Annotated in this window: 50 protein-coding genes (1 of these 50 only partly in view); 37 read left to right on the forward strand and 13 right to left on the reverse strand. The window is 38.9% G+C overall.

Translation table 11 applies throughout. The features are described from left to right. Positions 1-2023: the 5' portion of a family 16 glycosylhydrolase gene (locus tag AC27JP_RS14815; protein WP_487116420.1), read on the reverse strand. The gene continues 1166 nt to the left of window position 1, outside the view; only the first 2023 of its 3189 coding nucleotides appear in the window; its start codon is at positions 2021-2023; its stop codon lies off the left edge, out of view. Between the two features lie 476 nt (positions 2024-2499). On the opposite strand from AC27JP_RS14815, the gene AC27JP_RS14820 reads away from it, so the two are divergent. The 9 genes from AC27JP_RS14820 (at position 2500) to AC27JP_RS14860 (ending at position 13046) form a co-directional block, all read left to right on the forward strand. Further along, the gene (locus AC27JP_RS14820; protein WP_487116422.1) at positions 2500-3996 is read left to right on the forward strand and encodes a family 16 glycosylhydrolase; all 1497 of its coding nucleotides are present in this window, start codon (positions 2500-2502) and stop codon (positions 3994-3996) included. 64 nt (positions 3997-4060) lie between these two features. Next, a complete protein-coding gene (locus AC27JP_RS14825) occupies positions 4061-7534 on the forward strand; it encodes a hypothetical protein (protein WP_487116424.1) in 3474 nt (1157 codons plus the stop codon). A gap of 37 nt (positions 7535-7571) precedes the next feature. Then, complete coding sequence (locus tag AC27JP_RS14830) at positions 7572-8459, forward strand: glycoside hydrolase family 17 protein (protein ID WP_487116426.1); 888 nt, start codon at positions 7572-7574, stop codon at positions 8457-8459. A gap of 75 nt (positions 8460-8534) precedes the next feature. Beyond that, the gene (locus AC27JP_RS14835) at positions 8535-9461 is read left to right on the forward strand and encodes a glycoside hydrolase family 17 protein (RefSeq protein ID WP_487116428.1); all 927 of its coding nucleotides are present in this window, start codon (positions 8535-8537) and stop codon (positions 9459-9461) included. Between the two features lie 135 nt (positions 9462-9596). Continuing rightward, positions 9597-10772 (forward strand): sensor histidine kinase, encoded by a 1176-nt coding sequence (locus AC27JP_RS14840; protein WP_487116430.1) that lies wholly within the window; start codon positions 9597-9599, stop codon positions 10770-10772. Between the two features lie 11 nt (positions 10773-10783). Then, positions 10784-11614 carry a LytR/AlgR family response regulator transcription factor gene (locus AC27JP_RS14845; protein WP_487116432.1) on the forward strand — a complete coding sequence of 277 codons (831 nt, stop codon included), beginning with the start codon at positions 10784-10786 and terminating at the stop codon, positions 11612-11614. Between the two features lie 56 nt (positions 11615-11670). Continuing rightward, complete coding sequence (locus AC27JP_RS14850; RefSeq protein WP_487116434.1) at positions 11671-12021, forward strand: hypothetical protein; 351 nt, start codon at positions 11671-11673, stop codon at positions 12019-12021. Positions 12022-12100: 79 nt separating this feature from the next. Continuing rightward, positions 12101-12703 carry a GNAT family N-acetyltransferase gene (locus tag AC27JP_RS14855; protein WP_487116436.1) on the forward strand — a complete coding sequence of 201 codons (603 nt, stop codon included), beginning with the start codon at positions 12101-12103 and terminating at the stop codon, positions 12701-12703. 37 nt (positions 12704-12740) lie between these two features. Continuing rightward, entirely contained in the window at positions 12741-13046 is a 306-nt protein-coding gene (locus AC27JP_RS14860; RefSeq protein ID WP_487116438.1) for a DUF3465 domain-containing protein, read from the forward strand. A gap of 116 nt (positions 13047-13162) precedes the next feature. Here the strand turns inward: AC27JP_RS14860 and fur are convergent, their stop codons facing one another. Beyond that, positions 13163-13606, reverse strand: coding sequence for a ferric iron uptake transcriptional regulator (fur, locus tag AC27JP_RS14865; RefSeq protein WP_487116440.1), 444 nt, complete (start codon positions 13604-13606; stop codon positions 13163-13165). 215 nt (positions 13607-13821) lie between these two features. Here fur and AC27JP_RS14870 point away from each other — a divergent pair, with 215 nt between their 5' ends. The 3 genes from AC27JP_RS14870 to AC27JP_RS14880 all read left to right on the forward strand — a co-directional run bounded on the left by AC27JP_RS14870 (position 13822) and on the right by AC27JP_RS14880 (position 16564). Next, positions 13822-14277 (forward strand): DUF4442 domain-containing protein, encoded by a 456-nt coding sequence (locus AC27JP_RS14870; RefSeq protein WP_487116442.1) that lies wholly within the window; start codon positions 13822-13824, stop codon positions 14275-14277. A gap of 94 nt (positions 14278-14371) precedes the next feature. Beyond that, positions 14372-15979: a methyl-accepting chemotaxis protein gene (locus tag AC27JP_RS14875; RefSeq protein WP_487116444.1), complete on the forward strand. Its 1608-nt coding sequence runs from the start codon at positions 14372-14374 to the stop codon at positions 15977-15979. 141 nt (positions 15980-16120) lie between these two features. Next, positions 16121-16564, forward strand: coding sequence for a GNAT family N-acetyltransferase (locus AC27JP_RS14880; RefSeq protein ID WP_487116446.1), 444 nt, complete (start codon positions 16121-16123; stop codon positions 16562-16564). Positions 16565-16659: 95 nt separating this feature from the next. Here AC27JP_RS14880 and AC27JP_RS14885 read toward each other — a convergent pair whose 3' ends face one another. From AC27JP_RS14885 to AC27JP_RS14905, 5 genes are all read right to left on the reverse strand, one after another. Further along, the gene (locus AC27JP_RS14885; protein WP_487116448.1) at positions 16660-17106 is read right to left on the reverse strand and encodes a hypothetical protein; all 447 of its coding nucleotides are present in this window, start codon (positions 17104-17106) and stop codon (positions 16660-16662) included. 461 nt (positions 17107-17567) lie between these two features. Beyond that, complete coding sequence (gene fldA, locus AC27JP_RS14890; protein WP_487116450.1) at positions 17568-18095, reverse strand: flavodoxin FldA; 528 nt, start codon at positions 18093-18095, stop codon at positions 17568-17570. 22 nt (positions 18096-18117) lie between these two features. Next, positions 18118-18405, reverse strand: coding sequence for a LexA regulated protein (ybfE, locus tag AC27JP_RS14895; protein ID WP_487116452.1), 288 nt, complete (start codon positions 18403-18405; stop codon positions 18118-18120). A gap of 12 nt (positions 18406-18417) precedes the next feature. Beyond that, positions 18418-18639, reverse strand: a complete 222-nt coding sequence (locus AC27JP_RS14900; protein WP_487116454.1) for a DUF2788 domain-containing protein — start codon at positions 18637-18639, stop codon at positions 18418-18420. 172 nt (positions 18640-18811) lie between these two features. After that, a complete protein-coding gene (locus tag AC27JP_RS14905; protein WP_487116456.1) occupies positions 18812-19582 on the reverse strand; it encodes an alpha/beta fold hydrolase in 771 nt (256 codons plus the stop codon). Positions 19583-19845: 263 nt separating this feature from the next. On the opposite strand from AC27JP_RS14905, the gene seqA reads away from it, so the two are divergent. The 3 genes from seqA (at position 19846) to AC27JP_RS14920 (ending at position 22868) form a co-directional block, all read left to right on the forward strand. Beyond that, positions 19846-20397, forward strand: coding sequence for a replication initiation negative regulator SeqA (gene seqA, locus AC27JP_RS14910; RefSeq protein WP_487116458.1), 552 nt, complete (start codon positions 19846-19848; stop codon positions 20395-20397). Positions 20398-20450: 53 nt separating this feature from the next. Continuing rightward, positions 20451-22097 (forward strand): phosphoglucomutase (alpha-D-glucose-1,6-bisphosphate-dependent), encoded by a 1647-nt coding sequence (pgm, locus tag AC27JP_RS14915; protein WP_487116460.1) that lies wholly within the window; start codon positions 20451-20453, stop codon positions 22095-22097. Between the two features lie 264 nt (positions 22098-22361). Further along, positions 22362-22868 carry a regulatory protein RecX gene (locus tag AC27JP_RS14920; protein ID WP_487116462.1) on the forward strand — a complete coding sequence of 169 codons (507 nt, stop codon included), beginning with the start codon at positions 22362-22364 and terminating at the stop codon, positions 22866-22868. A gap of 113 nt (positions 22869-22981) precedes the next feature. Here the strand turns inward: AC27JP_RS14920 and AC27JP_RS14925 are convergent, their stop codons facing one another. Further along, on the reverse strand, positions 22982-23260 hold the full coding sequence (locus AC27JP_RS14925; RefSeq protein ID WP_487116464.1) for a hypothetical protein: 279 nt from the start codon (positions 23258-23260) through the stop codon (positions 22982-22984). Positions 23261-24138: 878 nt separating this feature from the next. Between AC27JP_RS14925 and AC27JP_RS14930 the strand changes: the two genes are divergently transcribed. The 16 genes from AC27JP_RS14930 to AC27JP_RS15005 all read left to right on the forward strand — a co-directional run bounded on the left by AC27JP_RS14930 (position 24139) and on the right by AC27JP_RS15005 (position 43982). After that, on the forward strand, positions 24139-24798 hold the full coding sequence (locus tag AC27JP_RS14930) for an ANTAR domain-containing response regulator (RefSeq protein WP_487116465.1): 660 nt from the start codon (positions 24139-24141) through the stop codon (positions 24796-24798). A gap of 383 nt (positions 24799-25181) precedes the next feature. Continuing rightward, positions 25182-26510, forward strand: a complete 1329-nt coding sequence (locus AC27JP_RS14935) for a CmpA/NrtA family ABC transporter substrate-binding protein (protein ID WP_487116545.1) — start codon at positions 25182-25184, stop codon at positions 26508-26510. Positions 26511-26597: 87 nt separating this feature from the next. Continuing rightward, complete coding sequence (locus AC27JP_RS14940; protein WP_487116547.1) at positions 26598-27545, forward strand: ABC transporter permease; 948 nt, start codon at positions 26598-26600, stop codon at positions 27543-27545. Positions 27546-27555: 10 nt separating this feature from the next. After that, on the forward strand, positions 27556-28434 hold the full coding sequence (locus AC27JP_RS14945; protein ID WP_487116467.1) for an ABC transporter ATP-binding protein: 879 nt from the start codon (positions 27556-27558) through the stop codon (positions 28432-28434). A gap of 71 nt (positions 28435-28505) precedes the next feature. Next, positions 28506-29711, forward strand: a complete 1206-nt coding sequence (locus AC27JP_RS14950) for an alginate export family protein (protein WP_487116469.1) — start codon at positions 28506-28508, stop codon at positions 29709-29711. Between the two features lie 325 nt (positions 29712-30036). Further along, on the forward strand, positions 30037-30921 hold the full coding sequence (locus tag AC27JP_RS14955) for a kinase (RefSeq protein WP_487116471.1): 885 nt from the start codon (positions 30037-30039) through the stop codon (positions 30919-30921). Next, positions 30914-31777, forward strand: coding sequence for an HAD-IIB family hydrolase (locus AC27JP_RS14960; protein ID WP_487116473.1), 864 nt, complete (start codon positions 30914-30916; stop codon positions 31775-31777). Before AC27JP_RS14955 ends, AC27JP_RS14960 begins: the two co-directional genes overlap by 8 nt. Beyond that, entirely contained in the window at positions 31770-33002 is a 1233-nt protein-coding gene (locus AC27JP_RS14965; protein WP_487116475.1) for a glycosyltransferase family protein, read from the forward strand. Before AC27JP_RS14960 ends, AC27JP_RS14965 begins: the two co-directional genes overlap by 8 nt. A 24-nt stretch (positions 33003-33026) precedes the next feature. Next, positions 33027-34778, forward strand: a complete 1752-nt coding sequence (locus tag AC27JP_RS14970) for an alpha-amylase family glycosyl hydrolase (RefSeq protein WP_487116477.1) — start codon at positions 33027-33029, stop codon at positions 34776-34778. 572 nt (positions 34779-35350) lie between these two features. Continuing rightward, positions 35351-36460 carry a succinylglutamate desuccinylase gene (gene astE, locus AC27JP_RS14975; protein ID WP_487116479.1) on the forward strand — a complete coding sequence of 370 codons (1110 nt, stop codon included), beginning with the start codon at positions 35351-35353 and terminating at the stop codon, positions 36458-36460. A gap of 266 nt (positions 36461-36726) precedes the next feature. Continuing rightward, positions 36727-37911, forward strand: coding sequence for a thiamine pyrophosphate-dependent dehydrogenase E1 component subunit alpha (locus AC27JP_RS14980; RefSeq protein WP_487116480.1), 1185 nt, complete (start codon positions 36727-36729; stop codon positions 37909-37911). Next, entirely contained in the window at positions 37911-38888 is a 978-nt protein-coding gene (locus tag AC27JP_RS14985) for an alpha-ketoacid dehydrogenase subunit beta (protein WP_487116482.1), read from the forward strand. Before AC27JP_RS14980 ends, AC27JP_RS14985 begins: the two co-directional genes overlap by 1 nt. A gap of 11 nt (positions 38889-38899) precedes the next feature. Next, positions 38900-40480, forward strand: coding sequence for a dihydrolipoyllysine-residue acetyltransferase (locus AC27JP_RS14990; protein ID WP_487116484.1), 1581 nt, complete (start codon positions 38900-38902; stop codon positions 40478-40480). A 542-nt stretch (positions 40481-41022) separates the two neighbouring features. Continuing rightward, the gene (locus AC27JP_RS14995) at positions 41023-41643 is read left to right on the forward strand and encodes a transglutaminase-like cysteine peptidase (protein ID WP_487116486.1); all 621 of its coding nucleotides are present in this window, start codon (positions 41023-41025) and stop codon (positions 41641-41643) included. 112 nt (positions 41644-41755) lie between these two features. Then, a complete protein-coding gene (locus AC27JP_RS15000) occupies positions 41756-43585 on the forward strand; it encodes a protein kinase domain-containing protein (protein ID WP_487116488.1) in 1830 nt (609 codons plus the stop codon). A gap of 13 nt (positions 43586-43598) precedes the next feature. Continuing rightward, positions 43599-43982, forward strand: a complete 384-nt coding sequence (locus AC27JP_RS15005) for a VOC family protein (protein ID WP_487116490.1) — start codon at positions 43599-43601, stop codon at positions 43980-43982. A gap of 102 nt (positions 43983-44084) precedes the next feature. Here AC27JP_RS15005 and AC27JP_RS15010 read toward each other — a convergent pair whose 3' ends face one another. From AC27JP_RS15010 to AC27JP_RS15020, 3 genes are read right to left on the reverse strand one after another with little or no spacing between them, the layout of a single operon-like run. Continuing rightward, positions 44085-44486, reverse strand: a complete 402-nt coding sequence (locus AC27JP_RS15010; protein ID WP_487116492.1) for a bacteriohemerythrin — start codon at positions 44484-44486, stop codon at positions 44085-44087. 35 nt (positions 44487-44521) lie between these two features. Beyond that, positions 44522-45577: a patatin-like phospholipase family protein gene (locus AC27JP_RS15015; protein WP_487116549.1), complete on the reverse strand. Its 1056-nt coding sequence runs from the start codon at positions 45575-45577 to the stop codon at positions 44522-44524. Positions 45578-45635: 58 nt separating this feature from the next. Further along, the gene (locus tag AC27JP_RS15020; protein ID WP_487116494.1) at positions 45636-46982 is read right to left on the reverse strand and encodes an anti-phage deoxyguanosine triphosphatase; all 1347 of its coding nucleotides are present in this window, start codon (positions 46980-46982) and stop codon (positions 45636-45638) included. Between the two features lie 199 nt (positions 46983-47181). On the opposite strand from AC27JP_RS15020, the gene AC27JP_RS15025 reads away from it, so the two are divergent. Beyond that, on the forward strand, positions 47182-47961 hold the full coding sequence (locus tag AC27JP_RS15025) for a substrate-binding periplasmic protein (RefSeq protein ID WP_487116496.1): 780 nt from the start codon (positions 47182-47184) through the stop codon (positions 47959-47961). Positions 47962-48035: 74 nt separating this feature from the next. On the opposite strand, the gene cmoB is transcribed toward AC27JP_RS15025, so the two are convergent. Next, positions 48036-49001: a tRNA 5-methoxyuridine(34)/uridine 5-oxyacetic acid(34) synthase CmoB gene (cmoB, locus tag AC27JP_RS15030; RefSeq protein ID WP_487116498.1), complete on the reverse strand. Its 966-nt coding sequence runs from the start codon at positions 48999-49001 to the stop codon at positions 48036-48038. A gap of 11 nt (positions 49002-49012) precedes the next feature. Further along, entirely contained in the window at positions 49013-49747 is a 735-nt protein-coding gene (gene cmoA, locus AC27JP_RS15035) for a carboxy-S-adenosyl-L-methionine synthase CmoA (protein ID WP_487116500.1), read from the reverse strand. A 176-nt stretch (positions 49748-49923) separates the two neighbouring features. Between cmoA and AC27JP_RS15040 the strand changes: the two genes are divergently transcribed. From AC27JP_RS15040 to ruvB, 5 genes are all read left to right on the forward strand, one after another. Next, positions 49924-52758 carry a transporter substrate-binding domain-containing protein gene (locus tag AC27JP_RS15040; protein WP_487116502.1) on the forward strand — a complete coding sequence of 945 codons (2835 nt, stop codon included), beginning with the start codon at positions 49924-49926 and terminating at the stop codon, positions 52756-52758. Positions 52759-52888: 130 nt separating this feature from the next. Further along, positions 52889-54673: an aspartate--tRNA ligase gene (gene aspS, locus AC27JP_RS15045; protein WP_487116504.1), complete on the forward strand. Its 1785-nt coding sequence runs from the start codon at positions 52889-52891 to the stop codon at positions 54671-54673. A 135-nt stretch (positions 54674-54808) separates the two neighbouring features. Continuing rightward, entirely contained in the window at positions 54809-55336 is a 528-nt protein-coding gene (gene ruvC / locus AC27JP_RS15050) for a crossover junction endodeoxyribonuclease RuvC (protein ID WP_487116506.1), read from the forward strand. Positions 55337-55456: 120 nt separating this feature from the next. After that, positions 55457-56074 (forward strand): Holliday junction branch migration protein RuvA, encoded by a 618-nt coding sequence (gene ruvA, locus AC27JP_RS15055; RefSeq protein WP_487116507.1) that lies wholly within the window; start codon positions 55457-55459, stop codon positions 56072-56074. Positions 56075-56168: 94 nt separating this feature from the next. Next, a complete protein-coding gene (gene ruvB / locus AC27JP_RS15060; protein WP_487116509.1) occupies positions 56169-57176 on the forward strand; it encodes a Holliday junction branch migration DNA helicase RuvB in 1008 nt (335 codons plus the stop codon). Positions 57177-57671 lie beyond the last annotated feature (495 nt).

Here is a 57671-nt window from a genome sequence, read left to right on the forward strand (position 1 = left end):
TTTGCCATTGGTCGGCAACAGGTGTAACTCCTTCAACACTATCTGATAACGGCAATTCAACGGCAGTTTCTGCGTTATCGGCTTCAATTTTGAATGTCCAAGTTGCACTGGCATCAGTTGGCATAGTGACAACTTTCATGTCAAATTGCACAACACCGTTAGCTAAAATACTAGTAGCATCAAATGGTGACGGAGTGTCAGTATTTGCTGCTCTTGAAATAAAGCCCATTACGGTTGGCTCGGCGCCAATACTAAATTGTGCTACCGCGCCATGTGCATCATCGTCAGTTTCTACGGTTGGCGTTGAACCACCACAACAATCCCACATTGGCCAGCTGGTGTTTTCTGCGTCTTCAAATATGGTTACCTGAGGCGAAGCAACCGCGTCTCCTGCAATAGATAGGTTAGTAACATGATAAACAGCACCTTCACCTGTGCCCCAAGCTGGGAAAATCATCACCACGTCGATAGCACTTAAATCTAAGCCGGCGTCAGCTAATGTTTGTAAAGGAAATGTATAGGTTTGCCATGCGCCCGTTTCAGGGGCTGCACCTTCCGAGCTTGCCGTTAGCGGCATTTCAACGGCGGTAGTACCTTCTTGACTTTCAACTTTTAGTATCCAAGTTGAGTCGGCATTACTAGGAGCTGTGACAACCCTCATGTCAAATTTCAAGGTGCCAGAATCAATTAACGGCGATGCATCAAATGGAGACGGTTGCCCTGCGGGGTCATCAATAAAAGCTTCACGAGAAATAAAGCCCATCACTGTTGGTTCAGCGCCAACAACAAATTCAACCACATCTCCTTTATCAGCATCTGTAACGACTGCAGGTGTTGAACCACCACAACAGTCCCATGCTGGCCAATTCGGATTAATCGTGCCCGAGAAAATGGTTAAATTTTGCGGAACCCCAGTAGATGGCGGCGACGGAATTGGCGCTTTACCTTCAACCATAGCATCGTCAAAGCTATCGTAACCAGGACGAACGGTTTCACAACCCTTACCGGTTAATGTGTCTTGTTGACATTGGTATACTCGCACGTAATCTATGATGTATGAGTTACCATTTTCAAAGGCGCTAGCGTCGATACCCGTATCATTTACTGCCGATGGCCAGTCTCCACCAACCGCAAAATTTAGCAATAAATGAAAGCGTTGGTCATAAGGCGCATTTTCCCATTGTGTTTCAAGTTCACCGGAAACAATATTAAAGTTTTCAGTAAACCAACCACGATGAGACAAACCAACAGGTTCATCTTTACTGTTATAACGTACGGTAGATTTACGCTGCGTTGCATATAAATAGTCATCGACATACCAGCGAATTTCGCCTTCTTGCCATTCTATTGCATAGGTGTGAAAGTCATCGGCTGGGTTGATATCATCAGGTAATAAATAAGCTTGTCCTGAGGAACTGTTATCCGGCCATTCTTTACCATAATGTAAGGTGCCATAAACGTTAGCTTCACTGCCACCTTCGTTCGTGCCGGCTTTTAAGTTAACCGCCTCAATAATGTCGATTTCACCGGAACGAGGCCAGCCGCCATAAACTTCGTCGGTAGGTAGCATCCAAAATGCTGGCCATGCGCCTTGCCCTGCGGGTAACTTAGCACGCATTTCAAAGCGACCATAAGTCCAGCTTTGATTGCCTTTAGTGTTTAATCGAGCAGAAGTATAAGGCTTGGCAGCACCTTCAGCAGCTGGAAGAGCGACAATGTTAAGCATGCCGTCGGCAACAAAAGAGTTTGCAGCATCATCGGTATAACACTGTTCTTCATTATTACCGCCACCACCACAATCAACTTCATGAGTCCATTTGTTAGCATCAATTGATGTACCATCAAATTCATCATTCCACACCATTAACCAATCACTAACCGGTTGTTGTGGATCGATAGCGTTGACGTTGGTTTCAGTTTCAACGCTACTACCGCCGCAACCGGATAAACCTGTTGCAATGGCGATGGCTACCGAAGTGGACAGGCCAAACGCTGCTTTTTTAGCGTTAGTTATTATTATCATTCTTCACTCCCCCTAGATTTCTATAATCCTAGTTGGCTGACTGTTTTAACCTTTTATAAGCAAAACAAACAACACCAACAAGACGTAATACGAAACTATGTTAAAAAAAGTTGCTTTCTGTAATGAGATGTAGCACAAACTTTTTCATCCTCGTATGAAAATGCGCTCAGATGGGATCATAAAGAGGTGGAATGGATTATTTGTCCAATTTGTCTTATTTGCCTAAAGAAATTGACTGGCCTATTTTTTTATCATCACGCTATAGAATGCTAAATGGCGCATTTTCTCTCGATCTCGCTTTGTCTAGTTGGTCGCAGCCCTAGTCCGTTTTAACTTGTTTTAATTGCGTTAAATGGCGCTTCAATTATTGTTTGGCTGATAAACAGCTGACATTGACAAATGATCAAACGGTATTGTTAGCGTGTCGTCAAGCGTAATAATAATGTTGAAAGTTAAGATATTGGAGATTAGTTGCTATGCAGCAAGTTACTGGCTATAAGCCGCATTTATTTAGTTATTCAATTGTAGTCATTCTTGTCAGCAGCCTTAATGTCACAGCGTCTATCGCTGGTGGCATTAGCGAAAACATTGACAGTACTTTGTCATTAACTTCTCCAAATAAGGCTGTTAGCTTAAATGTTAGCGATGAAGCTAGTCCTGAAATCGATAGAACCAATCCTGACGATGCAAAGCATATTACCGGTGAATTCCTTGCGACCAAGAAAGTAGAGCACAACGATGCTGTGGTTTGGGCGATAAATATTGCTGGCGGAGAGTATCAGGGTAAAGACGGCATTTTATATCAAGAAGATAATTTGGCCTTGGCTGGCTCCTCAGGAACGATTTCCAATGTTGATGGTAGCCAAGACAGTGAAATCTTTAAGTCTTTTCAGCAGGGTAATTTCAACGTAACAAAAACACTGCCAAACGGCATTTACGATATTACCTTTAAATTTGCTGAGCCTAATGATATTGGTGTTGGATCCCGAGTATTCGATGTAGTGGCAGAGAATAAGGTGGTTATTGAGAACTTAGATATACGTTTGGCTCGAGATGGTAAGTCTCGGGCGGCACTTGTGCGCACAGCGACCGGTATTCGTGTTGAAGATGGTGAACTGACCATTAGCTTTAATGCCTTGCAAGGAGCGCCGGTGTTGAGTGCCATTGTTGTTCGCAAGCAGTTCCAAGACCCCCGTAACTGGCAGCTCGTCTGGCAAGATGAGTTCAATCGCAATGGGCGACCTGATGCAAGTAAGTGGAATTTTGATCAATGGCCAGCGAAGAAAGTCAATGGTGAAGATCAGGCTTACACCAATCGTGCTAAAAATGCTCGTGTTGAAGATGGTCTGTTAGTGATAGAAGCCCACAAAGAAGATTATGGCAATGCCAAATACACCTCTGCTCGCTTAAACGCTCAAGGCAAAGGCGATTTTCTATATGGTCGTGCAGAAGTGCGTGCAAAAATACCCGCAGGGCAAGGTACATGGTCAGCCATTTGGATGCTGCCATCGAACCCATATCAATATGCGACGACCTGTAAAAAAAATGAAGATTGGCAGGGCAGCGAAACATGTGACGCTTGGCCTAATTCTGGTGAAATCGACATCATGGAACATGTCGGCTATGACATGCATACCATACATGGCACCGTACACAATAAAGCATACTATTGGATTAATTGGCAGCAGCGCAAAGCAAGTATTGAAGGACAAAATGTAGATAAAGCTTTTCATACCTATGCCGTAGAGTGGTCTCCAGAAAATATTACAGTTTATCTCGATAATGTACCGTATTTCTTCTATCGAAATGAGGGAAAAGATTGGCGTTCTTGGCCATTTGATCACCCATACCACTTAATTTTGAACCTTGCCATTGGTGGCGCATGGGGGAGAGCAGGTGGGCCTATTGATGATGATATTTTTCCCGTGCAAATGTTAGTTGACTATGTGCGGATATATAAGCTTAAACCATGACATTACGTCATTAAGAAATAACCATTTTTAAAAGTAACAGCCTGAATTATAGGCGAGATTTATTATGAATATTTATATTGAAAAGGCCAAACTCATGAATACGGAAGCCAGAGGTAATTTCGTAACTATCGCAGATGAGCGTTTTTATCGTATTGAAAATGCTGATCAAATACCGGCATTTTTTATCAGCGTTGTTTCTAATAGTGATCATTGGCTATTTGCTTCCTCTACGGGGGGAATTACCGCAGGGCGCGTTTCACCTGAAACGGCACTATTTCCCTATGTTACCGTTGACAAAATTCATGAAAGTTCACTTCATACTGGCCCAAAAACCTTAGTGAGAATTGAAAATGGCTATGGCTATCAGCACTGGGAACCTTTTAACTTAGAGCATGACGGTCGCTATCGACTGACTCGTAATTTGTATAAAAATATCTTGGGCAATAAGTTGTGCTTTGAGGAAGTTAATCATGAGCTCGGTTTGAGCTTTCGTTATACCTGGATGACAAGTGAAAAGTATGGCTTTGTTCGCCAATGCCAACTACAAAACTTATCTGACAAATTGCAAACGATCGAATTAATTGATGGCCTGCAAAATATATTACCTGCCGGTACGCCCCGTTTTACTCAAACTAATTCAAGTAACTTGGTTGATGCGTATAAATGGAGTGAGCTCGAACAAAATACCGGGCTAGCATTCTTCATACTTTATTCGGGGATCACCGATCGCGCAGAGCCATGTGAATCTTTGTTAGCTAATACGGTTTTTAGCTTAGGTCTCGACAATAAACAAATTTTGCTTTCGTCAGAGCAATTAACAGCATTTAAACGCGGCCAAATGATTCAGCAAGAAAACCACAAACGCGGTATTCGCGGAGCCTATTTATTGCATAGTTTTGTTTCTCTTGATGCAAAAGAAACAAAAGCCTGGAACATTGTTGCCAATGTTGAACAAACGCAGCAACAATGTGTGGCTTTGTCTGAGCAGTTAAGTAATGAAGAGCGATTAAGCAAAGATATATATCAATCGATAGAGTATGGCAGTGACGAACTTGAACGCATTATGGCGGGCGGTGATGGCTTACAATCAACCGCGCAAGAACAAGTGAGTGTGCATCATTACGCCAATGTACTATTTAATATACTGCGTGGCGGTGCGTTTGATGACCAATATCAAATATCAGGACAAGACTTTGCCAAAACAATCGCTTTGTTTAATTCGACGGTATTTAAAAAGCATCAAGCATTTTTACAACAATTGCCAGAAAGGCAAAATTATCAGCTACTTCAACAGCAGGTAAAGCAACAAAATGATGCTCAGCTTGAGCGATTATGTGGTGAATATTTGCCTATTACTTTTGGTCGACGTCATGGCGATCCAAGTCGACCGTGGAATCAATTTGCCATTAATTTAGTCGATGAAAATAATAAACGTTTGTTGTCTTATCAAGGCAATTGGCGAGATATTTTTCAAAACTGGGAGGCACTCACCTTTAGCTACCCAGAGTTCATTGAAAATATTATCGCGAAGTTTGTCAATGCATCAACAATGGATGGCTACAACCCATACCGAATAACTAAGCAAGGTATTGATTGGGAAGTAGAAGATGAAGATGACCCTTGGAGTTATATTGGTTATTGGGGGGATCATCAAATAATTTACTTGCAAAAAATGCTAGAATTATCGGCTCAGTTTCATCCTGAGCAGTTGGGTGAATTGTTGCGTAAACCGGTTTTTAGTTATGCTAATGTTCCTTATCGCATCAAGCCCTTTAATGAGATCGTTGAAAACGCAAAAAGCACCGTGCTTTATGATCAAGCATCTGCCGACAAAATAGAGCGGCGTGTTGCAGCACTTGGTGCTGATGGTAAATTAATTCTGAATGCGGAGTCAGAGGTTTACCAAGTTAATTTACTTGAAAAATTACTGGTTCCTTTATTAGCTAAACTCGGTAACTTTGTGCCTGATGGCGGAATTTGGTTAAACACCCAAAGACCTGAGTGGAACGATGCTAATAACGCCATAGTTGGCCAAGGACTGTCTGTAGTTACGCTTTACTATTTACGACGTTATATTTGTTTTTTACAAAAGCTATTAGCAGATGAGAACGCCTCATTCGCACTTTCGATTGAGGTTTCAACCTGGCTCGACGGAACAGCTAAAGCATTAGCAATTTTAAAGGAAAAAATAGCTGATGATAGTTTTGATGCGCAAGCACGCTTCCAAAGTGTTGCAGCACTAGGGCAAGCGGCAAGCCAATATCGAGAAACTGTTTATCGCCAAGAGTCATTTGCAAGTAAAGTTGTGCAAACAATTCCTTCTATTCAATTACTCTTAGCGGATGCTATGGTGGCTATTGAGCGCACCATTGAAATTAATCAAAGGCCCGATAGTTTATACCAAGCATACAATTTGTTAGCGATAAAAACGGATGAGAAGCAGCAACTAAGCGCAACCATTGCCGAATTATATCCAATGCTGGAAGGGCAAGTCTCAGCGCTAAGTTCAGGGGCACTCAATGTCGAGCAAACATTAAAAACCTTACAAGCTTTGTTTGCTAGTGATGTTTATCGTAAAGATCAACAAAGCTTTATGCTTTACCCTGACCGGAAATTACCTAGCTTTTTAGAAAAAAATGTTATCGCAAAAAGTGCTGCCAATGCTATTACACTTGTTAAGCAACTATTAGCAGATAAAAATGACCAAATCCTTTCATATGATAAAAACGGGGTCTTACGCTTTAACTGCGCCATTAGCAATGTTGGTGATTTAACCGCACAGCTTGCCCAATTACCGCAAAGGTATAGCGATCTGGTTAGTAAAGATCAGATTGAAGTAATGGCTTTATATGAAAAAGTTTTTAATCATCAGGCTTTTACCGGTCGTTCTGGGGGCATGTTTGGTTTTGAAGGATTAGGCTGTATCTATTGGCATATGGTATCAAAACTCTTACTTGCGGTTGCTGAAAATTATTACTTAGCCATAGAAAATAATGTTTCTGTCGAGCAATGCCAACAAATAGCCAGTTATTATTATCAGATCCGTGATGGCATAGGTTTTAATAAAACGCCAAAAGAATATGGTGCATTTCCTTGCGACCCTTATTCCCATACCCCTAAACATGCGGGTGCTCAGCAACCCGGGATGACAGGACAAGTTAAAGAAGAAATATTAACTCGTTTTGCTGAACTCGGTATTCGAGTAAAAGCAGGGCAAGCCGCTTTTTTGCCAAATTTATTGCGTGAAGATGAATTTAACGTTGAATCGAGCCAGTTCCGTTACTTAGATGTTGATAATCAGTGGCAGGTTATCGAAACCCCAAGTGACGGTTTAGCCTTTACTTGGTGCCAAGTGCCAATTATTTATCAGTTAGCTGACACAATTGAAACGACATTACGTATTATTTTTCGTGATGGTCGAGAGAAACTAGTTGAGAAAGCAGAACTCACAACGCAACAAAGTCGCAGTATCTTTCAACGCAATGGTGAAATTAAACAATTGCAATTAATGATCAACCCGAAACACTTGTCAGCTTAAATACAGGCTTAAGCAGTGGCAAAAATTGGAGATAAAAGTGTCGAGTAAATATAATAAATACATGTCGTTAGCCGGAATTAATTTTTCAAATTATTCCGCTGAAAAATTACGCAGCTTAGCGGCTGGCATATTGTCTGAAAAAATCCATGGCATTTCTTTTAGCCCTTATATTGAAGGGCAAGGGCCTGGCACAGAAATAAGTGAACAACAAATTCAGCAGCGTTTGTCGCTTATTGAATCAAATACTCAATGGATTCGCTCATTTTCTTGTACTGAGGGTAATGAGAGTATTGCCAAAGTTGCAAAGCAAAGGGGCCTTAATACACTTATTGGTGTTTGGCTTGATGATGATCTTGAAAATAATGAGAAAGAACTTGCGAATGCCATTGAAGTTGCCAAACAAGGTCATGTTGATATTTTGGCTGTTGGCAATGAAGTACTACTTCGTGGTGATTTAACCGAAGCACAGTTAATTAACTATATATACCGCGCCAAACAAGCCTTACCGAATATCGAAGTGGGCTATGTTGATGCTTATTTTGAATTTGAAGACTACCCAAACGTTGCTGATGCATGCGATGTTATTCTCGCCAACTGTTACCCTTTTTGGGAAGGTTGTCCGGCAGACTACTCCTTATTATACATGAAAGATATGTACCGCCGAGCGGTAAAAGCAGGCAAGGGTAAACGCGTGATCATCACTGAAACCGGTTGGCCAAATCAAGGAACCTCTGAGCGTGGCGCTATTCCATCATTTGATAATGCCATTAAATATTTTATCAATACCTATTTATGGGCAGAAGAAGAAGGTATAGAAGTGTTCTATTTTTCGTCTTTTGACGAAAGCTGGAAAATTGCTGATGAGGGAGATGTTGGCGCATATTGGGGGCTTTGGGATAAACATGGGCAACTAAAGTATGTCTAAGTTGAAGATTAAAATTATCTATATATATAAATCATGGTGTGAATAATTTCACATATAATAAATGAGAATAAAAAAATGATGTTGAAACACGCAAATGCAATTTGCTATTCCGGTTATCGTGAAGGCCAGTGTCCAAGGGCTGGCGTTTACCCAAGTTATCAGCAAGTTAAAGAAGATTTATTGCTGTTGGCTGACGATTGGCAATTATTAAGGTTATATGATTGTGGTCCCCACGCTGAATTGGTTTTAAGCGTTATTGAGCAAGAACAGTTAAGCTTTAACATTATGCTAGGTGCTGATATTGGCGCTGAGGTTTCAAACCCTAATTGCCCTTGGGGCGCTGAATTTTCAGAGCAAAAGCTAAGAGAAAATAGCTTGGGCAACGAGCAACAAATTGAAAAACTAATCGAATTTGCTAATAAATATCCAAATATTATCTCTTCTGTTTCTATCGGTAATGAAGCGAGCGTTGATTGGACGGATCATTTAGTACCTGTTGAGCGTTTAATTTACTATGTTAAAAAAATTAAGGCGGTGATTGCACAGCCGGTGACCTTTTGTGAAAATTACGTGCCGTGGACAACTAAGTTGGCGCCACTAGTGGCAGAGCTTGATTTTATTTCTATTCATACTTATCCCGCGTGGGAGTATCAATCATTAGAGTCGGCTTTGGCATACACCAAAGAAAACTATTATTCGGTTGCTAATGCTTATCCTGATAAACAGACCGTGATTACAGAAGCAGGCTGGACAACGCAATCAAATGGTCGAGGTATAGAAACTTGGAATGCAAGTGAAGAACACCAAGCTCAGTATTACCAAGAACTTATGGCGTGGACAAATCAAGAACAAATTTTAACTTTTATTTTTGAAGCGTTTGATGAGCCTTGGAAGGGCTCAGATCATCCACAAGAGCCTGAAAAGCACTGGGGCTTATATTTTGAAAATAGGCAACCTAAAAAAGTACTACAAAATCAGTACGACCGTAAAAAACTAGCCTAGTTATAGGGCATTATATTGTTTGCTCAACTTACCATATGCGGTGAGTTGGGCCGTGTGTGCGATAATATGGACGCACTAGCTGGCCGAACTAGCTTGTTAATAGTAAGATAAAGTATTGACCTAGTAGGAAAATACATGTCGAAATCTTCGGAAATGCCACTACTTAGCCGCATTGCGATGCAAGTAAGTCAGAATGCAAAATACCAGTTTTGGGCCCTGCAGACCGGCTTTTGGCTTTTTATCGGTATTGTCAGTTTATTTACCCTTACCTTATGGTATGGGCAAATAAACCTTCTTCATATTGCGCATACCTTTCTTCAATCTGCTTTGGGATTATTGTTTTCATTACCGCTATTTTGGCTATTAATGAAAATATGGCATATGCCGTTAATGATACGAGCCATTGCTAGTATTGGCTTGGCACTTGTCGTTTCCTTGGTTTGGACCTTAGCTCGCCTTGCGGCATACATTCAAATGACTGGGTTTGAAAAGCTCTGGGGAGATTTGGGCGGTTGGTATTTTGGTAGCATATTCATTTACTTATGCTGGACAGGACTATTTCATGGTATCCGTTACTATCAACTCCTCCAACATGAACATCGCATCATGCTAAAGGCAGAAAGTGAAGCGCGAGGTGAACAATTAAAGCGCTTACAAGCACAGGCTGTTGCTCGTGATGCAAAAATAAAAATGTTGCGGTATCAGCTTAATCCACACTTTCTTTGTAATACCCTAAATGCAGTTAACTCACTTATTGAAGCAAAAGAATCTGAAAAAGCGCAAAAAATGACCGTACAATTGAGTAAGTTTTTACGCTATTCACTCGATAATAACCCAGACACTAAAATAACGTTAGCACATGAAATTAATGCCCTAAACCTTTATTTAGAGATAGAGAAAACTCGTTTTGGCGAGCGTTTAAAGCTGGACTTTTCTGTCGATGAGCAAGCACAAAGTGCTTATATTCCAAGCTTACTGCTACAGCCTATTATTGAAAACTCAATGAAGCATGTTATCGCACAAAATGAAAATGGCGGTACCATAAGCCTTAATGCCTATGTTAAAGAGTACTGGTTAGTGATTGAATTAAGTGATACTGGAAGCGGCGCTAGTTTCGAACAGGGAAAAATTAAGCGTTCCAATGGCCGAGGTATTGGCTTGAGAAATATTGATGAACGATTAAAAGTACTATATCGTGATAACTATATCTTTGATTTAAATATTATGCCGTCGGGTGGTTTGAAAACGACGATCAAAATTCCATTCGAGCCAATAATAATTAGCAATAACCGTAATAATTCTATCGGTTAAGAGTTGTATTTATGAATAAATTACGCACTATTTTGGTTGATGATGAACCTCTCGCTTTAAGTTTATTGCGCTCTAAACTCGCCGATGTTGCTGAGGTAGAGATTATTGCTGAATGCAAAAATGGTCGGGAAGCAATAGAAAAAACCTTAGAACTTGGCCCAGATTTAATTTTCCTTGATATTCAAATGCCAGGCATTGACGGTTTTGGTGTGATTAAAAAGTTACAAAATGAAGTCGTACCATTGATAGTTTTTACAACCGCTTTTGAACAATATGCTTTAGATGCTTTTGATGTTCATGCGGTTGATTACATTTTAAAGCCTGTAGACAATGAAAGAATTCAAAGAGCTGTTAGCAGGGCGATAAAATTACAACAAAATGGTATTGAGGCCGGCAATAAGCCGCAAATCATTAATGCCATTCATAGCATGAATCAGCAGGCTAATTCAGAGTATGGCTTGAATGCAAACCTAACCGAGTCACAAGCACAAAGCTTGCAAGAAAGAAATGTTGATAAAAAAATTGTCGTTCGAGATCGTGATGATATCACCTTACTTAAGCAGGCTGATATTGAATGGATAGATGCTGCTGGTGATTATGTTTGCTTGCACGTTGATGGTGTAACTCATATCAAACGCAGTACGTTAAAATGCTTGCTAGCGGATCTTGACCCGAGCATTTTTAAACGTGTTCATCGTTCAACAATTGTTAATTTGAACTATATTCAAAAAGTAATCCCGCATACGAAGGGTGAGTTTTTCCTTAAACTGGGGGAATATGATCAAGTTAAAGTTAGTCGTAATTATCGAGATGTTATCAAACGTTTTTTGTCTGACGAATAATGACTTTATTCATCATAGTGTTACTATCAAATAATTTCTCCGATAAGGAATAACGGATGGCACTTAAGTTAGTGGTGCATCGATTGATTTTTTTAAAGCCGCTGCTAAACCTTACCTGTATCAGTTGCCTAGGCTTTATTGTTTTTCTCTTTCTTTTTTCAACTATTGCCATGCAAAATCAATATGCTTTACCGAGTTTAATACTTGCGGCTTGGAGTATGTTATTTAGTGCTTTGCTTGGTTTGCTAGTCAATTCACCCGAAAAAAATCAAGGCAAAAAAAGCTGGTTGGCAAATGTTCGCTATAAGTTGGCGAAGGGCTTGTTTTCATTGACCGTAGTGCTATTTTTTTTGATGACCTTAGCTTTGCTTTATGTCACGGTTAAATTGTTAGGTATTTGGCTTTAATTCTGAAATTTTACACTTTAAATAGGACAATGAAATGGCTTAGAGTAGTGCCTAATTGCCATTTAAAAAAGGATTATCAATGAGCGTTCAATTAGCTTTTTCTGATATTGAATTATCAGCAAATACTGTGACTTTAGTACCATTACAGGAAAGTCATGCTGATGAGTTAGTCGCGTTAGCGGCTGCACATAACATGTTTTCAATCTGGTTTTCTCAAGTACCGAGCAAAGACACCATTGTTGATTATATGTCGGTAGCGATGGAGCAAAAAAATACCGGTAGTGCGCTGCCGTTTGCGGTTATTGAAAATAAGACCGGAAAATTAGTTGGCACAACACGTTATTGTCATGCTGATTTTACCCATCGCCGCTTTGAAATTGGTTACACCTGGTATGGCGAAGTATATCAACGCACGGCAGTTAATACTGAGTGTAAATTATTACTTTTAGGATATGCCTTTGAAAGTCTCAATGCCATCGCGGTTGAGTTTAGAACTCATTGGCATAATCACAAATCTCGTGCCGCTATTGCAAGGCTTGGCGCCAAACAAGACGGCGTGCTGCGCAATCATAGCATTCATCCTAGTGGTGAGTTGCGCGACACAGTAGTGTTTTCAATTATTAGTAGCGAGTGGCCGGTGGTTAAAAAGTCGCTAATTTATAAACAGCAACAATATCGGTAAATTGATAGCTGATCCTACTTTGATAGCGAATTTTTATATGACGATTAAATATTTGCATGGCAAGGGCATTGTTGAAAAAATTTTTGCTGATGACAATAAAGGTAGTCGTCATCAAAAGTTCACCGTTAAATTAACAGATAATAAGTCTGTTTTAGTGGTTCACAATATTGATGTTTGTAAGCGTATTAATGCTCTAAAGTTAGGTGATGTAGTGGAATTTTATGGTGTTTACCAATGGAATCGCTTTGGTGGTTTAGTGCACTGGACCCATAAGCCCAAATCATCAGCGCAAGACGAACATAAAGCCGGTTGGATAAAGCATCATGGCGTGCTTTATCAATAGCGTTGCTGTAGCATTTTGCTTATCCCGAGTTCAGGTTAACTACTTATGAAAAAGCCCCAGTTAAATTAATAACTAGGGCTTCAATCTATTCCTGCTGCGGGCGGTAAACTCAGTATTTAAAACTGTGACTTACGGTATTTTTCACACGCTTCTTCGTCTTCACATTCGCCGTATAAATATAAGCTGTGGTTGGTGAGCTTAATTTTATGTAACTTGGCAATATCTTCTTGGCGTTGTTCGATAACATCATCTTCAAATTCAACAACTTTGCCACAATTAAGGCAAACCAAATGATCGTGATGTTTTTTATGACTCAATTCAAATACCGATTTACCACCTTCAAAATGGTGGCGTGTAACAATACCCGCATCATCAAATTGGTTTAAAACACGGTAAACGGTCGCTAAGCCAATCTCTTCATGTTGCTCTAATAAAATCTTATAAACATCTTCAGCGCTGATGTGTTGGTTATTCGGATCTTGTAAAATCGCCAATATTTTAATGCGTGGCAGAGTAATTTTTAATCCGGCTCTTTTTAATTCTTCATTTTGTTCAGGCATTAATTTAAATCTCTGTATTGGGCTTTCAATTTATGGAAAATTATAGGGTGTTATGACCGAGGTTGAAAGCGATAGTTGCAATTGATTCTGAATTTTACTGGTTTTATTACCTTAGATGGTAATAATAACTGTGCTGGTCTGATGAGTTTGCTAGTATAAACACACACTGTGTCTATGGGTACTCATTTTTTTAATTGACGTTTATAAAGGTTTTTATGTTTAAAAAAGCTTGGCTATTGAAATTATTACTAAATATTTGGCCGCCATTTCGGTTTAGTGGCATTAAAGTGAACAATCTTTCCGCTGATTTTCGTTCGGCACAAGTGCGCTTAAAGCTGAATTTTCTTAATAGAAATGCTGTTGGAGTACATTTTGGAGGTTCGTTATTTGCGATGACAGATCCTTTTTACATGCTAATGTTGTTAGCATGCTTAGGGGATGAATATATTGTTTGGGATAAATCGGCTGATATCGATTTTATCAAACCAGGAAGAGGAATTGTAACAGCTGACTTCCTAATTACTGATGCCTTAATTACAGATATTCTGGCTCATACCGCGCATGGTGAAAAGTACTTACCTGAATTACCTGTTTATGTTAAAAACGCACAAGGTGAAGTCGTGGCAAAATTAAATCGAAAATTGTATATTCGCAAAAAGAAATCTGCTTAATTGTTGAAATAGAACAAAGATTAATATTGTTTTATTTATTAATCAGGCAATTTTTCATATACTCGTTTTTTACCTTAATCAGGACGATAGCCGTATGTTCGTACAATTATCTTTAGCAAAAAAAATTAATGTCTTTCTCGTACTTTTTGCCATTATTTTTCTAAGCACCACAGTGATATTTTTCTGGTTTGATGAAAAAGCCTTAAGTGAAAAATTTGTAAAACATAATCTTGAGAATCTCGCACTAAATTATTTTGACTCAGTTAATACCATGATGTTAACGGGCACGGCGGCAAATCGAAAAATTGCTCAACAAAAAGCCTTAAGTCAAGAAGAGATAGTCGAAGCGCGTATCATCCGAGCACCAGCATTAAATAAAACGTTTGGTAACGGCTTTGATGACCAAGCAGCGAACAATGACTTTGAGCGCAGCGGTTTGTCAGGAAATAAAGAATTTAAGCATATAGTGCAAGACGGCAAAAATATGATGACCTTCATTATGCCTATCCATGCGAAAAGCGATTACCGTGGCACTAACTGCTTAACTTGCCATCAAGTGCCTGAAAATGAAATTCTTGGCGCGGTAAAGATTACTTATGACTTAACCACAGTAGATAAGGAAATTAATGAATCAATTTTGCAAGCGGGCATACTGCAATTAATTATCACCGTTATCTGTTTTGGCTTATTAAGTTTTATGTTTAGCAAACTGGTTATTTCACGTTTGCGTCGTTTAAAACGTACCATCAACGATGTTGAAGCTAACTTAGATTTAAATAAAACCATTAAGGTAAATTATGATGATGAGCTAGGAGCGGTTAGCATTGCCTTAAATAGTATGATGGACAAATTCAAAGTCAGCTTTCTTTCTTTTTCTAGTGCCACAGAGCAGCTAATTGGCTCTGCTAAAAATGTAGATGAAATTTCTACCTTAACTCGTGAAGCTGTGCTTAGTCAGAAAAATGGTACTGACTCGGTTGCCGCCGCTATTAATGAGCTGGATGCTTCGGCTGATGAAGTGCAAAGTAACACTACTCTGGCCGCTGAGAAGTCAGTGCATGCTAGCGAGAGTGCTTCACAAGGTTTAGAGCTAGTCGATAGTGCAAAAGCCGGCATCAACCAATTGCGTGATCAGGTTGTTGAAAACACCTCAATGATCACTGAATTAAGCAATAAAACTAATGAAGTGGGCAGTGTGCTTGAAGTTATCACAGGTATTGCCGAGCAAACGAATTTACTGGCACTTAATGCCGCAATTGAAGCAGCACGTGCCGGTGAACAAGGTCGCGGCTTTGCTGTTGTTGCTGATGAAGTGCGAAGCTTAGCGACTCGTACACGTGAATCTATTGATCAAATTCAAAGCACTATTGGGAGCTTACAAGTTGATGCTAAACAAGCGGTAACCTCGATGAATGAGGTAAGCGAGCAAGCTAGCGCTAAAGCACAAGATGTTACTGACGTTGCCAGTTTACTTGAAGGTATCGCAAGCCAAATACGTGAACTTGACGAACTCAATTGCCAAATTTCTGATGCTGCGAAACAGCAAAATATTGCTGCCGATGAAATTAATAAAAATGTCGTTGATATTAGCAACGTTGCTGAGCAGTCGAGTGAAGACGCCATTAAAGGCAAGCAAATCAGTGAAGAGCTTTTGGAGTTGGCTTACGAGTTAAATAGTCAGCTATCTAAATTTAAACTCTAAAATTTAAGTTTAATTGGATACTAAAAAGGTCATGTGAATCGCATGGCCTTTTTTTATATTAAAATGAATGAGAAACTAGCGCTAAAGTTATGAACCTTGAATATTAACTGACTAATATAATTAGAGATATTTCGAACAGATATGATAAATAACAATGGTTACTGGATTAAATATGCAGCTCCCTCTGCCGCAGACTTTATTGCACTTAGAGCGTCGATAGGTTGGGGAAAAACAGGTGTTGATATGGTTACCGCCAGTTTAGCTAATTCATTATTTCATGTGACGATTTACCAGAAAAATAAAGCAAAAGACGCAGATGAATTAGTTGGCATGGGCCGCGTTGTTGGAGATGGTGCCATGTACTTTTACATACAAGATGTTGTTGTCGCTGCGAATGTCCAAGGCCAAGGTATTGGTAAATTGTTGATGACAGAGATAGAAGCTTATTTGGCACAAGCTGCCAAGAAGGGGGCGACCATAGGGTTATTAGCCGCTAAAAATAAGGAAGCCTTCTACCGTCGTTTTGGCTATTTGCAAAGGCCAAGTGAGTCTTTGGGCAATGGCATGTGTAAGTTTATTAATTAGAGTCATTTATGACTTTTATGATTTGTCACAAGGTTACATTACCGTGAAGAAAATAGTGAAGTGTCGAAAATATCTTTTTCATCGCATTGGCAATGCTATAAGTTGGAAAATACCCAACTAACTATCCAGAATAAAACAAACGGCAGCGAAAAATAGATCATCGAGCCCGTATACGAGTCGCTATCACTATTGTATTTTCCAGTTTTAGAAATGCGAGCGAGTGCAGAAATGGCGCTTACCAAGAAAAAGTAAGGGATGAAAAAAGTTCGTTCGAAGATAAAATTCGGTAAATTCCATCTTTTTAGGGTAAGTTCAAAGCCAGCCGCCGAAAAGTAAGATAAATACAGCGAGTAAAAAAATGCTAAAAAAGAAACCAGCGCAATAATTCTAAACAGCAATTTCGTTTGATTATTTTCTTTTTCAACTTCTAGCTGTCTTTTAGCTTGCTCTGCCGTGTGTTTGGCAACAGGGCAGCCACAATTTGGGCATACTTCTGCACTGCTGGACACTTCCTTTTTACAATCGTAGCAATTTATCAGCATATTGACTCCTCGATGTATTCTTAAAACGTAGCATAGATATTAGGGAGTGGTGCTCTTTTCTGTATTAAATTTATTGGCGTGAAGCGCTTTTTATTTTGGTGTGAGCAATATGCCTAGTTAACCTGAGCTCGGGATAAGCAAATGCTACAGCAGTACTATTAAAGTCCATTTCTACATGTTCAAGTTGCCAATAACTCGTTATTGGCAACACTTAAACGCCTTGAATTAGACGTAAATGCCACCACTGTCGGTTATGTAGCAATGTTTTGAAATGGTTATGTTTTTATTCTCATTACCCCGAATTCAGGTTAGTTCCTTGATGCAAGGCGTCGACAAATTTAACTGTAATGGTAGTTAAGAAGGTTAAACGTTTTAAACATTTGAATTTTAAAAATTTAGGCACAAAAAAGCCAGCTAACTGCTGGCTTATTTAATCATGCTATCGTTTGATTAGCGATAAATTAGTCTTCTAATTCTGCTAAGCAAAGTTCGTCATAAATTTGTTTAACCCAAGCATCAACTCGCGCTTCGGTTAATTCTGGTTGACGGTCTTCATCAACACATAAACCAATAAACGTATTTTCATCGATTAAGGCTTTTGATGCTTCAAACTCATAACCTTCTGTTGACCAGTTACCAACAACAATAGCGCCTTTTGATTCTACGATATCGCGTAAAGGCTCCATTGCATCACAGAAGTACTCAGCGTAATCTTCTTGGTCGCCTAAGCCAAAAATTGCCACTAATTTATCAGTGAAATCAATTTCTTCCAGTTCTGGTAGAAAGTCATCCCAGTCACATTGGTTTTCACCGTAGTACCAAGTTGGAATACCTAAGATCAATAAATCAAATTCTGCGATTTCTTCTTTGGTACTTTTGGCGATATCTTTAACATCGACAAGCTTTTTACCCAATTTCTTTTGGATCATTTTGCCTACGGCTTCGGTGTTTCCTGTGTCACTTCCGAAAAATAAACCTACAATTGCCATGAATCTAACCTTTTATATCTAACTAAACTTTAAAATCCTTGGTATCAAGCGCTTGAATTAATAGCGTTTCTATTAACTCACCGCGGCTTACACCTTTATCTTTTGCTAAAGCGTCTAAACGTTCAAATACATCTTGGTGTAATTTAAACTCTACGCGCTTTAGGCCATTGTTCTTATCACGCTTAACTTGATTGCGTTTGTTAATTTTAACTTGCACGCTGCGTGAGTGGGGATTCGTTTTTGGTCGCCCCGGACGCTTTTCATTGCTAAATAAGTCAATGGTGGTTAAATCTGCTACTTCTTTTGCCATCTTATTACTTACTTATCCAACACCTTGGCTTTCCCAAACAAACTGAATTACGCCTTTGGCGATAAATCCAGCACATCCTAAAAATAATACAAAATAAACAACCATCTTCCCCATTTTTGGGACATTGTTTTTCTTCATTACATCATGGATTGATAACCCAATGAAAATAAAGATAAAAGCAAAAAATAAATTTAGCCCTATGGCTTCAACTAATTCAAAGTGTTCTGCTAACATAATCAACCCTAAAATTTTCAGGGCGCACTATAGCATACCGTTGCTTTTAAACACATTAATTTTGTATCTCAGGGCACTAATTTGTTTGCTATTTCGCTTCTAATAGACTGTGTACAAAGTGTTTTCATTGCTTTGATTATACAAACTTTGTTTGGGCAAAATTAGAACTAGATCAATTACTGCCCAAAAAGCTTTCGACACTGCGATTAAAGGCAACCGTTTTCTCAGCATGCAACCAATGACCAGCGCCTTGAATAATGCGCGCACGACTTTGCGGAAATAATCGTACTATTTCAGCTCTGTGCTCAGGCAATATATAGTCAGAATCTGCACCTTTAATAAACAAGGTTGGATCGGTGTAGATATTGCTACCTTGATAGGTTTTCATAATGTTAGGGTAGTTATTATCGATATTTTCAATACTACATTTAAACGAAAATTGATTGTTTTCACTGCTTAAATTGCGCAGTAAGAATTGACGAACGCCAATGTTATCGACGTATTGCGATAATTGCTTATCAGCATCTTTACGTTGCTTTACCATGGTTAAGTCAATTGCTTTTAAACCGGCAATAATTTGCTGATGATGCGCTGGATATTCCACCGGCGCAATATCGGCAACAATTAATTTTTCAACACGCTCAGGCGAAGTTAGTGCTAATTCCATGGCTATTTTTCCACCCATAGAATGGCCAAGTATCACGGCGCTGTCGATATTAAGGTGCTGCATTACGTCAATAACATCTTGTGCCATAGTGGGGTAGTCCATCACGCTATCGTGAAATGAATCGCCATGATTACGGACATCAACACTGGTGACTCGATAATTTTCAGAGAGTGCTTTCGCCACCATATTTAGGTTTTCTAAACGACCAAATAAGCCATGTATCAGTATAATGTCTTTACCGCTGCCGAGTTGTTGATAGTGTAGTAACTTAGTCATTTATTTCTCAGTGTTGCCAGGGGGAAAATTGCCGCAGTTATAAAAGGGCGAAATTGTGCTTGTTTTTAGTTTTTGATGCAATAACTTGAGTTAATGAATTGCCATTAAATCTAGCTGAACTTTTTATAATATGTCGATTTTTAAAAAATTATTCGAACGGTATTTGAAAAAAAATTCTATCAATTGTTAATCCACTATAGAGACTTGCTATTAACGTAAGTATAATCTTGCCGCGATCTATAATAATTTTCCTAGGGTCATCAATGAAAAACATCGAAATAGATGAAGAACTTTATCAGCACATTGCCTCGAATACTCAGTATATTGGCGAAAGTGCCTCGTCGATTTTACGTCGTCTTATTAATTTACCAGACGAAGCAGCAACAGATTTTGTTGCTGAACCAACACCTGTAGTTGTTGAAGCCCAAGCAGCCAAAACGGTTGAAACGCAAACACCTGTAGCAACAACAGATGTTGATGGCACCGTATTTAACTATATTAATAAAGAAGAATTGGCAATGCAGCGTGGCGCTGTTGGTCGTTTTTTACTTATTCTTGCCGCATTATACCGTGTGCATAACCAGCAGTTTTCATCAGTATGCCAAATTCGTGGTCGCGACCGTTTGTATTTTGCTGCCAGTGAAGCAGAATTAGCTGCCAGTGGCAGTAGCACGAAACCACGGCAAATTCCTGATAGTCCATATTGGGTGATCACGAATTCAAACACTACACGTAAAAAGATGATGCTGACCGAAGTAGGTCGAGCGTTAGGTTATAACGAACAAGATATTGAAGATATTCGTGACTTACTGTAGTTGTTGGTAAGTTAGCTAGATAGCTCAAGCTTAGTAACAGACAAGGAAATTAAATGACAATTCACCATCATGCAGGCAAACCAGTAAGACCAGAAGACCGAATTAATATTGGTCGTTTAGTCAGTGATTACTTTTTACAAACGCCTGATATTAATGTTGCAGAGCAAAAAGTTACTTTTGGCACTTCTGGGCACCGTGGAAATGCCAGCAACTTAAGCTTTAATGAAAATCATATTGAAGCGATTTGTCAGGCGGTGGCTGAATATCGTCAAGCGCAGGGATTTCAGGGGCCTTTATACTTAGGCAAAGATACCCATGCTTTATCAGAGCCAGCATTTGCTTCTGCCATTTCGGTGTTAATTGCTAATAATGTTCCTGTTGTTATTCAAGCGGATGACGGTTTTACCCCAACACCCGTTATTTCTCGTTTGATCATTGTGCATAATAAAACTCAGTCATCACAAGCTGACGGTTTGATTATTACGCCATCGCATAATCCACCAACCGATGGTGGCATTAAATATAATCCGCCGCATGGTGGCCCTGCGGAAGGCGACATAACGAAAGTTATTGAGCAACGCGCCAACGACATTATTGCGAATGAAATGGTCGATGTTAAACGTACTGATTATACTCAGGCATTACAATCGCCGTTACTATTTCGTGAAGACTTTATTGAATTTTATGTAAATGAGCTTAGCCAAGTAATTGATATGGAAGCCATTGCAAAAGCAGGCGTACATATTGGTGTTGACCCACTTGGTGGTTCAGGTATTCATTACTGGCCGGTAATTGCAAAAAAATACGGTTTAAAACTCGATGTCGTTAATCCAGTTGTTGATGCCAGCTTTGCTTTTATGCCACTAGATAAAGACGGTAAAATTCGTATGGATTGCTCGTCGCCGTATGCTATGTCGGGTTTGATCGCACTAAAAGATAAATTTGATGTTGCAGTGGGGAATGATCCTGACTTTGACCGCCACGGCATTGTCACTAAATCAGGCGGCTTGATGAACCCGAATCATTATTTAGCTGTGTCTATTCACTATTTAATGACCCACAGAAACTGGCCAGCAACATCAAAAATAGGCAAAACCTTAGTTTCAAGTTCGTTAATTGATCGAGTAGCAAAACATATTGACCGTCCACTTTCAGAAGTGCCAGTCGGTTTTAAATGGTTTGTTGATGGCCTGCATGACTCAAGTTACGCCTTTGGTGGTGAAGAAAGCGCAGGTGCTTCTTTTATCGCCCGTGATGGCAGTTGTTGGACGACCGATAAAGACGGTTTTGTCATGACCTTACTTGCCGCTGAAATGATTGCAGTAACCGGTAAAGACCCTTATCAGTTATATCAAGAACTGGCACAACAGCTAGGCGAGCCATGCTATGGCCGTGTTGAAGCAGTAGCTAACTTACGACAAAAGCAAGTACTAACCTCATTAACACCTGATGCAATTACCACCGATATTTTAGCGGGTGAGAAAATAACACAAATATTGTCGCACGCCCCAGGTAACAACGCCGCTATTGGCGGTATTAAAGTGTGCACTGAAAATGGTTGGTTTGCTGCTCGTCCGTCAGGCACTGAAGATATTTACAAAATATACGCAGAAAGCTTTATTGATGACGCACATTTACAGCTTATTATTAGCGATGCACAAAAGTTAGTCAGTGCTGCTTTTGTTACTGCTGGTTTATAATAACAAAAATACGGCAGTTAACTTTAGCTAGTAAAGAGCGCCATCATTGGCGCTTTTTTTCTGTCATAAATTGAATTTTCGTAGCGTTTAATGTTGGGTTATGCATAAAAACGTAAGAATTAGTTTAACTGTTTCATACTTTTAGTTGTGGTTAATAATTGCTTATCAGCTATGACTTTTCTGAGTTTAAGCTATGTTATAGTTCAGCTATTATTTCATCTATAAATTAGTTTGTTGATTGCATAACAGTACAAGGTATTTTTTATGTATGGAAAAAAGCGAGACACCAAGCCACAAGTGATTTCTTATGAACGGGTAAAATCATATATGCTTTGGTTGATAGAGCGCTATGGTGATTACTCGGCTAAAAAACTGCTGCAAAAGGCAAACTTACTGTTTAAAGACGACACGCAATTTAATGAGCCTGCTTTAGCCTATTTAATTGAGCGCGATATTGTTAATGATCTGCGTTACGCACAGCGCTTAACCATGAGCTTGTCAGAAAAAAATATCGGACCAAATAAAATAAAAGAAAAACTTTATGTAAAAGGCTTTACCTCACAAGTGATTAACGAATGTATCAGTGCAATAGAGACAAGTGACGATGACTATTTTGCTAAGGCGCTCACACTAAAAATTCGCAAGTTTGGCGCTGAACCAATTGATGACTTGAAGTTAAAACAAAAAGCATTACGGCATTTGATCACCAAAGGCTTTTCATATGCTATTGCCAATAAAGCGATTGGTTATTCCGCTGAGGAAGAGTATTAGCGAGAGTTATCACAATAGCAATATACCTGTTCAGTTAAGCTGTTCTATTTTATGGTTAGAACAGCAACAACTAAAGAGAGTGCTATGTAAATAAAGCCGATTGAAAATTAGCACTACTTTAGTGCGTTAATTTTTTGGTTTAACTCAAACGCAGGCTCGGTGACTATTTTTTCGAGCACTTCAATTCGAGCTTTTAACGCTGTGATTTCTTCTGTTTTTTGCGCTCTTTCTGAGCTTATTAACTGTGCTTTTTCCTGCTTTGCAAAAGGTGTATCACTGTTACCATTTAGCCAGTCAATTACACGAAGGTTATATTGCTTATCAATATAAAGTCCAAAAATATAGAGTGAAAAAACAACGCTCATAAGTAAAGTAATTTCTAAGTTTGTCATGTGAAGCTCCTATTCATTGTGCTGATAATCAGCTGATTTTATATGGGCGAAATAGCTAAATTTATGACGAGAATTACCGCTAAATTCAATTGGCTGAATGCCCACTACAATCACATAGTCTCGAGTTATTTATTTTTATTACATTTTCTTGATAAATTAACGTAAAAACTTTTAGTAAATTTTGAGTAGAATCCTAGTATGTGAAGTTCTCCTCGGTAATGCTGTGCCAAACCTTTAGTTAAAACCCCAATTGATTATCCGCAGTTAAAATCAGCGTGTGCTGATTTAGTGCTATATAAAGGCTTTCATCTCAAGTGTTCAATGAATGTATTAGCGCGATAGAAAATACATACAATGACTACTTTGATAAAGCACTTACACTAAAAATAAGAAAATTTGGTGCTGAACCTATTGAAGACTAAAGCTAAAACAAAAAGCATTACGGCATTTGATTGCCAAAGGTTTTTCATATGCGATTGCCAATAAAGTGATTGGCCATTTAGATGAGGAAGACTATGATTTTATTTGTCGCAGCTGAAGCTGGATTTGAAGATTTTTAATGCCTGAGGCTAAGCATTCTGACTTGCCGCAATAAGTTCTATACAGCAACTAAGGGGCCCTAAAATTTTGAATAGCAAACCTATCTACGTTTCATCACAAAAAAATTATTTGTTGACATATTTCTCTATTAAATAAATCGATCTCTAAAATGCACTGCAGGTTATTTTTCTATCAAAATAATTCTTTTGTGGTGCAAGCTTAACTGGTTAAACGGCAATGAAATCTCTAAGATTTTGATAAAAAAGAAAATAATTGTTTGGCTCGGAAATTGTATTGTTGATTTTACCAATAAACCGTTGTGAAAAGGTTGATAGACAATGAAATTTACGAATAAATTGATTAATAAAACGCATGTTCAACCTAAGCAAACAAAAGTATCTGACAATAAAAGCCTATCGGTGCTTTTGTTGGAAGAACATCCTTCTTCTAAATCAATTTTAAAAAATGCACTAATGGATTTTGATTATAATGTCACTAAATCCATCTCTTTAAATGATAGTATTATTGAGCATATTGAATTATGTCAGCCTGATATTTTAATATTATCCACAGAAAGACTCAGTGATGTAATGCTTAAAGAGCTGGCAGCAATAAATAACATCTTACCTTTACCCATTATTATATTTGCTGAAAATGATTCTCCCAATGTAATTCAACGCTCGATAAAAGCAGGGGTTAGTGCCTACGTGGCTCATGAAATTTCTCCGCAACGAATTCACAGTATTATTTCAGTGGCTAACGAACGATTTAAGGAAGTTCAGGCGCTTCGAAATGAATTAAAACTCGCCAAAATGCAATTAGAAAGCAGGAAACTTATTGAAAGAGCAAAAGGGCACCTAATGCAGATGAAAAAAATGACTGAAAAAGAAGCTTATGACACTTTGAGAAAAATGGCGATGGATCAAAGTCGTCCTATCTCGATGGTGGCTAAAAATATTATTGATGTTTATGAGTTATTAGCGACACCTAACGCCTGAATCGTTTTAGTGCATTTCCCTTTTTTAGTGCAAAAATAGCTCATGATATTTATAAGTTTTAATTTAAGTTATTTAAAATCATGTATTTATATAGTGGCAAGTAACTTGCTGTGTAATAAGAGTAAATAGTTAATTAACAATTTTTATTTTTATCAACGGCGATAAAAATAGATGTATAAAGTCTGATAGCAACGGTGCTACAGAATGATATAAAAAATATTTTTAAATTTAATGAGCAATGGCGCTCACCCATAAATAATCATCATGGTTATTTATGGGTGAGCGTTTTTTTTAATTTTTACTAACGTAACTTGAAGGATTTGATAATGAACTGGAAAAAATCAATAAGTGCTACCTTGAAACTGATTTCGTTTAGCGTTGCTATGGTACTTTCAGGCAGTAATCTCGCCTTTGGTGAAGAGCTCGGTGAGCCTGAAAAAGAAGAACTAAAATTTGGCTTTATTAAACTGACCGACATGGCTCCAATTGCTATTGCCTATGAAAATGGTTATTTCGAAGATGAAGGCTTATATGTCACCATTGAAGCTCAAGCAAACTGGAAAGTGTTGCTAAACGGTGTTATCGATGGCAGTTTAGATGGTGCGCATATGCTGGCAGGGCAGCCGATTGCAGCTACGATGGGCTATGGCACTAAAGCACATATTATTACTCCATTTTCAATGGATTTAAACGGTAACGCCATTACCGTTTCTAACGAAATTTGGCAGCAAATGAAGCCGAATATTCCTAAAATGGCAGACGGCAGGCCTGTTCACCCAATTAAAGCCGACTCATTAAAACCTGTTATTGAAAAACTAAACGATGAAGGTAAACCGTTTAAAATGGGCATGGTGTTTCCTGTTTCAACTCATAACTATGAATTACGCTATTGGCTAGCCGCTGGTGGAATACACCCGGGTTTTTATGCGCCGCATAAAGGCGATTCTTCAGGGCAAATTAGCGCCGATGCCTTACTGTCGGTTACCCCTCCGCCACAAATGCCGTCAACCATGGAATCTGGCACCATACATGGCTACTGTGTTGGTGAACCTTGGAACCAACAAGCGGTATTTAAGAATATTGGTGTGCCAATAGTCACTGACTATGAAATTTGGAAAAACAACCCTGAGAAAGTTTTTGGTATCACGGCCAAGTTTGCAGAAAAATACCCTAATACCACTATACGCCTAACTCGTGCGCTAATTCGAGCAGCGAAATGGTTAGATGATAATAACAATGCGAACCGTCCAGCGGCAGTAAAAATATTGTCTCAATCTAACTATGTTGGCGCTGATTACAATGTTATTGCTAATTCAATGACGGGGACTTTTGAGTATGAAAAAGGTGATGTCCGTGAAGTACCCGACTTCAATGTGTTTTTCAGATACAACGCGACTTATCCATATTTTTCAGACGCTATTTGGTATTTAACGCAAATGCGTCGTTGGGGGCAAATTTCTGAGGATAAAAGTGACCAGTGGTACAAAAATTTAGCATCGAAAGTTTATCGTCCAGATATTTACGTTAAAGCCGCAAAATCTTTAATTGCTGATAAATTAATTTCGGCAAATGAATTTCCAGATTTTGCTAAAGAAACCGGATTTAAAGCGCCGAAAAAGCATTTTATTGACAATATTGTTTATGACGGAAGCCAGCCAAATGCTTATTTAGAAAAATTTGTTATTGGTCTTAAAAGCGGTGAAAAGCTTTAGGCGCGATTCACTCATAGTATTGAAAAGGAATAAAAAATGAGTTCAACAACAGTAAGTATAGCTAGTAATACGGAAGGCGAACAACTGATGAAATCTGTTCAGACTGTTTTTAAAAAAGCCACTAAGGCGATTTTGTTACCCTGTTTAGGCATCAGCATATTTATATTTTTTTGGGGGATAGTTGCAAAAAATATCCATACATCGTTAGGAGAATTTCCAGGCCCTGGGGCTGTTGTTGAACAATTTCAGTCATTGTATGAAGAGCATCAAGTGGAGCAAGAAAAGGCTGTTTTGTTTTATCAGCGACAAGATGTTCGTAATGCCGCTAAGCTTGAGAAAAACCCAAACTATGTGGTGAAAATACGACAATATACAGGAAAAGAAACATTTTTAGACCAAATATTTACCAGCTTAATAACAGTCACTAGTGGCTTTTTAGTCGCGGCTATTATCGCCATTCCCTTAGGTATTTGGATGGGCTTAAGTCAACGGCTAAATTCTGCGTTAAATCCCATTGTGCAAGTCTTTAAGCCAGTATCGCCATTAGCATGGTTACCCCTAGTCACTATGGTGGTAAGTGCGCTTTATGTCACTGATGATCCTATGGTGTCCAAATCATTTTTAACATCGATGATCACAGTTAGCCTTTGTAGTTTGTGGCCTATGGTAATTAATACCTCTATTGGTGTATCTACAATTGATAATGATTTACTCAATGTCAGCAAAGTTTTGCGATTACCTGCATTAACACACATTCAAAAAATAGTGTTACCAGCCTCCATTCCAATGATTTTTACCGGTATGCGCTTATCATTTGGCGTCGCTTGGATGGTACTTATTGCGGCAGAAATGCTGGCCCAAAACCCGGGTTTAGGGAAGTTCGTTTGGGATGAATTCCAAAACGGCAGTTCAGATTCACTTGCAAGAATAATGGCTGCGGTTGTGGTTATTGGCTTTATCGGCTTTTTATTAGACCGAGCAATGTTGCAACTACAACGAAAAGTGTCTTGGGACAAATCAAGCGTAAGCGTTTAAGGGCTTTATTATGAAATCAGATATACCAACAAACAGTACTAAAAAATCATTTTTAGATATCAGTCATATCGATATGGATTTTGCAACGCCAACAGGCAGCTTTACCGCGCTAAAAGATGTCGACCTTCAAATTAAAAAAGGTGAGTTTATTTCGCTCATTGGCCATTCCGGTTGTGGTAAATCGACGGTACTCAATATTGTTGCCGGCCTCTACCAAGCAACTAATGGCGGTGTGTTATTAAATAACAAAGAAGTGAATGAACCTGGGCCAGAACGTGCTGTGGTTTTTCAGAACCATTCACTATTACCTTGGTTAACCGCATACCAAAATGTAGAACTGGCAGTAAAACAAGTTTTTAAGAAAAGCAAATCAAAAGCCAAAATGAAAGAGTGGATTGACTATAACTTAAAGCTGGTTCACATGGATCACGCCATGCATAAAAGGCCTAATGAAATTTCTGGTGGTATGAAGCAGCGTGTTGGTATTGCTCGCGCGTTAGCTATGCAACCTGAAGTTTTATTAATGGATGAGCCTTTTGGCGCACTTGATGCGCTGACGCGTGCGCACATGCAAGACTCGTTAATGGAGATTCAAAAGGAGCTTAACAATACGGTGATTATGATCACACACGATGTTGATGAAGCAGTTTTATTATCAGATCGCATTGTTATGATGACCAACGGACCTGAAGCCACTATTGGTGAAATTCTAGAGGTAAAACTTGAACATCCCCGTAATCGCTTATCTCTAGCCAAAGACCTTGAATATAACCGACTTCGTTCAGAGGTTTTGACTTTCCTTTATGAAAAACAAAGAAAAGTTGAAAATATAAAGCAAAAAGTTATCTCAGAAAAATCAGCATCAATAAAGTGTGTTAATGAAAAATAGCCTTAAATAACAGTAATAAAACACATTCTTTTTACAAACTTAGCAATAAAAAATATAAGGAAAAATACCCCATGGATCTTAAAAAAATAGCTATGTTTTTATCCGTAGCTTTATCAGGTAGTTGTTCTTCAATGGCATTTGGCGGCTCGATAACTGATGCGTTAATTAACGGAAAATCCAGCGTTAACCTTAATTTACGATATGAAAACGTTGACCAAGACAATGCACTTAAAGATGCTGATGCACTTACCATACGTACTCGTTTAACCTACGCGACAGGTAGTGTTAATGGTTTTTCTTCTCTCGTTGAATTTGAAGACTCACGTTCAGTGCTTGGCGTTGATGACTACAATACTACCCTTGGTGAAAATATCGATTATTCGGTGATTGCCGATCCAGAAACAACAGAGCTCGATCAAATGTTAGTGCAATACCAACAAAAGTCTTTTGCCATTAAAGCCGGGCGACAGGTGATCACTATGGATAATCATCGTTTTGTCGGCCATGTTGGCTGGCGTCAAGACAGACAAACGTTTGATGGGGTCACATTTGCCTACCAAGCGATTGAAAATTTAAACGTGAAGTATGGTTATATTTCACAAAGAAATAGAATTTTTGCACAAGCAAAAGATATTGACTCAAAGGATCATTTAATTAATGCAGCATACAAAATGGATGTCGGTACCATTGCCGCTTATGGATATTTATTAGAAGTTGATAACAATACTGAAAATTCTCTCGATACCTATGGCCTCCGCTTTAACGGGTCATCAGTAATGGGCAAACAAAAATTATCATATACTTTTGAATACGGCAATCAAGATGCAGAAACGGCAACAACTTCATATTCAGCCGATTATATTTTTGCTGAATTAGGGACTAAATTTTCTGACATCAGCATAAAAGTTGGTTATGAATTATTAGGCTCCGATGATGGCATGTACGGCTTTTCAACACCATTAGCAACGCTGCATAAGTTTAATGGTTGGTCTGATCAATTCTTAGGCACTCCAAAAGAAGGATTAAGTGATCTATATGCCAGTATTGGCGGGAAGGCCGCTGGCGGAAAGTGGGCCATTATCTATCACAAATTTGATGCCGATGAAGCGTCAGCAACCGTTGATGATTTAGGCTCAGAAATAGACGCTGTATACACAAGAAGCATCACTAAGCATTATTCAGTTGGTGTTAAATTAGCATCATACTCAGCTGGCGATGCAAGCGCTGGAAAAGTCGATACTGATAAAGTTTGGTTATGGCTAAACGCTAAGTTTTAGTCGTTTATTATCCCGTATTTGTGTTTTTTATTTATACGATATTCTTTCTTATTTTTGAGACAAGTAGCCCTAACTTTGCTTAGGGCTTTTTTGTGCTCGCCACAGCATTGAGTTATTGAATCATTTATTTAAGAGTTAAGGTTGCACCAATATAAAGCAATAGCTTAAGTCGGTGCACTTTCATTAGCTAGAAATGAATAATTTCTTATAATGTATTTATCAATAATCATTAAATAACAATGCTTTAGTTATTGTTGTTGAGTTATTTATGAAATGGTATAAGACTTGAAAGCATAACCATAACTTGTTTTTCAGGATGACAATTATGATTTCTGCTTTTATTCAACAACACAATTTACCTGAAGATTTTGAATCTACCGTAGCGCAGTATTATCAACCACTCGCTGAGCGACTATTTTACCAATTTACTAAGAAAAATGAGACTTACTTTGTTGGTATCAACGGATGCCAAGGAAGTGGTAAATCAACATTAACTGATTATATTGCTAATTATTTAGCCTCGCAGTACCAAATTAATGTTGTTGTCATGTCGTTAGATGATTTTTACTTAACTAGCGAGAAACGTAAACAACTAGCAGAAGACGTACATCCACTTTTAGCAACGCGGGGCGTGCCCGGTACTCATGATGTTGTTGCACTTAAGCGTATTTTGACTGAGCTCAAAAATAGGAAAACAGCTTTTTCTATTCCAAAATTCAATAAAGCTACTGATGACCCTTTTCCTGAAGAACAATGGGCGAGAATTGAACAGCCTACAGATATTGTTATCTTAGAAGGTTGGTGCTGGGGCGTTAAGTCACAAACGGCAGAGCAGTTAGAAGCGCCAGTCAATGAACTTGAATCTCAACATGATAAAACGGGGGAATGGCGAAACTATGTTAATCAAAAGCTTAAATGCTTTTACGAGCCACTGTATGAACAAATGGATTTTTGGCTAGCCTTACAAGCTCCATCATTCGATTGTGTTTATAAGTGGCGTTTAGAACAAGAACAAAAATTAGAAAATAGAAACATTGGCTTAGCAAGCTCTAAAATTATGTCTGCGGAAGAAGTTATTGAGTTCACTCAATACTTCCAAAGACTGAGTGTTCAGGGATGTAATACTATTTCACAATCTGCTGATGCTATTTTCTACTTAGATAACGAGCGAAATATTTCAGACCTTCCTATTGCAGAAAGGAATGAATAATTTGAAAACGCTTATCTTTAGTGATCTGGACGGAACGCTGCTTGATCATTACACCTATCAGGCAACAGCAGCCAAGCAAACACTTCAACGGTTGCAGCATGCTGAAATTCCGGTCATTTTAAATACCAGTAAAACACTTGCCGAATTAGAAATTATTCACCGAAATCTCAAGTTAAATACTCCGTTTATTATAGAGAATGGTGCAGCGATATACATCCCCATCAACACCTTCGATAGGCAGCCTACCGATACAGTTATTATTGGCGATTATTGGCTGAAGTCATTCAGTTTACCTAGGCAGTATTGGCTAGATTTGTTGTCAGAGCATACTTTTGAATTTAGTCGTTATTATCAGGGCTTTTCAACCTTATCCGTACCAGCGTTGTGCCAAGTTACAGGCTTGACTGAAGCAGAAGCGAAACGTGCCAAGCAAAGACAATTTGCTGAACCGCTAAATTGGTTGGGAGATGAACCCACGAAGCAAGCCTTTGTCGATCGTTTGGTTAGCTTAGGAGCCAACGTTGTGCAGGGAGGACGGTTTATGCATATTGGCGACTATTGCGATAAAGGCCAAGCACTTATTTGGTTAGCTGAGCGATATCGTGAGCAATTTCAAAATAGCGCTATCTCTACTATTGCCTTAGGAGATGGAGAAAACGATATCGCCATGTTAGAAGCAGCAGACATCGCGGTTCAAGTTCGTTCTCCAGTCCATGAATATCCAATATTATCTCGACAATACAAAACTATAAAAACGCAATTAAATGGTCCAGAAGGTTGGGCGCAAGCAATAGAAACACTTTTAGTGAACCAGCTACTTTCACAATCAAATAACTCAGAGGTAAACCATGGCTGATTTTTATCAAAATGGCACAGTAACAACGTTACATCATTTGGCTCAACGTGAACCTGCTGATATGGCAGCTGAATTACTGGAGTTTTCCAGAAAACGTTCATTAGGGCTCATTCTACCTTCTTTGTTTTCTGAATTAGAAGGTAAGGCTTTACCTGATATTATTAATAAAATTAAACAGGTAAAGTATTTATCTGAAATTGTTATTGGCTTAGACAGAGCCGACCTTGAACAATACAAGTACGCGTTATCGTTTTTTGGTCAACTGCCTCAGCATCATCGAGTTTTATGGAATGATGGCCCAAGGCTACAAGCATTAGATAGCAAATTACAAGCCTTGGGTTTAGCGCCTAAAGAACTAGGTAAAGGTCGTAATGTTTGGTATTGCATGGGGTATATTTTGGCCTCAGGTAAAGCTGAGTCTATTGCGTTGCATGATTGCGATATTTTAACTTACGAAAAAGAATTACTTGACCGATTACTTTATCCTGTTGCTAACCCGTTATTTAACTATGAATTCTCTAAAGGCTTTTATGCGCGTGTTGCCGGAGGCAAAATTAATGGTCGGGTATCACGCTTATTAGTTACACCGCTAATTAAAGCATTGAAAAAAACCGTAGGTCATTGTGATTACCTTGAATATATGGACAGTTTTTTGTACCCATTAGCGGGTGAATTTTCCTTTCGCCGTGACGTATTAAACGACATTAGGATCCCAAGTGATTGGGGCTTAGAAATTGGTGTTTTATCTGAAATGTATCGTAATTACTCTTCAAACCGCATATGCCAAGTCGATATAGCCGCAACGTATGATCATAAGCATCAAGACTTATCTTTAGATAATACCAGTGGTGGCTTGTCAAAAATGTCGATTGATATCAGTAAAGCTTTCATTCGTAAACTCGCCACACAAGGTGAAACATTCACCTCTGAAAAATTTAGAACATTAAAGGCAACGTATTATCGTATTGCTTTAGATTATGTGGAAACCTATCGCAATGACGCCATGATGAACGGACTTAAGCTTGATATTCATAATGAAGAAAAAGCGGTAGAAATGTTTGCCCAAAATATATTAACCGCAGGAAATACCTTCTTAGAACAGCCAATGGATACACCTTTTATACCTTCATGGAACCGAGTTGTTAGTGCTATCCCTGATATTTTGTTGCAATTAAAAACAGCCGTGGAGTTAGACAACGAAGAATTTTCTCAGGCAATAAAGTAGTCAGCAAGGAAGGAATGTGAAGCGATGCAAACACAGCTTAATCAACTAAAAAGCAAAATAGCTCAACAGCTTTCAATTATTTATCAAGATGTTGTGATTGAGCAAAGCTATGAAGAACTTGCGCTAGAGCTGGTTAATATTATGCTGTTATCGGCGGATACGGCTGTTGTAGAGCCGTTCACTAATCACTGGTCAGAAAAAGATGTTGTTTTGATCACATACGGTGATAGCGTTGTCACACCTAGTCAACCGCCATTACAAACCTTAAAGCATTTTTTAGACTCCACCATTGAAAACACGATTAACAGCGTACACATTTTACCTTTTTTCCCTTACAGCTCGGACGATGGATTTTCAGTTATCGATTACTCTTCGGTGAATGAAGCGTTGGGATCATGGCAAGACATAAAAGAGATAAGTAAAGATTATCATCTGATGTCTGATCTGGTGATTAATCATTGCTCAAGTAGAAGTGCATGGTTTGATAACTTTGTTAAAGGTAGTGGTCAAGGTAGCGATTATTTTTTTACTGCGCTACCTGATGATGACTTATCTGCAGTAGTGCGCCCACGTGCCTCGCCATTACTCAAAGAAGTTGAAACGGGTAATGGCAAAAAATTTGTTTGGTGCACTTTTAGTCATGACCAAGTTGACTTTGATTTTCGTAACCCTGAGGTTTTAAAAGCATTTATTTCAATCATCAGGCAATATCTCGATGCCGGCGTTAAAATATTTCGTTTAGATGCTATCGCATTTTTGTGGAAAGTCGTGGCTACAAAAAGCATAAATTTACCGCAAACACATGAAATAGTAAGGCTTTTAAGGGGATTGATAGCATCGGCAGAGCCTAATGCGATTATTATTACTGAAACTAATATCCCTAATACTCAAAACTTAACCTATTTTGGTAATGCTAATGAAGCACACGGTATATATAATTTTTCATTACCGCCTTTACTCTTAAATACGTTATTAACAGGGAATTGCTTGTATTTAAAACGTTGGTTAATGAGTATGCCACCTTCACAAGATGGCACTATGTATTTTAACTTTATTGCTTCTCACGACGGAATAGGCCTGCGGCCCGCTGAAGGTTTATTAAATGAAACTGAGCTTGATAAATTAGTACAGACCGTGGAGAGCTTTGGCGGTAAAATTTCATGGCGAACAGCGGATAATGGTGAACAAAAAGCCTATGAGATGAATATTTCACTTTATGATGCACTGCAAGGCACTGTCGATGGTAAAGATGAATGGAACTTTGAACGTTTCATTTGTGCCCATGCCATTATGTTTTCCCTTGAGGGCATACCTGGGCTTTATATTCATAGTCTACTAGGCACTCAAAATGATTATCAAAAGTTAGCAAATACTCATCACAATCGCTCTATTAATCGCCGCCGTTGGCAAAGGGATGTTCTGAATGAGGTACTTGCAGACAAAAACTTACATCATGCGAAAGTACTATCGACATTAACGTCATTATTAAATACTCGTATTGAGCAAGCGGCCTTCCATCCGAATGCAACGCAGTTTACGCTTCATTTAGGTTTACAGCTTTTTGGTTTTTGGCGTCAAAGCCAAGACAGAAAACAAAGTATATTTTGTGTGAGTAATGTTTCTGACCAAGCCAGGTCATTGCCCTTAAGTGAGTTAAATTTAATTATGACAGAGTCGTGGTTTGAGCTTATTAGCCAAAGTGAAATCAAAGAGTTAACGCAGGATCTAATCTTAGCCCCTTATCAAACGGTCTGGATCAGTAATATAATCACATAAGATACCAAAAGCTTATCAAGACATCTTTTGATTTTTTATGAGGCAACACCACATATTTTAAAGTGAGTCACTATCAAACTTGAATAAAGCAAAAGCAGTTAGCAGCAAAGTTTTTACAGCTATTTTTAGAATTATAGAAGCATAAAATTTAGATAGCTCAAGTTCCTATAATTTAGATTAATTAAATGTCTCAAATTAAGGTACCTCTATATAAAGTTTAATAATTCAACGTGTCAGTTCAAGTTTGAGAAAATCCCCTTTATTAGCCGAAATGACATCCCTTCAATTAAATCCTTTAATTATTTCATTAAGCTAAGATTTTAATAGATTGTCTATAGTTAAAATCAGCCAGTACTAATTTAGCAGTTGCACGCTACGGTATTGCTTTAATCTTGATGGGTGATCTTTCTTGCTGAAGTGTTTAATTTTTACTAACTAGTGAATTCACTCATTCAATCGGTATAATAGCGCGCATTAATTAATGAGGTCGGTTGCAGTTTTTCTGTGCGGCTCATTAATATTCTATAACTACAGTCGACAATTTCATTCGACAAACAAATAGGTGAAACCGCGTGAGTGACTTATCTAATTCAACCAGTGCCTTCGCATCTGCTTTACAACAAAGCGGTGATTTTTTATCAATAACACGTGCCAATGAATGGTCACTGCCTGGCGGTGCTTTTAGCTTTGAAGTTATTCATCAAGCGTCGCAAACAAAAAGTAAAGTGTCGGTTTTAGAAACCGGCTTAATTACCTTTGAACCGATTGATCGCGCCAGTAATCACGATATTGTTTTATCGAGCGCCGTGCATGGTAACGAGACTGCGCCAATTGAAATTTGTAGTGATATTATTGGCGAGTTAATTCGTGGTGAATTAATGCTAGCCGAACGGGTATTATTTATTTTTGGTAACCCGGCATCAATGAATATTGCTGAGCGTTTTGTTGAAGAAAACATGAATCGCTTGTTCTCAGGTGGTCATTCACAAGACCAAGGCAATGGTGCCGGCTTGATTAACAAAGAACGCCATCGTGCTTTGTTATTAGAAAATACAGTTAGAGCATTCTTTGAAGCCGGAAGTGAATTATCAAGCGCCAATGGCGGCGAACGTCAACGTAGCCATTACGATTTACATACCGCTATTCGTGGTTCTAAATGTGATAAATTCGCTGTTTACCCATTTTTACACGGCGCACCACGTAAGAAAAGTCAGCTACAGTTTTTAAATGCCTGTGGTGTTAGCACTGTTTTGTTATCGCATTCACCAACAACAACTTTTAGCTATTTTTCGTCGAATGAATTTGGCGCGGATGCATTTACGGTTGAATTAGGAAAAGTTCGCCCGTTTGGTGAAAATGATATGAGCCAATTTAACCAAGTGCGTGAAACCTTAACTAAGTTTGTTTCAGGCCAAGATCTTGAATTAACGCCGTATCAAGCAGAAGATTTTAACCTGTATGAAATTTCGCAAGTTATTGATCGCCACCATGAAGATTTCTCACTAACTTTTGCTGATGATGTTGAAAACTTTACCGACTTTCCACAAGGCCATGTTTTAGCCATTGATGGTGGTGTTGAGGTGAAAACCCAACAAGATGGGGAAGCGATTATTTTCCCAAATGCTAATGTTGCTGTTGGTCAACGAGCAATGCTAACAGTTACCCCAACAACCCTTGCATAACTAAGCAACTGGTCAACTATTTAGCGGCGAGCAATACTGTAAAGAATTATGCTCGCCGTTATGCAAATAAAAGCGCTAACTTTAATCACTAAACTTGTTTTTCAGTTTACGTAAAGGTAAAGTGCTTGCGATTATTACAACCAACAATTCATAACATTGACATAAATATTCATCTTGCCGTGAAAGCTTCTATACTTTTGGTGGTAAATAATGAGTGAATATAAAATGTCACCTTGTCATTCAAGGTTAATAAAAAAGAGAAGGCTATGAACACTGACATATATAACGAAAGCCCGGTAGTACACCAACCAGCTTTTATTGATGGTCATTCAGTTGAAATTCCAATCCTTAAAATATTGAAGCAAGATGGCAGCATTTATGAAAATGCTATCATGCCGGAAATTGATCAAGAACTTGCCACCAAAACTTACAAAACTCTCGCTTTTCATCGTGTATTAGATGAACGTATGGTGGCAGCGCAACGTCAAGGTCGCATCAGTTTCTATATGGCAGCACTTGGCGAAGAAGCCGCAAGTGTTGGTGGTGCTGCAGGCCTGAAAGATCAAGATATGATCATGGCGCAGTATCGTGAACAAGGTGCATTAATGTTTCGAGGTTTTAGCCTTGAAAACTTTATGAACCAAATGTTCAGCAATGAAAAAGATTTAGGTAAAGGTCGTCAAATGCCAATCCATTACGGTAGTAATGAATTGAACTATATGACGATTTCATCACCGCTAGGCACACAAATTCCACAAGCCGCAGGTTATGCTTACGGGCAAAAAATGCAAGGCTTAGACGCCGTAACTATTTGTTATTTCGGTGAAGGTGCTGCCTCTGAAGGTGATTTCCATGCCGGTTTAAATATGGCCGCTGTTCATCAGTCTCCTGTTATTTTCTTCTGTCGTAACAATGGCTACGCTATTTCAACACCATCAGACGAGCAATACATGGGTAATGGCATTGCTTCTCGCGGTGTTGGTTACGGCATGAAAACACTTCGTATTGACGGTAACGATATTTTAGCGGTAATTGCTGCTGTGCAATTAGCGCGTGAATATGCCGTTAAAGAAGGTAAGCCTGTGCTGATTGAAGCTATGTCTTATCGTTTAGGTGCTCACTCAACTTCTGATGATCCTTCAGGTTACCGTACCCGTGAAGAAGAAGCAAAATGGCAAGAACATGACCCAATTCTTCGTATGAAGAACTGGATGTTGGCGCAAGGTTGGTGGGACGAAGCTCAAGAAACTGAGTTATTTGAAAAGCTACGTGATGACGTTTTAGCGGCGGTTAAAGTATCAGAAAAAATTGATAAACCACCGGTTGAAGATTTAATTACTGATGTTTACGACCAAGCACCACCATTGTTGCAAAGTCAGTTTGAACAATTAAAAGAACATATTAAGAAGTATCCCGATGCTTATCCATTTACTGCGGGGAGAATTAAGTAATGGCGCAAATGAACTTATTACAAGCGATTAACAACGCGCTTGATACGGTAATGGCTGAGAACGATCGTGCAGTTTGCTTCGGTGAAGATGTTGGTCACTTTGGTGGCGTATTCCGTGCAACCAGTGGTTTACAAGAAAAGTACGGTAAAAACCGTTGTTTTAATACCCCTTTAGTTGAGCAAGGTGTTATTGGTTTTGCCAATGGCTTAGCGGCTCAAGGCAGCACGCCAATTGCTGAAATTCAATTCGCGGACTATATTTTTCCAGCCTTTGACCAAATCGTAAATGAGTCAGCAAAATTTCGTTACCGTAGTGGTAATGAATTTGATGTCGGTAAGTTAACCATTCGTACGCCATACGGCGGCGGTATTGCCGGTGGTTTATATCACAGCCAATCACCAGAAGCTTACTTTGCTCATACGCCAGGTTTAAAATTAGTTGTGCCACGTAACCCATATCAAGCTAAAGGTTTGTTATTGGCGTCAATTCGTGACGACAACCCAGTGATATTTTTCGAACCGAAACGTTTATACCGTGCCTCGGTTGGTGAAGTACCTGAAGAAGATTACCAATTACCATTAGGTAAAGCTGAAGTTGTGCAACAAGGTAGCGACATCACGTTATTGGCATGGGGCGCACAAATGGAAATCGTTGAAAAAGCGGCTGAATTAGCTGCTGCTGACGGTATTTCATGTGAAATTATCGACTTACGTACTATTTTACCTTGGGATGTAGAAACAGTAGCGAATTCTGTAACAAAAACAGGTCGCTTTGTTGTCAGCCAAGAAGCACCGTTAACAGCAGGTTTTGCTAGTGAAATTGCCGCAACTATTCAACAAGAATGTTTCTTACATTTAGAAGCGCCGATTGCTCGTGTTTGTGGTATGGACACGCCATATCCATTAGCACTTGAAAAAGAATATGTTGCAGATCACTTGAAGATCTACGAAGCAATTAAAAACAGTATGACTTACTAGGATTTTAGAGCATGAGCATTGATTTTATATTACCAGACATTGGTGAAGGTATCGTTGAATGTGAACTGGTTGAATGGCTAGTAGCAGAAGGCGATGTGATTGTTGAAGATCAGCCCGTTGCTGACGTAATGACAGACAAAGCTTTAGTACAAATTCCAGCAATGCATTCAGGTGTTGTTGATAAGCTTTATTATGCCAAAGGCGATATTGCTAAAGTTCACTCGCCATTGTTTGCCATGACACCTGAAGGTGAGAGTGCGCCAGTTGTCGCTGAAACCGTTGCTGAAGTACCCGTTGCTCAAACGGTTGTTGAAAGTGCCCCAGCTGCTTCAGGTACACAAGTAGAAGACTTTATTTTGCCAGATATTGGTGAAGGAATTGTTGAGTGTGAATTAGTTGAATGGTTAGTGGCTGAAGGCGATGTGATTGAAGAAGATCAACCCATTGCCGATGTAATGACGGATAAAGCTTTAGTGCAAATTCCTGCCATGCATAAGGGGACGGTTGTTAAACTTTATTATGCTAAAGGTGAAATTGCCAAAGTACACTCGCCTTTATTTGCCGTTGAAATTGCCGCGACAGGGCAAGCTGCAGCTACTGTTGTTGAAACGCCTAACGCAGCACCTGTTGCTCAAGCTTCTGCGCCAAAAGCTGCTGCGACTAAAGCGCCAGTGGCACCTGCTAATACTGCAACAACAAAAGTTGTAAATGAAAAAGCAGTTGCAAGCCCAGCAGTACGCCGTGTTGCTCGTGAACTTAATGTTAATATTCATCAAGTTCCTGGTAGTGGTAAAAAAGGCCGTGTTTATAAAGAAGACGTGGTTGCTTTTAATGAAGCGCCAGCGATTTCAGCAACCGCTGCGGTAGTTGCTGACGCGGTTTCAGGTGGTGCTCGTGTTGAGCCAATTCGCGGCGTTAAAGCGGCAATGGCAAAAGCTATGGTGAATTCTGTATCAACCATTCCTCACTTTACCTACTGTGAAGAAATTGATATGACTAATTTGATTAAATTGCGTGGCGAACTTAAAGAAGTTTACGCTAAGCAAGATATCAAATTAACCATGATGCCATTCTTTATGAAAGCTATGTCGTTAGCGCTGAAGCAATTCCCGTTAGTGAATACGCAAGTTAATGAAGACTGCACAGAAATAACTTATTTTGATGACCATAACATTGGTATGGCGGTTGACTCGAAAGTTGGTTTATTAGTACCTAATGTTAAACAAGTGCAAACTAAATCTATTTTAGACTTAGCAGGCGATATTACCCGATTAACTAATGATGCCCGTTCAGGTCGTGTTCCAGCGGCTGATTTGAAAGGTGGTACTATCACTATTTCAAATATTGGTGCAATTGGTGGTACGGTGGCAACGCCTATTATCAACAAGCCAGAGTCTGCAATTGTAGCCTTAGGTAAACTTCAAAAATTACCACGTTTTAATGACAAAGGTGAAGTTGAAGCGCGTTCAATTATGCAAGTTAGTTGGTCTGGCGATCACCGCATTATTGATGGTGGCACCATTGCTCGTTTTTGTAACTTGTGGAAGTCGTTCCTTGAAGAACCAAGTAATATGTTAGTACACATGTCTTAGTCTTAACTGATATTTTGACGTTGAAAAGCCTGCTTTATGCAGGCTTTTTTGTATTCAGGACGAATGGTCAGTTTTTAAGTTCCAGACGAAAACTCAGTATCTCGATACCATGTAGGCAATGCCTCGAACACCTGGCCTTTCAAAGTTATCCATGGCTACAATGCATCAGCACACTTCTAGACGTTTTAAGCAATAAAAAAGCCCTAAACAATATTATTGATTTAGGGCGAACGACATAGGGAAGCTGTCAATGTTTATGCTAGAGAGGGTCAATAAAAATAACCAATATGATTATTCTACATGCCTGATGTGACGCTTTTGTTACAAGGACAGGCATAAGTGACCACTATTTTGTTTCAATTTAAATTAGCAAAATTAAACGTAATAATTTTAGATGTTTATTTGCAATATTTGTTATACAACTTGCTGCTTAATGTTGCATCTTATAACAGTCACCTTAAAACAAAGCCTTTAAAATAGTCGTTATTTATTTTTAGTTAGCCAACAGAGTTTTACTGTTATGGTTAGCGTAGTAACGTATTATGAAATATTGTAAATTCCGCTTTTTTATTGGCTTGGTATTGTTATTGGCTGGTTGTTCTCAATTATCGACGCAAGATGATACTCGACAATCATTCACTAATTTATCTACCACTCGGCAGCTATTAAATCAGATAAACTTCACCATTAACCATCGTTTGGAATATCAATTAGATCAGCAACAATATGGCTTATCAGATTATTGGGCGGCGCCAATAGAGGCACTAGAAAGTGGTAAGGGTGATTGTGAAGATTATGCTTTTTTAAAGCGCGAATTGTTGATTCGCATTGGTGTGCCAAAACAAAAACTTAAGTTGCTACAAGCAGATGTTGATAGCTTTGAGAAAGTTGTTAACGAGAAACAGCAAAGCATTCCTCACATTGTTTTAGCTTACTATGCTGATGAAAGTGCTAGTAACCCGCTTATTTTAGACAATACCACAGATCGTATTAAGTACCTTCGTAGCCTTAAAGGCTTCCATTTGAATTATATTTTTAATGAAGAGTCGGTTTGGAAAGTCACAGGAAATAATCGAAGAACCTTAGTAAATAATACCGATATCTTACCTAAATTTACTGCCTTACAGGCCCGCCAAAAACAATACATTGCCAAGGATATTTAGCAAAGGGCTGATTAATTTATGATATGATTTTGTTAAAGTATCTACGGCATTAATATTTTCTAGGTCTATAAAATATTAATGTGCCTGAAATAACAGAATCAAGAGGGTGAGTGTGGCAGAAAAGAAGCTCCAGCATTTCTATATTGCTGAAGAACAATCGATTTACCTTCTTAATCATGAAGATGCAACTAAGTTAAAACAATGGGTCGAACTTTGTCAGCAGCAATTGAGTCTGTTGGGCTATCAAAATATTTCTCTCATTGGCAAGGGCGCTTATGGTTTTGTATTTGGCGGTGAAGATGAGCATGCCCAATCGCACGTTTTTAAGTTTTCTCGTATTAACTTACCGCAACATGTACAAGACCGTTTAGCTGAAGAAGCTGAAATTCAAGCGCAATTGGCCCATAGCCGCATCCCTAAAATTGTCGAATACTATAAAATTAAACGCCAATCTATTGTCCATATGCAACGCGCACCGGGTATCGACCTAGAGCAGTTATCGCACAAACGCGGGCCATTACCTGCAGAGCTTGTAGTGAAAATAGCTTTACAGCTGGCCGATATATTGAGTTATTTACGTGATGCCAGCCAGCATGCTAAAGGCAAACCATATGTCCATGGCGATATTAAACCGTCAAATGTGGTTTTCGATCCAGAAACTGAAAAAGTTTATTTGGTTGACTGGGGCTCTGCGGTAACCGCACAGCTTGATGTACACGGGCAAACAACCGCCAACAATATTATGGATTTAATGAGCAGTGACTTACAAAATAGTAATGCTCGTTTGGGCGATGTTTATTTTATTGGTCATGAACAAATTAGTGGTGAAATGTCGTCGCCACGTTTTGATGAACAAGGTTTAGCAGCAACACTATATGCCATCGCCTCGGGGCAGTCTTGTCGTTATGGTAGTTCGGTAATTACGCCAGCATCGTTGGGGCTACCTAAGTTGCTTGCGCAAATATTAGCGGGCATGTTGAGTAACGAAAGAACAACCCGTAATAAGGCAGGCGATTATTTTTTTCAACATCTCAACTTATTAAAAAATACCGTATTAGCAGAGCCGCCACTGCCAATTAATATTGCTCCACTGGTGCCTGTTTGGTGTAAAAATTATAACAAAGATATTGATACTGTGGTTTATGGCTCGCGTAAGTCATTTTTACGAGAGTCGTCGGATAGAGAGCAGTTAAGTGATATTGATGATGTGCAATTAGAAAAATACTATAAGAACTTTCTGATGGGCATGGGGGATACTGAAAAAGCGTTTATCGCGGCGGTTAGTCGATTAGCTAATTTCCCCGTGGTTGGCGGCTTAGCGATTCGCTGGGAAAAAGAGGGTATTTATATTGATTCAAATTTATCGTTGTTCGATCCTAAATTAAAAGCATCGTTTCAAAGTGCGGTCAATAATATGGTTCGTCTCGCGCAAGGAATTTTTAGAGTCGGTGTTTTTAAGAGTTGTTTGTTTGACGCCAAAAATACCTTGCATGTTGAACGAGAGAGCGAAACCTTACCTTTTCAGACGAGCCCAGAGCAAGTGATAAAATATGATGTTAGTGACGTTGCCGATATTGATGATGTAACCCGTTTACATTCTTATTTTGAAGACGGTAAAGACCCCGATGAATATCTGTATTTACCTGATGAAATTATGGCTGTATTGGCAAGAATGAACCAAATTCATCATACCGGTTGTATTATTTTTGAAGTGCTACCTAAACATTTAAAAATTCACAGTTACCTAATGCTATTAAACCATGATAAAGAAGCCGAATTTAAGCAATGCTTAGTGGAAATATTGCAATTATTGCCGACTATTACCGGCTTTGGCATTTCTGGCTTTATGAAGCTACCTTATAAAGACACGCGATTTTTTGAACATATAAATGCGTTACCGGATAAGTTTTATCCGAAAAATCCCAAAAATTCAAAAATATAAATGGAGATAAGCTATGAGCGACAATAAAATAGGGACTATGGCTTGGCTGGACTTGTCTGTCGGTGACGCAGCTAACGTTAAATCATTCTATCAAGACGTTATAGGCTGGAAGACTGAAAACATTTCTATGGGAGATTATGATGATTACGCTATGCTTGAGCCGAATAACAACGAAGCAGTTGCTGGGGTTTGCCATGCACAAGGCGTAAATAAGGACCTACCACCAGCTTGGTTACCATATTTTTTAGTGGCTGATATTGACGCATCTATTGCTGCGGTGCAAGCAAAAGGCGGGGAACTAGTGACGAAAATTAAGTCAATGGGAAGTGATAAATATGCGGTCATTAAAGATCCCGCCGGTGCAGTTTGTGCTATTTATCAAAAAATCGCTAAGTAACAGAATACGACTTATTGTTTGACGTTTAGGCGAGCCTTGCTAATGCCATGCTTGGAAGCGCTTTTAGCTTTAAAGATAATAAAAAATAAGTGCTGTTAGCGCTTATTTTTTAAGTTGTTGGAAGAACTTTTTATCTTCAACTTGAATATGGTGTAGTAGCCAGTCAGTTAAAAAATATAGTAGCTCTTCGGATATGTTTTCCGTCTCGTCTAATTTTACGATCCTATCTAATTCCTCAATAAAATGTTTGTGTTGTAACTGATGCAATAAACAATCATTTTTACTGAGCGTTAAAATGTAGCTTTCTTCGGCTTTAAAGTGAAATTGGGTGTAATCGTAGAGTTTGTTAAATAATAGTGAAATAACGCATTTTTCTTGGTCATTATCAATAGCCCAAGCTAATTCATTAATATAGCCAACTAACTTTTTGTGTTGAGTATCAATACTTTCTATACCTATCTCAAAAGTACTTTTATCCCAAACGATTAAAGGCTTATTGGTCATATTATAACTAGTCCATTAGTGTATAGTGTTTTATCTTAGCGGCATTCTATCAACTTAATATTGTCGGTATTTGATGTAGCCACTGTATTGGCAAATTCGTCAGCTAAAACTTCTGATTCGGTTAATACTGTTTGCCAATACCTTAACCGTGTTTTAGCATCTAAGTCTGTAAAGTCTTTCCGGTCGGGAATTTTTGCAAATGGTAGGCGAGCAATAAATTCTTCTGATGGTACTAACATTACGGTATTTTCATAATGCTTGGCACTAACCTTACGGGCTAAGTTCTTATCAAACCATCCGGCTTTTGGTGTTGAAGAAAAATGCGGGTAAAGTGTTAAACCCGAAGTAGGCGTAATGTCGACATCAAAATGATAATCAATAATACCGCCGTCGCGATACATGCCTTTAGCTGAGCCTACAATATTTTTAATTCCTTTCATTACTATAGGTATAGAGCCAGAAGCTAGCAAGGCAGAGGCTAAGTTTTGCTTATTAAGTGGCTGATACTGAGTGTTGAAATTATAGTTATCTTTGATGGTTAATTGGCTTTTAGGGTGATGATAAATGTAACGTTGATATTGCTTGGCCAATAGACCACGGTCAACTTGATTGAACGCCATACTGGCAGCTAAGCCAAACATGAGCGGTAATTTATGTTCAAAAGTCGTTAAGCCACGACATTTAGCGACAATAAAATGCGCTTTAAATATTGGGTTGTTGATTATTTCTTCACAGCCGTTATCTCCTAATACGTCATCGAGTAGCGCTACCGCTTTGTCGGTAATTTCATTTGCGTCAGCAGTTTGCGAATAAGTTGTTTGAGAATACAAGGTGGCTAAACGAGTAATGGCGGCGACCGGATCTTTCTGACTCAGGGCGGCAAAGCGAAAGGCACCGGCAGACGAACCGACTAAATTTAATTCAGCTGTCCGGTCTTTGAAATATTCGCCGAACAAAAACTTATCTAACCCAAATAAGGTAAACCATTTAGGGCCACCACTGGCGCCTAACATAGTAGTAAAAAGTTCTTGTTTAAAACCGCGTTGTTGGATGGTTTTTAAGGCATTGCTGCCACAATAAATATCTAGCATGTTTGCCATTGGTAGATAACTTCTCTATTGATTTGATGTTAATTTTTTATTTACGCTACTAATAATCGTGTTTACCAAAACCAGTTTGGCCGATCGGTAAAAATAACGTTTGGTATAGTCGAGTGGCATATTCATCGGTCATGCCTGCGACATAATCGGCAATAATACGGTAAGAATTTTGATCATTTTGTTTGGCATGTTGCCAACGTACAACCGTGCTTTTGGGTAATAAACGCTCGGGATCAGAGGCTAATGCTTCAAATAATTCCATGACAATTTGCTGACCACGATATTCTAATTGTTGAATCGAGGTTTGCTTTATAACATATTGATAAACAAAATCTTTAAATATTTGTAAGGTTTGTGCAGCAATCGGCGGATGGACAGCGTTATTTTTGAGTAATGGTTCGTGAAAATTGGTATTTTTTGTTTCGTTAACGTCAGTCAGTTCGACAGCGGTGATTAAGTAATTCACTAAGCCGCCAATGGCTTCTTTTTGGATGAAACGTTGGCTATCAAATAATTTATCCGTTAGTGTTTCGCTGTATGATTGTATCCATGGCTCATCAAGTTGTTGTAGCTTTTTAATGACGTGCTGATAAAAGTCTTGTTGTGATACTACTCCTGTGACTATGGCGTCTTCTAAGTCGTGAATACCATAAGCTATGTCATCTGCCAGCTCCATTACTGAGCAATCTAATGATTTATAAATAGTTTTCTGGTGACCTTTCATTTTTGTCACCGTCGTTTGAAATTGTCTTCGGTCATGCTCTGAGAGTGGTAAAAGTACCCAATCTATCATTTCAATGTCGTCTTGATATAAGCCTTTTGGCGGATGCCAATTTTCTGCTTTTAGTTGCCTTTTTGACTTAGGTTGCTCCGGCAATGGCTGACATTGTAAGTTATTCAATACTTGCGGGTATTTTATTAAGCCAAGTAAAGTTCGACGGGTTAAATTCATGCCAAAATTTTCGCTAAAAGGCTCTAAGTGGGCGACGATACGAAAGGTTTGGCCATTGCCTTCAAAGCCGCCGTGTTCACGCATCATATAATGTAGAGCAACTTCACCACCATGGCCAAAGGGTGGGTGACCAATATCATGCGCTAAACACAGGGATTCAATTAAACTGTCGTCGTTTGGAAAAAGTTGCTGGCATTGCTGGGGATACTTATTACGAAGTTGCGCAATAATACCTGAGCCGATTTGTGAGGCTTCTAAGGAATGGGTTAAGCGTGTTCGATAGAAGTCACTTTGGCCACTGCCCATCACTTGAGTTTTAGATTGTAGTCGCCGAAATGCCGCTGAGTGCAGTATTCTTGCACGGTCTCGTTGAAAGGGGCTACGGTGATCTTGATGTCGTTTTGCGACTCGCTCTACTCGTCTTGCTAACCAAGGGTTATCCATAATACCTCTACTTTCAATGTTTATTAACAGTATCGCTACATATAGTTTATTATTATTTACAGCGGCTTAATTAGCGTTTAAGTAAAGATAATTGTATTCTTATGGCGATATGAGTACATTACCCAATTTTCTCAGCTAAGCGCAATAGCTAGCGTGTTTTTATCGCACGAAAGTAGCGCAATAATGGAGCATGACTTAAGTGATAGTTGCTTTTAAAACATATCGATTTTTCTTATTCGTTCTTTTTCTTTTGCCTTTAAATGTTGTTATAGCAAACCACAATGTTACCTTAGCTAGCCATCAAGAAATAAAACATAATATCGAAATGCTCGCGGGTTTACCTAAGCCTCCTTTTATCGTAGAAGAAAATGGTACTGGCTTGCAGTTAGATATAATTCGCGAAGCTTTTCTTAGTGTTAATCACAAAGTTCATTTTACTCATGTTCCGCTAGGAAGAAGTATTAGTGGTTTTAAACGCTTTAATGCTGATGGTATTGCAACCTTGCCAATAGATTATCAACATCCGAGTGTATTTGTTTCAAAGCCTTATATCACCTACCAAAATGTCGCCGTGAGTTTGACCGATGGAAATTTATCAATTAAATCTATTAATGAGCTTTCAGGTAAGAGTGTTATCGCTTTTCAAAATGCGAAAAAGTTTTTGGGCGATGATTATAATGCCAGTATCAGCTTGTCGACCGAGTATCGTGAGATAGCCGACCAAGTGCAGCAAATTGAAATGTTATTTTCGCGTCGTACTGAAGTGATCATACTCGATATCAATATCTTCAGGCATTTTGTTAAAACCCATGTTGGTGGTCGATATAATCAAAGTTTTACTGTTCACCCGATATTTGGTGAGCGTGAGTATGCTGCGGGTTTTAATACTAAACAACATCGAGATATATTTGACCAAGGTATTGCTTTAATTAAGGAGCAAGGTGTTTATCAGTTAGTGTTAGATAGATACTTGCAGTAAGGAAGATGAAAATAAGGGCGTATCAGCATTAAGCTACTGATACGCTAAAGTTCTCTGATTAGCTGAGAGCTTAGTTATTTATTGGCAATAAATATCGCACGTTTTGGCGCGGGGTAGCCTTCAATTGTTTTGCTCGCATCATTAGGGTCAAGAAAGTCTTGTAACGACTCAGTGTCTATCCAGTCGGTTTTACGCTGCTCATCTAGGGCGGTAATATCGGTATTTACTACGCGAATATTTTTGAAACCACAGCGTTCAAGCCAGGCACACATTGCATCACAACTAGGTAAAAACCAAACATTACGCATTTTAGCGTAGCGTTCACCTGGTACTAACACGGTATTTTCATCGCCATCAACCACTAAAGTTTCAAGCACTAATTCACCACCTGGTGCTAACTGCGCCTTTAATTGATAAATAAAGTCGATAGGTGAGCGACGGTGATATAGAACGCCCATGGCAAATACTGTATCAAAGGCATTCAGTTCTGGAAGTTGTTCAACGCCTAACGGTAATAAATTAACGTTATCGTCTTGAACGAAGTGCTGAACCGCTTGAAATTGTGTTAAAAATAACTGTGTTGGGTCAATCCCAACAACAAATTTAGCGCCTGCACCACGCATGCGCCATAAGTGATAACCACTACCACAGCCAATATCAAGAACATAACGGTTGTTTAAATCACTTATGTGTGGCGCTAAACGATCCCACTTAAAATCTGAACGCCATTCGGTATCTATATGTAAACCATGAATATGATAAGGGCCTTTGCGCCAAGGTTTGAATTTTTTCAGTAGGTTTTCGATACGTTTATATTCACCATCATTAATATCGTAGCGTTCACCGGCTCGAACCGTTGAGCTAATATCAATGCTTGACGGTGAAGTCTGAGGTAGCGCAGCAAGTGTTTTTTGCCATTGGGCGAATTCGCCATGTAAATGATGTTCTTGCCATTGCGTTAACTGAGCAGGCAAAGTGTTTAGCCAATGATTTAAACGGTTGCCGGCTATTTTTTGGTAAAACTTATTAAATGAAATCATACGATGGGTAACTACTTTATGGCGATCAGAGAGAAGAAATTAAAACATTGAAACCAAGGGGCATTATGATTGAGTCCTGCCTGCTTCAAGCGAGCTAAGTGGGTATCTAAGGTGTCAGTGCGCATCACATTTTCCAAGGCCGTGCGCTTTTGCGCGATTTCTAATTCGCTATAACCATTTGCCCGCTTAAAATCGTGATGCAAGTCGACTAGTAACTCATTACAAACTTGCTCACTATGCGCTATTTTTTCTGAAAGCAATAATAAACCACCAGGTTTTAGGCCCTGAGCTATTTTTGTTAGCAGCTGCTGGCGTTGCTCAGGGGCAATAAATTGTAAGGTGAAATTAAGAACGACCATAGAGGCATTTTTGATTTCTACATCAAGAATATTGTCTTCTATTATTTCGACCGGAGTCTCACCCTTAAAAGCATTTACGTGCATTTTACAGCGTTCAACCATAGCACTTGAACTATCAATGCCGATGATATTGCAATTTTTTGCTGTAATGGCTTTACGCATGGCTAATGTTGCCGCGCCTAAAGAGCAACCTAGATCATAAACATTGCTATTATCAGTAACAAAGCGTTGGCTTAGTCGACCAATGGTATCAATAATAGTATTATAACCTGGTACTGAGCGACTGATCATATCAGGAAAAACTTCAACGACTTGTGCGTCAAATGCAAAGTCTTTGATTTTACTTTTTTTGCTAGAGAAAATTAAATCGGTATCTGATTCTTGCATGATGTCGAAACTATACTAACGTTTAAATTAAAGCGGTATTTTACCTGATATTTTTAATGATAAATACGCTAAAAAAGGTTAACCGGTAAATTATCTATTTTTATGGTATTTGTGATGATTTTGAAGGTTTCGTTGAGTAACAAATTTAATTAGAAAAACAACAATGAGTATATAATTTGCTATTTCGTACTATTCAGCAATTAATGATAATGACGGCGTTGTGTGGTGTTTTTTATGCTACGTCACCATCAGCACAAGACATTAAGCCCTCGTATACAATTGCCATTAATAAAACCTCTTATCCTTATCATTTTATTGATGAAAACTCCCAACCCAATGGCTTGATGATAGATATGTGGAAATTATGGGCAAAAAAACAAGGAGTAGAGGTTGTTTTTGTGCCGATGACTTGGGAGCAAACGATTAATCAAGTCAAAGATGCTGCCATTGATATTCATGCGGGCTTATCTAAAAATGTTGCACGTGAGAGTATTTTGGACTTTAGCGAGGCATTTTTTCCGCAAAGTCGACATTTATTTTTACATCGCTCCATTGCTCATATTCGCCAACTTGAGCAACTCTCGCCGTATGCCGTTGGTGTTGTTGCCGGCTCAAGTCATGAATTAACGATTAAGAAAAAATATCCTTACTTAACGGTACGAAAATTTGTCAATCGTCATGCCTTATATGATGCGGCAATGGCAAATGAAATATTAATTATTGCTGGTGTGGAGAAGCTATCAAAGAATTTCAAAGATTATGCCTTGCTAAATCAAAACTTCCCTGCCTTTGCTCGAATCTCTTATCACACCAATGATTATAGTACTGCGGTAGCGAAAGAGCGCAAGCAGCTACTTGCATTTGTTCAGCAGGGCATCAACAAAATAACAGCGGAAGAAAAGTCGGCAATTGAACGAAAATGGCTAGGTATTGATAAATCCGACAACATGATTACTTTATCTTATTCTGATAAACAAGCGCCATTTTCAAATACTTCGGTGACGGGGAGTGCGCAAGGATTTTTAATTGAACTATGGAAGTTGTGGGCACAAACTAATGGTCTTGAAGTTGAATTCCTTGTTGATGACTCGCCAGAGCTTAACCAACTGACTCAAGGTGCGGCTGATATATATATTGATAATGTTAACGGTAAAGTTAGCGATACCGACGCGCTGCAGGGGCCTATTGTTTACAGTGTCAATTATGGACTTTTTCTAGCAAATGACATTGAGCATATAGAACATATTTCGACATTGTCGAACAAAGTTGTTGGTGTTTTGGCCAATTCCAAGTTTATCAGTGATATTCAAGAAAATATCGGTAATGTTGATATCCGGCAATTTCAGGATTACAAGTCACTATTTGAGGCAGCGGAACAGGGTGAGATAGATGTTATTGCTGGCCAAAGAGATTTAGTTGAGCATTATTTAGTGCAAAATAATCTTCAGTCTTTATTTACCCATTTTGACTCCTATAAGTTTTCTCGACATATTCGCGCGGTATTAAATCCGTCACAGCCAGAATTAGCACAATTGGTTAAAGAAGGTTTTGATGAGATTCCACTAGAGGCGTTAGTGGAGTTAGAAAAAAAATGGAATTTGGATAATTCTTCGGGTTTTTATAAGCGTCAATTAGCCATGTTAAAGCTAACCAAAAGCGAGTCACTGTGGCTTGAGAACCATGGCACGGTAAAATTTGGTATTACAAAAAATTGGCTGCCGGTTGAGTTTGTCGATAACTATGGCGAATTTAGAGGTATTAATATTGATATTTTTGAATTAGTTTCTCAGCGCTTAAATGTTGATTTTAAATTTACTCCTTATAATAATTTTGAGGAGCTTTACCAAGCATTGCTTGCAGGTGATATCGATGCTGTCGGCAGCATTATGGCTACAGAAGAACGACAACAACAGGTACTCTTTACCAATTCTTATTGGAGCATGCCTTGGGTTATTGTTCACCCGAGAGAGTTGGGCAATCAGTTAAATTTAGAAGACTTTAAAGGTAAGTCGCTAGCAATTACTAAAGGTTATTACTTAGTCTCTACATTAAGGAAAGAATTTCCAACTATTTCCTTAAAATTGGTTGATGAAACAGAGGAAGGTTTACTTGCGGTTCAAAAAGGTATGGTTGATGGCTTTATTGATAGTTTGTCTTCGGGTACCGAATTATTAAAACGCGAAAGTATGATCAGCCTCGGGATGTCGGTGCTAGATGAAGTTGACCGAAATGGTAACCATATTGCGGTTAATAAAAATTTACCAATATTAGCCAGTGTTTTAAATAAAGCGGTGTTAACCATTACTGATACTGAAAGCCAACAAATTTATGAAAAGTGGTTTGATATCAGTATTGAAACTGGCTTGGACAAGAATGTTGTTGTGCGTGTGGCAGCACAAGTTGGTGTGCTAATTATCATTATCATCATTATTATTATGGTGTGGAATCGTCGGTTATATTTGGAAATTAAAAACCGAAAACGCCTTGAAGAGCAAATGAAATATATGGCGACTCATGATGATTTAACTGGGCTGGCTAATCGAGTTTTATTAAAAGACCGCCTCAGCAAAGCTATTTCATTTCATCAACGTCAGCAATTATCTATTGCTGTACTGTTTATTGACCTTGACGGTTTTAAAAATATTAATGATAACTATGGTCATGATATTGGCGACGAATTATTGATTGAAGTAGCCACACGTTTAAATGGTTGTGTGCGTGACTCTGATACCGTTGTGCGTTTTGGAGGTGATGAATTTGTCCTCTTGCTTACTGGTCTTCATAACCAAGATGAAGCGGCATATGTTGCTGAAAAAGTATTAAAACTTATTCAACAACCGATTGAATTATCTTCTGCTATTACTGCCACCATAGGCTGTAGCATAGGTATCGCTATGTATCCTGATGATGGTGAATCAGACAATGATTTATTAAAAGTTGCTGACTCGTTAATGTACAAAGTGAAAGCCTCAGGAAAAAATAATTACGTCTTTAATCATAAAGCCAGTTAATCTTTTATTGTCAGGTGACTTTGCCTGACATTGCTTTATAATGTCGGCAATTTTTTATCATTACAAACGGTAGAATTGGCTCAATATTGAATCAATACTCTGCTGATAATCTGAATTTCAAGGTAAATACATGCGCGATCTTTATTGTGGTGAGGTGAATGAGTCTCACATTGGTCAAGAAATAACTTTATGTGGTTGGGTGAACAAACGTCGTGATTTAGGCGCTGTTATATTTTTAGATTTACGTGACCGTGAAGGTATTGTGCAAGTTGTTTATGATCCTGATTTACAAGATGTATTGAAAAAAGCTAATACACTACGTAATGAGTTTTGTGTACAAATTAAAGGTAAAGTTCGTGCTCGCCCTGAAGGCCAAGTTAATAAAGACATGGCTACTGGCGGTATCGAAGTATTAGGTTTAGAGCTGACGATTTTAAATAAAGCAGCGCCATTACCATTAGATTCAAACCAGAAAAACTCAGAAGAGCAACGCTTAAAGTATCGTTACTTAGACTTACGCCGTCCAGAAATGACAGAGCGTATGCGTTTTCGTGCGAAAGTAACATCAGCGGTTCGTGCATCGTTAGAAACACAAGGTTTCTTAGATATTGAAACGCCAATTCTAACGGCAGCAACACCTGAAGGTGCTCGTGACTACTTAGTGCCAAGCCGCACACATAAAGGTCAGTTTTTCGCATTGCCACAATCACCACAATTATTTAAGCAATTGTTAATGATGTCAGGTATGGAACGTTACTACCAAATTGTAAAATGTTTCCGCGATGAAGATTTACGTGCTGATCGTCAGCCTGAATTCACGCAAATTGATATTGAAACGTCATTCATGAGCTCAGATCAAGTAATGCAAGTTACTGAAACTATGATCCGTGAATTATTTCAAACTATGCTTGATGTTGATTTAGGTGAGTTTCCACGTATGCCATATTCTGAGGCTATGTCTCGTTTTGGCAGCGATAAGCCAGACTTACGTAACCCACTAGAAATTGTTGATGTGGCTGACATCTTAAAAGATGTTGAGTTTAAAGTTTTCTCAGGGCCTGCAAACGATGAAAAAGGTCGTGTTGCGGTTATTTGTGTACCACAAGGCGCGTCTAAATTCTCACGTAAAGGTCTTGATGAATTAACTAAGTATGTTGGCATTTACGGTGCTAAAGGCATGCCGTGGTTAAAAGTGAATGACATCGACGCGGGTATGGACGGACTACAGTCACCAATCTTAAAATTCTTATCTGAAGATGCGGCTAAAGCATTACTTGAGCGAACAAACGCTAAAACTGGTGATATTATTTTCTTTGGTGCTGATCAGTACAATGTAGTAAGCGAATCACTTGGTGCATTACGTCTTAAATTAGGTGAAGACCTAGATTTATTACAAGGTGATTGGAAACCACTATGGGTAGTTGACTTCCCAATGTTTGAAGAAGTTGATGGCCACATGCATGCCATTCACCACCCGTTTACGGCACCAACCAATTTAACCGCTGAAGAGTTAGAAGCAAATCCAGTTGGCGCCTTGTCTGACGCATACGACATGGTATTAAACGGCTGTGAATTAGGCGGTGGCTCGGTTCGTATTCATAACCAAGACATGCAAGCAGCAGTATTTAGAATTTTAGGTATCAGTGACGAAGAAGCAGAAGAGAAGTTTGGCTTCTTACTCGAAGCATTGCAGTATGGTGCGCCACCACATGCAGGTTTAGCATTTGGTTTAGACCGTTTAGTGATGCTGATGACCGGGGCAAGTTCAATTCGCGATGTGATGGCATTCCCGAAAACAACGACTGCGGCATGTCCATTAACCAATGCGCCAGGCCAAGCAAATCCAGCGCAGCTAACTGAGCTAGGTATTACCCGCTTGCAAGAAGAGCCAGCAGCAGACGAACAAGCAGAATAATCTTTTGAAAAACATGCATATCAGCAACTAGCTGATAGCAGAGAAATAAAAACGCACCTATAAATGCTCTATTAGCTTTATCGGTGCGTTTTTTTTCATTAGAATTATTTCAGGCATTTAAAAGGCAAACTATTTGTGAGCATAATTTTAGGGATAGATCCCGGATCTCGGCTAACGGGCTACGGTGTTATTAAACAAAATGGTCGAAATTTTACCTATTTAGGCAGCGGCTGTATTAAAGCCATTGCTGCTGGTGATGATTTAGCGCTTCGACTACAAACCATATTTGCTGGCGTTAGTGAACTTATTTTGCAATTTCAACCGGATATGTTTGCCATTGAACAAGTGTTTATGGGCGTAAACCCTGGCGGAGCATTAAAGTTGGGGCAAGCACGAGGTGCAGCTATTGTTGCGGCAACCAATACCGGCCTTAGTATAGCTGAATATTCCGCGAGACAAATAAAGCAGTCAGTTGTTGGCACAGGCGCCGCCGATAAAGCGCAAGTGCAACATATGGTGAAAACTATTCTAAAGCTGCCAGGGACACCGCAGGCCGATGCCGCAGATGCATTAGCCGTCGCTTTGTGCCATGCCCACAGTCACGATTCCATTACTAAAATGTCAGGTCAAGCCAGTAAAACCGTGCGTGGACGTTTACGTTAGCAGTATTTATATCTAGGCGGGTTGCAGATATTGTTATAAAAATATCTTCGATAAACTTTACTGTATAAATATCTAGTGGTATGGTGGCGACATTATCTCTCTAAGTCAAAGGTTTCTGCAGTGATAGGACGTTTACGCGGTATTTTAATTGAAAAAACAGCTCCTGAAATTTTAATTGAATGTCATGGTATTGGCTACGAAGTGACCATGCCAATGACTAGTATTTATGCGCTACCTGAGCTAAATCAGGAAGCTACACTATATACTCACTTTGTCGTGCGAGAAGACGCACAGTTACTGTATGGTTTTGCCAATAAGGTTGAGCGTAAGTTATTTCGACTGTTAATCAAGGTTAACGGCGTAGGGCCCAAGTTAGCATTAGCGATACTGTCAGGAATGTCGGCAGAGCAATTTGTCAGTTGTGTTATTCATGACGACCTAACAACCATAGTGAAAATTCCAGGTGTTGGTAAAAAAACGGCCGAGCGTTTATTGGTTGAAATGCGTGATAGATTAAAAGATTGGCAAACTGATAGCAGCGATGCTTTATCTCATATGATGCCAATGGATGTTAAACAAGAAAATGCTTTTGTTAATGATTCTAAAGGTGATGCTATTAACGCGTTAGTGTCTTTAGGGTATAGTCAACAGCAAGCTGATAAAGCTGTTAAAGCAATATTTAGTGCTGAAAAAAGTAGCGAAGATTTAATTCGAGATGCCCTAAAGGCGATGTTATAAGTATTTACTTATGCATTATTTTTAGAATGAACTGTGAGCAATATTTAAATATAAAGCGTAACTTTCCAAAGTATGATTGTCCAAAGAGTAAACCATGATAGAAGCTGATCGATTAATTGAGCCTGTAGCAAGCCGCGAAGACGAAACGGTTGATAGAGCTATCAGACCAAAAATGTTGTCTGATTATACTGGTCAGGAGCATGTAAAGTCACAAATGGAAATTTTCATTGCCGCGGCATTGAAACGTGAAGAGCCACTTGATCACTTACTTATTTTTGGTCCACCGGGTTTAGGTAAAACCACATTAGCTAATATTGTTGCCAATGAAATGGGTGTTAGTATTCGAACTACTTCTGGACCCGTGCTAGAAAAAGCTGGTGATTTAGCGGCATTACTGACAAATCTTGAAGAAAATGATGTCTTGTTTATTGATGAAATTCACCGCTTAAGTCCTGTTGTTGAAGAAATACTCTATCCGGCAATGGAAGATTATCAACTTGATATTATGATTGGAGAAGGACCTGCAGCTCGTTCCATCAAACTTGATTTACCGCCTTTTACCTTAATTGGTGCGACTACACGCGCTGGCGCATTAACATCACCATTGCGTGATCGTTTTGGTATTGTACAGCGATTAGAGTTTTATAGTACCAAAGACTTAACGGAAATAGTGGTACGCTCTGCGCACTTTTTGAACTTGGAAATTGACCAAGAAGGCGCGTTTGAAGTGGCTAAGCGCTCACGTGGTACGCCTCGAATAGCAAATCGGTTATTACGTCGTGTCAGAGATTATGCCGATGTAAAAACTGGCGGTATCGTTAGTAAGTCAACCGCAGCAAAAGCGTTAGATATGTTAGAAGTTGATAATGAAGGTTTTGACTTAATGGATCGCAAGTTACTTGAAGCCATTATTGATAAATTTGGCGGTGGTCCTGTTGGCTTAGATAATGTCGCGGCAGCTATTGGTGAAGAGCGTGAAACCATTGAAGATGTTTTAGAGCCGTTTCTAATTCAGCAAGGTTTTTTACAAAGAACGCCAAGAGGCCGAATAGCGACCAATAGAGCCTATTTGCATTTCGGTTTGGACTTTCCCGATAAGTAGCTAGTTAGTCATTAACGCTAAAGCATCTTCTGGTGCTTTTATGTTTATGCCTTTATCAAACATTTTTCTTCAAAAAAGAGTAGATCTCGACGTTCCGGTATTAACCTCAAGAAAGACATCCATGTAAGAACTTGTACCTCGATGGACGAGTGGTGGTTGTTTCCGACAAAATTATTGGCTAGATTTTTATTAAAAAAGCTTAGCTAGTTTTCCTATTGGTAAATTTTAGGCAAAAAAAAAGCCCACATAAAACTATGTGGGCCAACTTAGAATGTAAGTTGATAGAAGGAAATTAGTTCCCAGGAAATATGTCAGAGAGAAAGGTAAATTACCTATTCAAAATTAATGGGCTATTGGGGAATATTTATCAGCGAAATAAATATTCTGCGCTAGCTCAGAAAACAAGAGTATTCTAGTCCGATGAGTAAAAATGGACAAACGAAATAAATTTATATTAATCATTAGAAAAACTAATGCGAAGGCATAATGGCAATA

This window comes from Colwellia sp. SU-HH01172 (assembly GCF_057553355.1).

Excerpts from the sequence above, each read along its gene's own strand:
- AC27JP_RS15015 (WP_487116549.1), bottom strand. The coding sequence starts at position 45,577 with ATGCTAGATATTTATTGTGGCAGCAATGCCTTAAAAACCATCCAACAA.
- aspS (WP_487116504.1), top strand. The coding sequence starts at position 52,889 with ATGCGCGATCTTTATTGTGGTGAGGTGAATGAGTCTCACATTGGTCAA.
- AC27JP_RS14980 (WP_487116480.1), top strand. The coding sequence starts at position 36,727 with ATGAACACTGACATATATAACGAAAGCCCGGTAGTACACCAACCAGCT.
- AC27JP_RS15005 (WP_487116490.1), top strand. The coding sequence starts at position 43,599 with ATGAGCGACAATAAAATAGGGACTATGGCTTGGCTGGACTTGTCTGTC.
- AC27JP_RS14950 (WP_487116469.1), top strand. The coding sequence starts at position 28,506 with ATGGATCTTAAAAAAATAGCTATGTTTTTATCCGTAGCTTTATCAGGT.
- fur (WP_487116440.1), bottom strand. The coding sequence starts at position 13,606 with ATGCCTGAACAAAATGAAGAATTAAAAAGAGCCGGATTAAAAATTACT.
- AC27JP_RS14820 (WP_487116422.1), top strand. The coding sequence starts at position 2,500 with ATGCAGCAAGTTACTGGCTATAAGCCGCATTTATTTAGTTATTCAATT.
- pgm (WP_487116460.1), top strand. The coding sequence starts at position 20,451 with ATGACAATTCACCATCATGCAGGCAAACCAGTAAGACCAGAAGACCGA.
- AC27JP_RS14845 (WP_487116432.1), top strand. The coding sequence starts at position 10,784 with ATGAATAAATTACGCACTATTTTGGTTGATGATGAACCTCTCGCTTTA.
- AC27JP_RS14925 (WP_487116464.1), bottom strand. The coding sequence starts at position 23,260 with ATGACAAACTTAGAAATTACTTTACTTATGAGCGTTGTTTTTTCACTC.
- AC27JP_RS14840 (WP_487116430.1), top strand. The coding sequence starts at position 9,597 with ATGTCGAAATCTTCGGAAATGCCACTACTTAGCCGCATTGCGATGCAA.
- AC27JP_RS14985 (WP_487116482.1), top strand. The coding sequence starts at position 37,911 with ATGGCGCAAATGAACTTATTACAAGCGATTAACAACGCGCTTGATACG.
- AC27JP_RS14905 (WP_487116456.1), bottom strand. The coding sequence starts at position 19,582 with ATGACTAAGTTACTACACTATCAACAACTCGGCAGCGGTAAAGACATT.
- fldA (WP_487116450.1), bottom strand. The coding sequence starts at position 18,095 with ATGGCAATTGTAGGTTTATTTTTCGGAAGTGACACAGGAAACACCGAA.
- seqA (WP_487116458.1), top strand. The coding sequence starts at position 19,846 with ATGAAAAACATCGAAATAGATGAAGAACTTTATCAGCACATTGCCTCG.
- cmoB (WP_487116498.1), bottom strand. The coding sequence starts at position 49,001 with ATGATTTCATTTAATAAGTTTTACCAAAAAATAGCCGGCAACCGTTTA.
- AC27JP_RS14955 (WP_487116471.1), top strand. The coding sequence starts at position 30,037 with ATGATTTCTGCTTTTATTCAACAACACAATTTACCTGAAGATTTTGAA.
- AC27JP_RS14995 (WP_487116486.1), top strand. The coding sequence starts at position 41,023 with ATGAAATATTGTAAATTCCGCTTTTTTATTGGCTTGGTATTGTTATTG.
- cmoA (WP_487116500.1), bottom strand. The coding sequence starts at position 49,747 with ATGCAAGAATCAGATACCGATTTAATTTTCTCTAGCAAAAAAAGTAAA.
- AC27JP_RS15010 (WP_487116492.1), bottom strand. The coding sequence starts at position 44,486 with ATGACCAATAAGCCTTTAATCGTTTGGGATAAAAGTACTTTTGAGATA.
- ybfE (WP_487116452.1), bottom strand. The coding sequence starts at position 18,405 with ATGGCAAAAGAAGTAGCAGATTTAACCACCATTGACTTATTTAGCAAT.
- AC27JP_RS14935 (WP_487116545.1), top strand. The coding sequence starts at position 25,182 with ATGGTACTTTCAGGCAGTAATCTCGCCTTTGGTGAAGAGCTCGGTGAG.
- AC27JP_RS14970 (WP_487116477.1), top strand. The coding sequence starts at position 33,027 with ATGCAAACACAGCTTAATCAACTAAAAAGCAAAATAGCTCAACAGCTT.
- AC27JP_RS14825 (WP_487116424.1), top strand. The coding sequence starts at position 4,061 with ATGAATATTTATATTGAAAAGGCCAAACTCATGAATACGGAAGCCAGA.
- AC27JP_RS14990 (WP_487116484.1), top strand. The coding sequence starts at position 38,900 with ATGAGCATTGATTTTATATTACCAGACATTGGTGAAGGTATCGTTGAA.
- AC27JP_RS14860 (WP_487116438.1), top strand. The coding sequence starts at position 12,741 with ATGACGATTAAATATTTGCATGGCAAGGGCATTGTTGAAAAAATTTTT.
- AC27JP_RS14920 (WP_487116462.1), top strand. The coding sequence starts at position 22,362 with ATGTATGGAAAAAAGCGAGACACCAAGCCACAAGTGATTTCTTATGAA.
- AC27JP_RS15020 (WP_487116494.1), bottom strand. The coding sequence starts at position 46,982 with ATGGATAACCCTTGGTTAGCAAGACGAGTAGAGCGAGTCGCAAAACGA.
- AC27JP_RS14870 (WP_487116442.1), top strand. The coding sequence starts at position 13,822 with ATGTTTAAAAAAGCTTGGCTATTGAAATTATTACTAAATATTTGGCCG.
- AC27JP_RS14960 (WP_487116473.1), top strand. The coding sequence starts at position 30,914 with ATGAATAATTTGAAAACGCTTATCTTTAGTGATCTGGACGGAACGCTG.
- AC27JP_RS14965 (WP_487116475.1), top strand. The coding sequence starts at position 31,770 with ATGGCTGATTTTTATCAAAATGGCACAGTAACAACGTTACATCATTTG.
- AC27JP_RS14940 (WP_487116547.1), top strand. The coding sequence starts at position 26,598 with ATGAAATCTGTTCAGACTGTTTTTAAAAAAGCCACTAAGGCGATTTTG.
- AC27JP_RS14880 (WP_487116446.1), top strand. The coding sequence starts at position 16,121 with ATGATAAATAACAATGGTTACTGGATTAAATATGCAGCTCCCTCTGCC.
- AC27JP_RS14900 (WP_487116454.1), bottom strand. The coding sequence starts at position 18,639 with ATGTTAGCAGAACACTTTGAATTAGTTGAAGCCATAGGGCTAAATTTA.
- AC27JP_RS14850 (WP_487116434.1), top strand. The coding sequence starts at position 11,671 with ATGGCACTTAAGTTAGTGGTGCATCGATTGATTTTTTTAAAGCCGCTG.
- AC27JP_RS14835 (WP_487116428.1), top strand. The coding sequence starts at position 8,535 with ATGATGTTGAAACACGCAAATGCAATTTGCTATTCCGGTTATCGTGAA.
- ruvB (WP_487116509.1), top strand. The coding sequence starts at position 56,169 with ATGATAGAAGCTGATCGATTAATTGAGCCTGTAGCAAGCCGCGAAGAC.
- AC27JP_RS14875 (WP_487116444.1), top strand. The coding sequence starts at position 14,372 with ATGTTCGTACAATTATCTTTAGCAAAAAAAATTAATGTCTTTCTCGTA.
- AC27JP_RS14930 (WP_487116465.1), top strand. The coding sequence starts at position 24,139 with ATGAAATTTACGAATAAATTGATTAATAAAACGCATGTTCAACCTAAG.
- AC27JP_RS14945 (WP_487116467.1), top strand. The coding sequence starts at position 27,556 with ATGAAATCAGATATACCAACAAACAGTACTAAAAAATCATTTTTAGAT.
- AC27JP_RS14855 (WP_487116436.1), top strand. The coding sequence starts at position 12,101 with ATGAGCGTTCAATTAGCTTTTTCTGATATTGAATTATCAGCAAATACT.
- AC27JP_RS14885 (WP_487116448.1), bottom strand. The coding sequence starts at position 17,106 with ATGCTGATAAATTGCTACGATTGTAAAAAGGAAGTGTCCAGCAGTGCA.